The sequence below is a fragment of the Microbispora sp. NBRC 16548 genome (genome assembly GCF_030268985.1).
Taxonomy (GTDB): Bacteria; Actinomycetota; Actinomycetes; order Streptosporangiales; family Streptosporangiaceae; genus Microbispora; species Microbispora catharanthi.
In genome coordinates this window covers 453870-511540 of sequence record NZ_BSSF01000002.1, presented here as the reverse complement: position 1 = coordinate 511540, position 57671 = coordinate 453870, and the positions used below count along the sequence as shown (strand labels likewise).

Here is a 57671-nt window from a genome sequence, read left to right as displayed (position 1 = left end):
GCCGCGGCCCACGATGCCGTGCCGGTGTTCCTCACCGATTACATCCCCCTGACGGACTGCTCCGATCGCGGGGCGCCGAACGAGCAGGCGTACCGGGACTGGATCGACCAGGTCGCGGCCGGCATCGGCGCGGGCCGGGCGGTGGTCGTGCTCGAACCGAACAGTCTGACCAAAGTGCCCGGCACCGACAACTGCGAGACAGGCGGCACCGCGGGGACCGCCGAGCGCTACCGCGAGCTCGGCTACGCCGTCGACCGCCTGGGGGCGCTGCCGCACACGGCCGTCTACCTCGACGGCGGCATCCAGGGCTGGCCCGAGTCCGTCTCCGATATCGCCGATCGGCTGGTCAAGGCCGCGATAGGGCGGGCTGATGGCTTCTATCTGAACAGCTCGGACTTCCAGCACACCGACAGCCTTCTCCGATATGGGGAAAGGCTCTCCCGCTGCGTCTACCTCGTCGCCGCCAAGGGCGGAAGCGCGTGTGCGGGTGCCGACATCGACGCCGTGCCGGCCGACGCACCGCTGACGCACTTCGTCATCGACACCAGCCGCAACGGCAGGGGCGTGTGGAAGGCTCCCGAGGGCAAGTACGCCGACCCCCAGTTGTGGTGCAACCCTCCAGGACGGGGCGTCGGCCCCCGCCCGACCACCGACACCGGCAGCGAGCTCGCCGACGCGTTCCTGTGGATCCGCGATCCCGGCCAGTCCAACGGCCGGTGCCTCCGGGGCGGCTCCGGGCCGGAGGATCCGGTGCGTCACCAGGTGGACCCCGTTGGCGGCACCTGGTGGCCCGCCCTCGCCCTCGAACGCGCTCGCAACGCCGTGCCCCCGCTGCGTTGAGCTCACAGGCGTGCCTCTTCACGCCGCGGCTTCAGGGCGGCGGGCACGCCGTGCTCCGTGACGTCGACGTACCGGGCTTCGAATGCGCCCCAGTAGCCGAACATCGGGCCCAGTGTGTGGTGCGAGACCGTCACCCCGACGCGGAACTCCCCCGCCTCGTCGTCGTACGACTCCCTGACGACGGCGGTGCCGGTAATCAGCGCGGGAAGACGGCAGGAGAGCCGGCCCTCGTGCAGGCGGAACCCACTGGAGCGGATGACGAGGCCCCCGCGCTCGTCCACCTGAAAGTCCAGGTCCACGGCCAGATGCTGGTGCGAGCCCAGGTAGTCGACGATGCCGTCTTTTTCGAGGTCGTACACCATCTGGGCGTCGAACCGCCTGGGGCGGCCTGGCAGGTCGAAGGTGCGGACGAAGCTGACCGTCTCCCGCCCGTACGAGTCGACGTACGGGTAGTTCTCGATGGTGAACGGCACCTGCCGGCCCTGCTCGGGGATCAGGATGTTGCGGGTTCCGCCGAGGGCGAGGAACGGCCGGGTGAAGCCCGCGTGCCAGATGTGCTCCATCACCCCCGTGCCGACGCAGGCCCGCCCGTCGGTGACGCTGACGCCGAACCGGCGCCGCAGTTGCGGGTGCAGCCGGTCGAAGTCAGCGCCGAGGACGCGTTCGAAAATCGAGGTCATGGTGTCTCCAGGTAAGTCAGGGGAGCTTTCGACGCCAGCCGATCGGGCGGACGGCGCAGGCATCGGCGAGCCGCGGGAGTTGACGGGAGCGGCGGCAAGAGGACGGCCGCCGCTCCTATCAGGCAGGCGACGGCGGCCGGGGTCGCCTGTATAGCGATGCCGGCGGCGAGCACGCGTACGCACAGTTCGGCGAGGGCCTGCCACAGGGACCGCTCGGGCGTCCTTCCGGTCTCCAGCCAGAGGCGAAGCCGGTCGAAGGACCAGGCCGTCGCCCAGCCGATGAGCGGCCGGAACATGAAGTCCACGGCCTTGCCCCAGCCAGGGCGGTAGCCGTACCGGGTGATGAAGCGGACGCCGTCGCTCGTGGGGACGTACCGCCAGTAGCCGGAGCCGGAGCGGATCAGCGAGAGCGGATAGTCCGAGGAGAACCGCAGCGCCGACGTCCTGCCGTCAGCGTCGTGCCGGTCCCCGGTGGTGATGCCGGTGCCCTTGATGACAAGCCCGGGCAGGAGCTTGAAGGTGTACAGGAACCGCTGCGGCTCGCCGTCCGCACGCGGCAAATAGTCGATCTCCGTGAACCGAAGATCCCACCGTTTGTGCAGCTCAGGCCGCTGCGTCTGCCCCCAAAGGGCGTCCATGTCCGCCCGAATGAAGCACTCGACATACACGAACCGAGCCACGCATGCCCTCCAACGCCTTGAGCGACCGCTTAAAACCGAGGATAGGCCGCTTTAAGCGAGCGCTCAAGACGGGCATTGATGCGAGCTACTACGGCCGCGGGGTAGAGGAGTGCAAGCGAACGACCGGCGGCACAATGACCCCTCGCGTCAGGACGGAAACAAGCATGACTTCCCATTTCAGCACATAATGTTACAAAGTGGGCACATCCCGACCCTCACTGCGACCGGCCATGATGCCATCACCGATTCGTCCAGCTATCTTGATTGTGACTCACCAAGTGGAGTTACAGCCCGGATCGCCCCTTATATGCCATCTGTCCGGGTTGGACATCCGCCACGCAGCCTGATGCCGAGATAGAAATGCGCCACCGGAGATTCCATGGACGAGTTCGATGACAATTACGACACTTTCAAGGCTCTCCTGGACATCTACACGCCATCAGAGGCGATCAAGAGGCTTGAGCTCATGGGAGCCAGCACCGCCGTCATCCAGAAGATCCGGGAGCAACACGAGCGGCAGACGATTCGGATCAAGGAGCTCGAGGAGCCCCGCTCCATCGTCCTAGACAACCGGAATACCTGGTACACCGGGCCGTCGCCGCATGACAAGTGCTGGCCAGCGATAGTCGGCCGGCTGGAGATGTCCGGCTGGTCCGAATCTGCCATCAAAAGTCTCGACACCGCCTCGACCCGGATAGTCTCGCTGCTGCGCCACCCCAAGGAGAAGGCGTTCTCGACTCAAGGGCTCGTTGTCGGATACGTGCAGTCGGGCAAGACGACCAACTTCACGGCGGTAATGGCGAAGGCGGCCGACCGCGGATACAAGCTGTTCATCGTCCTCGCTGGCATTCACAACGGTCTTCGCCGACAGACTCAGGCCCGACTCGTCCAGCAGCTCGTGGAGCCCAACCCCACTCGCTGGCATCAGTTGACCGATCTTGATCGAGACTTCGTCCCGACCGCCAATGCCGCGTCGTTCTTTGGCAAGAACAACAAGGCGCATGTGCTCTGCGTTATCAAGAAGAACGCCACCATCCTCCGCAAGTTCGCGAAGTGGCTCGAATCCGCATCGGACTATCTACAGGACTGCCCCGCGCTGGTCATCGATGACGAGGCCGACCAGGCGACGGTCGCCACCAAGACGATCAACCCGAGAATCAGGCAGATCCTCGGGCATCTGCCCAAGTCTGCATACGTGGGCTATACCGCCTCGCCTTTCGCAAATCTGCTCATCAACCCCAGCGCAAAGGATCTCTATCCAAAGGACTTCATTGTCAACCTGCCGAAGCCGGATGGGCACTTCGGCACCGAGGTGCTCTTCGGCCGGTACGCGCTCGACGGCGAGGATCCGGAGGACGTCGACGACGGCTACGACATGATCCGTAGGGTCCCAGACGAGGATGTAGAACGCGTACGTCCACTCAAAAGGGCCGATGTCTACGGATTCACACCTCAGATCACCGAAACGTTACGCGATGCCATCCGTTACTTTTGGCTGGTCACGGCGGCCCGGCGGGTGCGCGGTGCCGGAACCCCCCACAGCACGATGCTCATTCATACAAGCGTGAACACTGCGGTTCACAACAGCTTCAAAATGCCTTTGACGCGCCTCCGCGACGACATGAGGACCGACCTCGACAATCTGGACGTTCTTCAAAATCTTCGGAACCTGTGGGACACCGAGACGGCCCGGGTGCCAGCCGAAGACTTCGGCGAGGTCAAGATAGAGTTTGACGAAGTTCTTTCCCACTTGCCCGGCGTCCTTGACGATTGTCGGATTGTCATGGACAACTCCAGCAGCGAGGACCGCCTCGACTACGAGAACGGCCCGGTCGTGGCAATCGCGGTCGGCGGCAACACCCTTTCACGCGGCCTGACATTGGAAGGCCTGTCAGTCAGCTACTTTGTGCGGGCGGTATCCGCGTACGACACTCTCCTACAAATGGGACGCTGGTTCGGCTACCGCGACGGCTACGCCGACCTGCCCCGCATTTGGATGACGACAGAGCTCAGCGATTGGTTCCGGCACCTCGCAACGGTCGAGACAGAAATGCGACGGGACATCGACGTCTACATGACGGAGGACAAAAATCCCCTGACCTTCGCAGTGCGTCTTCGAACACACCCCGCACTCCGGGTCACCCAGGCGGCCAAGATGAAGGACGCGGTGAAGGCCGCCTCCGCGTACGGCGGTCAGCGCGTGCAGACACGATACTTCCGCACCGATGGCCAGTGGCTTCTCGACAACCAGGAAGCCGCGAAGCGGCTCGTCGGCAAGGCGATGCAGCACGCAAGCCGATACGACGCGCGCCCGGAGGACGGTCGGTTCGTCTTCCGCAACGTCCCATATGACCTGGTCATCGAATTTCTTAGGAAATACCACTTCCACGAGAAGTCCATGGAATGCGACGCCAAGCTGCTCGTCGGCTACATCGAGAAGCGTGTCCAAGGTGCAGGTTCCCTTCGACGATGGAACGTCGCCATCGTGGGGAACCCGACGGGGAACAGCGACACTGCTTTCGAATTTGCCCCTGGGGTGGCAGTCCACCGGATCATCCGAGCACGACTACAGACTGAAGAGGTGGGCTACGCCGACATCAAGACGCTGATGAGCCGCCGGGATGCGGCCATCGACCTCGACGGCGAGACGAGCAACCTCACCGAGCAAGAGATCAAGTCAGAACGGCAGAAGCAACTACCCAATACGGGATTGCTGGTGCTCTACCCGATCGACAAGGTCTCGACCCCGCCCGAACGGAAGAAGCAGCTCCGCAAACCGCTGAACGCCGACGAGCATGTGATCGGCGTCGGTCTGGTCTTTCCGCAACCTCACGGTGAGGACAGCACCGTTGAGTGGATCTCTGCGGACCTCTCGGGTGTCGAGATCGAAGAAGAGGACCTCAGCCCCATCGAGGCCGAGGAGTCCCCGTGAAGGACAGGCACCGCGACCTCATTGATCAACACTGGATAGCACTGGAGTCCCGGCAGGTCTCGAAAGAACGCAAAGTGCGAGTTTCTGAGCTTCCTCTCGGCAGCGCCCAGGGCCGACTGTCAGCCGCAGTAGATCACGAGGGCCATCGTCACATTCTGGTTCCGATTAGTCCACAACAACCTGTACGCCGGGGGCTCGACGGGCCGGTCCTTATACTCCGGAAGCGCCCTCTCGAAGACGAGGACACCTATCAGACGTATGCCGACCTCTGCTGCCTGCGTCCAGATCTGAATGACCTATTCACGATGCTGTGCGCGGATGTGCTGGAGACGACCGGTGCGATGCCCGATAAACCGCTCAAGGCCCTCTACCGAGTGCTGGACCGGTGGAAGGCGCTGTTCCAGACCAAGGGCGCACCGCTCGGGGCCGACCAGCTCGCAGGGTTATACGGGGAGCTGAAGGTGCTCGTTCGGCTGTTCGAGAAGGATGGCAGCGCCCACCGGTTGTGGCATGGACCCCGTGGCCATCACCACGACTTCTCCGCAGGCGGCGCCGCAGTCGAAGTCAAGGCGTCGACCGCTGGCGAGGGTCGTCGAGTTCGTGTCCACGGACTTGAACAGTTAGAGCCGCCAGTGGACGGAACTCTGCAACTCGTCTATTACAAGCTGGAGCGAGTATCCGATCAGGGCGAGAGCGTTCCCGAACTGGTCGACCGAGCGCTCAGGCTCTGCGACGACGAGGCCGCCTTACTCAGGCTGCTTGCCAACGCCAACTATCGCTCCGCCGACACTGCCTTCTATCAGGACGTCCGCTTCTCCACTACCGAAGAGCGCTGGTACCAAGTAGGCATGGAGTTCCCCAAGCTCACAGGTAACGATCTCGCAGCGGTAGGCATCCCGATCAGGGTCAGGGACGTCACCTACACGATCGACCTCTCCAGCGAGCCGCCGACCCCCTTGGGACCAGAGCAAGTGGAAGAACATCTCAGCACGCTACTCCAGGAGTCCTCATGACGAAGGTGTCATGGTTCTCTCAGCCATTTCCCCCCGAAGGCGCGAGCGTGGCGGAGGGAATACGCAACCAGCTCGGTCGTCCTGAGCTTGACTTGCTGACGATCCTGATTCGGGAATCGGCGCAGAACAGCTGGGACGCCCGCTTGCGTCACCGTCCCCAACCAGTTGACTACGCGATCAGCATGTGGACCGTAAGTCCTGCACATGCAGGAGCGTGGCGCGAGTTGCTGTTGCAGAGCGCTCCTCCCAATGAACATCTACCGATCCGTCAGTCGCTGAAGCCTGCGCTCATCAGGGTGATGGCGATATCAGACCGCGGTACCACCGGCCTCCGCGGTCCCACTCGTGCCGATAAGGCCGTGACCAAAGACCACGATTTCGTATCCTTCGTGCGTAATGTCGGAGAGCCACGCGACACCGAGCTCGGCGGTGGTACCTACGGGTTCGGCAAGGGCATCTTCTACCTCATCTCCCGGCCTGGAACGGTCCTCTTACACACGCGTTGCGAAGTGGACGGCGGATATGAAACCCGGCTGATGGGCTGCGCGCTCTGGAACAGCTATGTGGCCGACGAGCCTGGCGGACCCACGCGATACACAGGCCGGCACTGGTGGGGCGATGTCAGCGGTGAAGTCGTCGAACCTTTGGTCGGTGCAGAGGCCGACGACATGGCACGCCAGCTCGGTCTGAGACCTTTCGGGCCAGGGGAGACCGGCACCACAGTCATCGTGATCGATCCGGACTTGAGCGGTCGTGAGCCATCCGTGGTTGCCGCCTATCTCGCCGAGACCATTTCATGGCACCTATGGCCCAAGATGCTCGAAGCATCCGTTGGCGATGGCCTACCCGCGATGCGCTTCTCGGTGACTTGCGACGGACTTGACTATCCGGTTCCAGACCCGCACAAGACTAGGCCGCTCAACCTCTTCGTCGCTGCATATGAAGCCATGCACGGCCCCGATGGCAAGGTATTGGAGTGCTACAAGCCCAAAAAACGCCTAGGTAGGCTCGGCTTGATTAAGCGGCCAGCACCCGCCCTGGAGGCCACCGATGCGTCGCGCATGGTGGAAATTGAAAACACCGTACATCACATATGCCTCATGCGCCCGGCCGAGCTCGTGGTGACGTACCGGCCGGGGCCGAAGCCCTCGAGCGAGTATCAGCACTATGCCGGTGTTTTCCGGGCCGATCCCGAAATGGACGAGACGTACGCGAGAGCGGAGCCCCCGACTCACGACGCCTGGAATCCCCAGTCCCTCGACTATCCGGAGAGCACCTTCGTCAACACGACGTTCCGTCGCATTGATGAAGCGCTGGCCGGACTACTCGATCTCGGCGGCGGGGTGCGGGGAGGTGCCGCCAAGATCGCTCTGGGAGCCGCCAGCACACGTTTCTCTTCGCTCATCGGCGGCGCATGGGGTGTGGGCGGTGCCACCGCGTACAGCAAACCCGGCAGCACCGATTCGGGAACCGCGGGCGGTCAGGGCGGAGGGGGCATCGAGGGAGGCACTGCGGATCGGCCGGCGACCGACTCGACGACTCCCACCGGAGGAGCAGGTAAGGGAGGCGGAACGGGACCGAACCTCGCGCGTCGACGCCGGCCGCGGGTCGAGTACATCGGGGACCCCTACCACGGTGAGCGTTTCGGTGCACCGGTGTTGATCCAGGAGTTCCGTCTACCTGTGCCCGGAAGCCAGCTGGTGCGTGTCGATCTAGCTGTGGCTTTAGTGGGCGCAAGCGGGCGTGAAACCGATCCGCCGCTGAACGCGGAGATGCCCACTCTGATCGGGTGGGAGGACGCGAGCGGATCTTTACACGAGATTCCGTCCTGCCATATCACGGGCGGTGACGGTTTGATCTGGCGCGCGATAATACGTCCTGCACGAGACACGATGACAGAAATCGACATCATCACCGATCCCGTGCAGGCATCATGAGCCGTCGCGCCCTGCCCTACCGCCGTCCCTCCGAGGACGTCGTGCAAGCTGAGCCGTGGTTCCTGGTGACCGAGGACGGCGATATGCCGCTGCACGAGTCCTTGTCCGATTGGGATTACCAGATGGACTTACGACTGCGGCGCAAGGTCCAGGTCGACGTCGACCGAGCCCGAGCCGAGACAGGGCTCTCACCCGAGACTGCACTCACCTTGGCCATCGTCTGGACCGCCACAGGATCCAATCTGCGTGGCCCCGGAGCCCGTAGAAGAATCGAAGGCGGCGGGTTACAGCAAGTCGAGATCACGACTAACCTCCGTGGGTCCGATCTCGGCGGGGTACTCATGCTGGACACGGTCCTGGTGCTGCCAGAGGCTCTCACGACAGGAGGGCCGTCGTCGCCTCGACGCGGCGGCTCCGTGCTCTGGAGCGACCGCAGATCTCTGCGCCTTCAGGGCGATGCGCCACAATTCCCGATGGCGGTGATCGACTTCGCAAAAACCTCCTTCCCTGAAAGCGCAGCCTGGCACCTCCAGATCGGCGGCACTCTGCACGGGGCAGCGATGGGCTCGTTGCTCTTGTTGGTAAACGAGAAGAACGCCGCCACGGCGACCGCATTCCAGAATGCAGCGAAGCCGCGGCCCGTCGACAAAGTCGTTCTATCGGCGGTCTATGCCGACGTCGCACGCGTAATGATCGAGCATGCGCTGCGGCATGAAGAGTTCGAAGACGAGGCGGTCTTCTCCGACGACACCTTGGGTTCCACGCTGCTGTCGCTGTTCCATCGCCTGTTCCCGGGCTCATCTATAAACGATGTCCGACTCAGGTTCAACCACTCCCCCAGCCTCTTCTCTTCAGAATTGCAGGCTGCAGTCAAAATATTCGAGGATGTTTGATGGGCCTCCTCTACCCCCGACTCCTTGCTGGTCAGGCGGGGCCGTTGCACTACAGCTACCGGCACCTGCCTATTTCCGACCTTACGCAGCTCGCCGCCGCCAGTCACGAATCGGCCGTTTACGTCGCCACAGGAGGTGACCGAATCTCCGAGGCCAGGCTCCGCGAGCTGCGACAGTTGGTGGTGGACCTAGCGAAGAACTCAGGTTTCCCGCACGAATCAAATCGAGAACTCCGGGCGGCATTCGATGTGAGCCTCGCAGAGGTTCTGCATACCGAAATGGAGATCGTGCCCGCCGAGGCCGCCTCTGGGGACGTGTGGGCTTTCCTCGCCCTAGTGCTGCTTCCAGACGTGGCCTACTGGAGGTATCCGGCACCACCCGGGGACCGCGTCCTTGGCACCGACCTCACACGGCACGTATTCGGACGCATGTGGTGGCGTGCCCAGCTTGTGCGTTCTTCAGACGATCCTGAGCCTTATGCAGCCTTGAATATCCTCGGCGAGGCCGCATTCGACCAAATCTATGCGCGCCGGCGGGCGCTCGGTAACAGCCCGCACCTGGTCAAGGCCATCCTGCGCATTTGGAACGGACTCGACCTTCGCGGATTCGACGAACGCAAAACCTTGCAGGACTTCCTGAAAAGACTACTTCGGCTGGCTCCCTTCGTTCTCTTCGAGTGTCTCGACGAGCGATCACTAGATGCTGAGCTTCGCGCCGCCGCTAGGGAGAGCGTTACCGCGCTGCTCAGTACAACGAGTCTGACGGAGGACGAACGGCAGGCCAAGATAGCTGCGGTCTTCGGCGGCTCCTCGAATGCGACGGGGGGCTGATCAGCGTCCTTTACCGAAAGCTCGAGAGGCCCGGATAGCTCGCACCGCCTCCGCAACGCGATGTGCCGCCTCTACGGGATTCTCGTGCTCCCAGATCCTGATGACGGACCAGCCTGCCTCCCTGAGCATGCGATCGGTCTCCAGATCTCGCTCGCGGTTGCGGCGCACCTTCTCCGCCCAGTAATCGGCATTGGTCTTGGCCACACTGTGATGTGCAGGGCACCCGTGCCAAAAGCAGCCGTCGAGGAAGACTGCGACACGTATGCGGGGGAAGACCATGTCGGCCGTCCGTCGGACCGCGGGCAAGGGACGCGCGGCCACGTTGTAACGCAGGCCAAGAGCGTGAACTGCTCGTCGCAAAGCGAGCTCAGGCTTGGTATCGCGAGGCCGATTGGATCTCATGCTCGCCCGAGTGCCTTCACTCGAAGCCCAGGACTCTGCTCTCGACCCCATGAGGTACAAGGTACGCGGGAACCGATTGATCACCGACACATCCCACTGTCCCGGGACCGCTCTCTCTACTGCCTTGGCCAGCCTCGTGCAAGAGCTGCCGCCCAAGCACGGTCGGTCCCCTTTAGCCTTTGTCCTCGTGCAGCGCGGAACCCCGAGGAGCAACAGGTCGAACGTGGCTGCATGCTGTAGTGCCTCGGAGTCGGGACCGGCATGCTCGGCAGGCATGTCTCAGCGTCCAGCGTGCGGACGTGCGCAAAGAAAGAGTATGCTTTCGGACATCATGAAGATCCTTAACGGTTTGTCGACGGCGGGTACTCGCCAGCTCTACGCTCTGTGACATCGCCGGGCAGCCTGGAGATCATGTGTACGGGATCATCGATCTGTTCGCCGGCCCTGGCGGGCTCGACGTGGCAGCAACTTGGCTAGGTATTCCTGTCATCGGCATCGAGTGGGACCCAAACGCTTGCGCCACTCGACGCGCAGCTGGTCTACTCACAGAACAGGGCGATGTACGCCACTTCGAGCCCAGTTGTTTCTCGAACGCCGATGTTCTAGCGGCCGGGCCGCCCTGCCAGACATTCACCGTTGCAGGATCCGGGCATGGACGCAAGGCCCTCGATGAAGTACTCCTTTTCGCTAAACGTATGGGAAACGGTGACGACGTCACCGAAGATCTAAAACAGATACCCGACGAGCGGACCGCTCTGGTATTGGAACCTTTACGATGGGCACTTCGAGCAATAAAGGCTGAGAACCCCTATCGGGCAATCGTCCTGGAGCAGGTTCCGGCCGTCTTGCCGGTGTGGGAAGCCGTAGGCGAAATTCTCGATAAAGAGGGCTACTCTGTGGCGCACGGGGTGCTGCGAACAGAGCAATATGGAATACCCCAGACACGTCGCCGAGCCGTGCTAATCGCACGCCTTGGCGCGGATGCGGCATTACCTAAGCCTACTCATCGTCCATACAGGAAGGGAACGTCGCGCACCGAGGGAGCCGAGAACCTGCTTCCTTGGGTAGCTATGAACGACGTCTTGAACCGGCCAGACCCTTTCGTTGTCGTGTCTAATTATGGCACCGGCGGCGATCCGAAAGCTCGCGGCCGGCGCGCCTCCACCGAGCCATCCTTTACCGTGACTGGCAAAATCTTTCGAAATCGCGTGGTGACACCTAGCGGCGGAAGGAGCCTCCCCCGCTTCTCCTATGCCGAGGCGGGGCGACTCCAAACGTTTCCTACCGACTATCCCTGGTTCGGTAACGACGTCGCCCAGCAGATCGGCAACGCCATCCCTCCCCTGCTTGCCATGCACGTGCTAGTCGCGGCACTTGATATCGACGTGCAGATTCTCGAACGGCGGACCGCTCAGAACCTGCCGCTATGGTCTGAGACTAAAGTTCCGCATTTTGACGTTACCTGCGAGTGATCCCTCAGGCGGACCATCACCTTGCGATCGCCGCGGCGCCGTGGCCTGCGGCGATTGAGTCGACGTGGCGAGCGAGTTCGAAATCGTTGGCAGTCAGCCGGTTGCCTGCGTCGTGTGTGGTGATCACGAAGCGGATTCGCTGCCAGGTGATGTGGATGTCGGGGTGGTGACCGACTTCCCGGGCCTTGGCGGCGACGTACATGGCCAGGTGAACGCACTCGTGGTACGAGTGCTTGAAGGTGCGGGCGATGGTCTCACCCTGGCGTTCCCATCCTGGTAGCCCGCTCAGGTGAGCGGCGATCTCCTCTTCGGACAGCGGCTGGGGGGTCATCGCATCTCCACGTCGATAAGCTCACACGAATTGAGCGACAATATCGGCCAGTTCGCGGCCGGAAGCAGTGCTGGCCCAGGCGGTCGCGTGACGCGGAACGGCCCGAAGCTCTTTGCGTAGCCTGGCCGATCCTGTCCCCTCGACGGCGGAAGCGGCGACTGACACGATCTGAACGACCCGTTCCGGCTCTGGGACAGCGGCCAGAGCGGCGGCCTGACGTGCCCAGAACACGCCGTTGTCGCGACGCGCAGACTCCGGAGCAGTGCCGAGAAGCTGGTCCCAAATAGCGACGGCCTCCCGGTAGGCGCCCAGTCGCAGGTAAGTGGTCGCGCGCTGCACGTCAATGTATCCCTCGGTGCGACGGCAGGCGTTGCCCCAGAGGTATTCGTCGTCAATCCGATCCACGAGTTGTGCCGCCTGATCCAGCAGTCGATCGACGAGGTCCTTTTTCTTCTCCGGCAGCATCGAGTGGCCATGCGCCTGGTGAACCAGCGCGAGTACCCGTGCCTTCGGGCACAGCTTGCTCTCGTCAGCCAGGGCCGCTTCCGCGTAGTCCACGACCATGCGCCCGTCGTCGAGATCCACCGCGAGCATCGCTTGGTTCGTGAGCGCGTAGCTGATCAGTTGCGGGTCCTGCGAGCGGTGGGCCATGTCGAGGGCCATTGCTCGCCAGGCTCCGGAACGGCCGACGTCACCGGCGTCCTGGTACAGCCAGCCGAGGAGCGCCGCGTACGCGACGCCAGCGCCCAGGAGGCCATGGCGTACGGGCGCGTCCGCGGCTTGGGCGAGTTCCCTGATGAGTTCGGCCTGCGTAGCGACGGTCGGGATGAGATGGCGAGGTCCCAGCCACATATCCGCCTTGTAGTGACCGGGGAGCTGTTCGAGGAAGTACATGACGACCTCCGGGGCTACAGAGCCGTGGTGAGGTAAGTACATCGAGGCACCGACATTGATCGGGTCCATCGCCAGGATGTCATCGCGTCTCCCCTGACACGCGGCACCGCACTGACTCGATGCAGCTACGCGGTCCTCGCCGAATAGCTCGACCTCGCCGAGCCCGAAGGCTCGGGCGTACAGGACGCGGTAGGGGTCGCCGGGGCGGTTGTGTCCGGCCTCGTACGCCTTGATGCGGCGGATCATGGTCTCGCGGGAGGGCAGGCGGGGACGGATGTCCTCGTCGGCGGCCTCGACCAGGCGGCGGGCCATCTCACGCTGGCTCCACAACCGATTGCGCCGCTCGGCGCGCAGCCGTACTGCCCATGCGGGTAGGTCGTCGCTCATCGCCTGCACCTCTGCTCGGATCCGGGGGTGATCCCTGGGCGCCCTCAGTTTCCCTCATCCGCACCTGTGCCGGGAAGGTTACGCAGCGCTGTCATAGCAGGTAGCACCGAACGGGGTCCGGCACAGGACCCCTGATCAGGAATCGAGGTCCGAGCTGTGACAGACCGGAAAGGCACCGCGCCGACCGAGGTCTGGCGGGTGATGACGAGCGATGCCGGTCGACTGTGGGCGACTCGCGAGCGGCCGTTCTCCCCCAAGGCCGAAGAAGTCGGAGCCGCCCGGACCGTCGACGGCGACGACCTGGCCGAGCTCTGCCGGGTCATCGCCGAGCAGGAGAGCCTGGCCGCCCTTGCGTCGATTCCCTGACGAAAACGCTTGTCTGGGGCTGCATGTGGCTCCGGAGCAGCCGGGATATGTCGCGATTCGGTGGATGCGGGAGACCAGGCGCAGCGTCCGGGCCCGGGTCGTGGCCCACACCTGCGACTACTGCTCGCCGCTGGCGTACGAACTGTGCTCTTCCGGTGGGCTGCTGTTCGTCCGTCGTACCGACAGAACCGCCAACACGCCGAAGGTCCGGGAAACCGAACGGCTGCCCGACGCACGGGCGCACCGGACGTGGCTGGACCTGCTGCTCGGCCGCGCCCGCTGAAGCCCATAAGACGCCCGCCCGGCGAACCGTCCGAGGCGGGACCACCAACAGGAAAGGAACGCGATGGACCTGTACGACCGCGACCTCGCCGGAGTGCGCTTCCGGCGGCTGTGCGGCGGCAACCAGCAGGAGGAAGACATGGAGTCCTGCGTCGAGCTGGCCCCGATTCCGGGTGAGGCCGACGCCTTCGCCCTGCGTGACAGCAAGAACCCGGATGCCGGGACTCTCCGGTTCACCGGTGCCGAGCTTCGCGCGGCCGGCCTGACCACACTGTAGGAGCACGGTGGCCCCTGCCCGGTGATAGCAGGCAGGGGCCACCCCCACTGTACGGAGCGCCATGCACCTGCACTGCTACGTGTGGAGCGGGTCGGGGGAAGACCTCCGCAACGAGGCCGAGCGACGACCACCGCTGCCGCCCGCCGACCCCGGGACTTTCACGAGCTCCCCGCTGCCGCCGATGCGGACCTGCGACTGGCTGCTGAAGCCGGCCCGCCGGATCGACGCCTCTCCGGCCTCACTCGACGACGCGCTCGCGTGGCTGGCGGAGCGCCACCGTACGGCCCAGGGCTCCTTCCTGCACCCGGCCGACGAGGCCCGGATCGGGCTCGACTTCAGGCTGAAGACCGCCCGCGAGGCGCTCACCAACGGCGTGGACGTGCAGTGGGGCATCTGGCTGACCGGCGGCCGGTTCCTCACCTGCGGCGTGGTGTGCTGCTCCCCCAACCGCCACGCCGCCTACCGCTGCCCCGCCTCCTGACTCTTCTCATCAGTCCAGGACGAGGAACTGCCTGCCATCGATCAGCTCACGGACCGCGTCGAGGTGGCCGGCGTGGGTCGCCGTCTCGACGAGGACGTGGAGGATCGCCGCACGCAAATCGCGCGGCGGCCGGTCGTCGCGGTAATCCGGCCACCAGCGCGGCGCCTGGTCCGGGTCGCTGCAGGCGATCACCTCGTCGGCGCGCGCCACCTCCTCGCGGTACAGGTCGAACACCTCCGAGGCGGGCCGGTCGCCGGGCACCCGCCATGCGTCCGCCGGGGTGGCGAACGAGGCCACCACTTCGGGGTCGGCGCCGAAGACCGCGCGGAACCAGAAGCGCTCGACGTCGAGGGCGAGATGGTGGACGAGGCCGATCGGGGTCCAGGCCGATGGAAGAACCGGGCGCCGGAGGTCGGCCTCGTCCAGGCCGTCCAGGATGTCGAGGACGTGCTGCCGCTTCCAGTTCAGGTAGCCGAAGAGGGACGAAACCTCGCTGGACGCCGATGACGGGCTCACGTTTGGTCTCCCAGATGAAGGGCGTCCAGCAGCCGCTGGAGGGTGACGCGGTCGCCGGTGATCTCCAGCGGCTCCCCGGCCTGCCCGAGTGGCGTTCCGTCGATAACCAGGGCCTTGAGGACGGCGGGAACGGTCCGCAGGGCCGCGTCCCACCGATCAGGCTCGCCCCGGCGAATCGCGAGTTCGCCGCCGGACACGCGGAGGGTGAAGACGTCCCCGCCGACGTCGACCAGGAACGTGGCGTCGAGGTCGCCCAGTCGGGCGGATTCGAGGTGGCTCTTCACAGCGAGCATCAGCGAATCGGTCCCCAGGGGCGTCGTCGTCTCCTTCGGCGGAGAGTGACGACCCCATCGGCCCAGGTGCACGAGAATCGGCTCCAGGTCGTGGCCCCACTCGGTGAGCTCGTAGACCCACGCGCGCGCCGGCGGGCCCAGCTTGCGCCGCCGGATCACCCCGCCCTCCTCCAGATCGCGCAGCCGCTGCGAGAGCACGGTGGGACTGGCGTTGGGCAGGCCGCCCTGCAAATCGCTGTAGCGCTTCGGGCCGAAGAGCAGATCCCGCACGATCATCAACGCCCAGCGCTCGCCGAGCAGATCGAGAGCGCGCGCGGCGGCGCAGGGGTCGCCGTATGTGCGTGCCGTGGTCACGCGCTCATCCTACTCATCCCGGAGCAGATGCTTGCTTTCCCGTAGTGCGGTCCGGCCGCCACAGCCTCACGAAGCGAAGCGCGTCAGCTGGGCATCCCGGCCGGGCAGCTGTGATACGCCTCGACGAGCCATTCGCCGCCGCGCCGAACGAGCGTCCAGGTCGCCAGCTCCCACCGGTCGGCCGGGGGCTCCGCCTCCCCCGCGAACACGGTTGCGCTCCGCGTGACCACGAGAACCACGTCCGGGCCGAGGAGCCGGACGCTCTCCGTCGCGTGAAGGCGCCTGGACCCCTTCAGCGGCCCCGCGAAGGCGGCGCCCATGGCGGACCGGATGCCGTCCCTGCCCCGCAGGTGGACCCCCGGCAGGATCACGGTGGCGTCCTGCGCGTACCGGCCGGCGAACGCGTCGATGTCGCCGTCCGACCACGCGGCCGATGTCACCTCGAACAGGGCCCGTACGGCGCGCTCCTCGACCGGCCCTGCGACCGCCTCGTGAAGTTCCGAACTCATTCCATCCTCCAAGATCGTCAGCCGCCCGAACCTCATCGGGCCGCGTGCCCGAGGAACGCCGCCGCGTGGACGCGGGCGAACTCGGCGAAGCTCGTGGGCCGCACCCCGAAGGTCCGGTGGGTTTCCAGCCGCACATGGGACTCGGGACGCCGCCCGCGCTCGGCGAACAGCTCCCTCAGGATCCGGATAGACGGTTCGGGCATGCCCGCCTCTGCGCACTCGCGCAGCTTGTCCTCCAGGGGCAGCTCCACATGGCGGAAGGCGGTTCCCGTCGCCGCCGAGATGTGCTCGACGACCTCCTTCATCGTCAGCGCCTCCGGGCCGGTCATGTCGTACGCCCTGCCCTCGTGGCCTCCGGAGTTCAGCAGCGCGACCGCGACCTTCGCGGCGTCCTCGATGGCGACGGGCGACAGCCTGCTGTCGCCGATGGACATGCGCAGCTCCCGCCGATGCGGATCCACGCCCGTGAGGGTGCCGGGCAGGTAGAACTCCATGAACTGGCTCGGGCGCAGATGGGTCCAGGCCAGGCCGGACGCCTCAAGGTGGCGCTCGATCTCCAGATGCTCGTGCGTCCCGATGAAGCTGTCGGGATCGAAGCCGACACCCGACTCCTTGCCGGAGTACTTCACGATGTGCGGCACGCCTACGGCCTTGGCCGCGTCGATGAAGGTGCACTGCGTCTCCACCATCCGCTCCCTCGGGGAGGAGATCATGAGCACGCGCTCCACGCCGCGCAGGGCGGCCTTCAGGGTCTCGGGGCGCAGCATGTCGCCCTCGACCAGTTCCACACCCGGCAGCCCGTGGAGTTTCCGGGCCTTGTCCGGGTTCCTGACCAGCGCTCGGACGGGAGCGTTCTGCCGGGCGAACTCCTGGACGACGATCGATCCACTGAGCCCGGTCGCTCCGGTGACAAGAATCATGGCTACGACGCTAGTACTGACAACTACAGAAAAACAAGTAAATAGGCTTGAATGTGTAGCATCACGCAAACCGGCGAGGACAAGCGACGGGAAGAGGACCGATGGGCGGAAGTGATCGGTAGGACGCGCACGACCGGAGCGCTATGCGGTTTCCCGCCCGGATCGGGGGTACGGCGTTACGCGGTCAGGGCGGCCGGGTTGCACACGCGCCGTCGAGCCGTCCCGACCCACAGGCGGTGCGGGATTCCCTCCGGCCGTCCGGAAAATCCGTCCCCCATTGGTGAAGGAGCATTTCAATGCTGACGCTGACCGACAACGCCGTCACGGCGATTCGCGATCTGACGGTCGGTGAGAACATTCCCGACCAGGCGGGCCTGCGGCTGGCGGCGAAGCCCGGCACGGAAGCCTCGCTCGAACTGTCTCTGGTGAGTGCGCCGCAGGCCGGCGACCAGGTGATCGAGAAGGCGGACACCCGGGTCTTCGTCGAGGCGGGGGTGGCACCCGCGCTCGACGACAAGACGCTCGACGCCGAGATCGGCACGGAGGGGGAGCACACCTTCAAGCTGATGCGCCGGTAATTCCGCCTCTCCAGCGGTACGACACCGCGGCCCACGTCGTGCGGGCCCGCAGGTCGTCCGGCATCAGACCAGCCGGCTGCTTTCGCGGGCTCGCATCGGGTCGTCACAGCGGACAGGTGTCAGGCGCCGCCGGTCACCTTGATGGCCTGTCCGGTGATGCCGGTGTTGGCGGCCGAGCCCAGATAGACGACGGCGCCCGCGACCTCGGCGGCGTCGAGCAGGCGGCCGATCGGAGCACGCGCGCTGTAGTGCCCGCCTGCCTGCTCGACCATCGCGACGTTGGTCTCGGTCCTGGTGAAGCCGGGCATGACGACGTTGGACAGGATGTCGCCGTCCTTCCCGAGCCCGAACGCGGCGGACCTGCTGAAACCGTGCAACGCCGCCTTGGCGGCGCCGTAGTACTCCCCACCGGGCATGCCGTCGACCGCGATGCTCGACGAGATGTGCACCATCCGGCCCCATCCGCGCTCCCGCATCGACGGGACGACCGCCCGGCTGAGCCGGAGCGCGCCCTCGACGTTGGCCCGGATCACCTTCTGCCACCTCTCGTCGGGCACGGCATCGAAGGGGAGGTCCCCATCGGGCTCGGTGGCGCCCCAGTGCACGGCGTTGTTGACCAGCACGTCGATTCGGCCGGACCATCCGAGCACGCTCTCGACCAGGCCGCGGGCCGCTTCGTCGTCGTCCAGCGCGTACGGAGCGACGAGCGAGCGTCCGCCGATCTCCTTGGCGAGCTGCTCCGCGCCCGCCTGGGAGCGGTGATAGGCGAGCACCACATCGGCCCCTTCGGCGGCGAACCCACGGGCGATCTCGCGCCCGATGCCACCGGAGGCTCCCGTCACGATGACCGTACGGCCGCTGAGTCCCAGATCCATTCCAATGCTCCTCACGACAGTGGAAACCTTGAGCAGGGCCAAGGATCCGGCGACAGGAACCACCGGAGGGAGACCGGGCCGAGACTGGCCCCCGCAGGGCCACGATCGGAAACGAAGCCACTCGGTAGCCTGCCGAATCGTGAGCGACAACACTCTGGGCGAGTTCCTGCGGGCCCGCCGCGAGGCCGTGACCCCCACAGAGGTCGGGCTGCCCGGCGGCGGCCGGCGCCGCACCCCCGGCCTTCGCCGTTCCGAATTGGCCACGCTCGCCGGGATCAGCGTCGAATACCTCACCCGGCTCGAGCAGGGGCGTGATCGTCACCCCTCGGTGCCCGTGCTCGCCGCCCTCGCCGACGCGTTGCGCCTGTCCGCCGACGAGCGCCTCCATCTGCTCCATCACTTCAAGGCGGCCGACGGTGCCGGCCGGCTCGTCGGCCCGTGCCAGGGGCCGCCCGCGCAGTCGGTCCGTCCCACCGTCCGGGCACTGCTCGACCGGCTCGAACCGGCCCCGGCATTGGTGGTCAACCGGCTCGGTGATGTGCTCGCCCACACGAACGGCTATGAGCGACTCGCCGGCCCCATCGGATTGCTGGACCGCCGGCCGCCCAACCTGGTGCGGTACGTCTTCGCCGACCCCCGGGCCAGAGCCGCGTATCCCGACTGGGACCGGGTCGCCGACGAGCGGCTCGCCGGGCTGAAACTGGGGGTTTCCCGTGAGGACCCGCACGTCGAGCACCTCGTCGACGAACTGACCCTCGCCGTCGGCGCCCCCTTCACCGACCGGTTGACGACTCCGCCCGGCCCGTCCAGGCGCACCGGCGTCGAACGGCTGACGCATCCGGAGGCGGGCGAACTACGTCTGGCCTATGAAACCCTCGGCCTGTCCGGCGACGACAACCAACTCCTGATCGCCTACCTCCCCGCGGACGACGTCACCGCCGCCAGGCTCGACCACCTCACCGGCCGCCACCCCGGCGCCCTTCGCGCCGTCACCGGCTGACGATCTCAGCGCTATCGTCGAAGAGCATCGAGGGGAGGCGGCACGGTGAGCGCACTTGAGGTACGGCTGCGGCCGGTGACAGAGGACGATCTCGCCATGTTCCGGCGTTTCGTCACCGAGCCGGGACTGATCGGCCTCGACTGGGCGGGATTCCGCGACGCCCAGGCCCCGGCGCGACGCTTCGCCATCGACGGCTATCTAGGGGTGGACGACAGCAGGGTCATCGTCGAGGCCGACGGCACGGCCGCGGGCATGATGAGCTGGTCGGCCCGAGGGTTCGGAGTCTCCCGATACTGGGAGATAGGGATCGCCCTGCTGCCGGACTGGCGTGGCCGTGGCGTCGGCTGGCGCGCTCAGGCGATGTTGTGCGACTACCTGTTCACCCACACCCCGGTCGAGCGCATCCAGGCGTTCACCCATCCGGAGAACATCGCGGAGCAGAAGTCGCTGGAGAAGGCCGGCTTCAGGCTGGAGGGCGTCCTACGCGCGGTGGAGTTCCTCCGCGGTCAGTGGCGCGACGGCTGGATGTACAGCAGGCTGCGCAGCGATCCGTACCCGCCGAATCCGTGAGCGGACCGGGACCGCGGACGGTCGCGACGCCACCGGCGCCTCTCAGGCGGGCCTTGTCTCCTCGGGCGCCTTCACCGCGATGACCGTCGGGGAGCGGTTCCAGGCCGAGCGGCGACCGCCGCTGCCCCGCCTCCTGATCGGGCTACGAGCCTTCCGACCAGAAGAGCTGCAGGCGAGCAAGCGCCTCGTCCCTCGACATCCGGGCGACCTCGGCATCCGTAAGTCCCACTCGGTGAATGAGGAGGTGCACGAGATCCGCGGGAAGAGCCTCTAGCGGCGCCTGAGGGCCTCCTCTATCAGGAACGATCCCGTCCCGGACGCAGCCCCAGAACTCCTCCTCGAAGACCTGGAGCTGGTCCCGCAGGATATGAGCCCAAAGGCTGGGCCCGTAAGTCGTGCGGTCAGGTGGATGTGAGATTCGCGTCCGCAGGATGCCGCCCGTGGGAAGGTCGAACTCGTACGTGACGTGGTGAGTGCCCGTCCGTCCCCTGGCATCCCGGATTCGTCGCCAGCCTTCGTTCTTGCAGAAGCGCTCGTGATCCTCCCGGGTCGGCTGCGGCCACGTCATGGAGCCACCCCGGTCAGCCACTCCCGTAGCTGGTTGTCGCTGCTCAGGCAGATCATCTGCACCAGACCCCAGCTGTCCCGGTGGTTAGGCGCGTCCAACAGGTGGTCCTGCCAGTCCTCGGCGTACTCCCGAAGCGCGTCGATCATCTCGTCGATGGCCTCGTCGAACGTCGATCCGTCCGCGGCTACGGGCAATCCTGGAATGAAGACCGACCATCCGCCATCCTCGGCCACCACTTGGGCATTGGACGGGCAGATTCGGGCCAGGAAGTAACGGAGGCGTTCGCCGTCCACCACAGCAGCAGTCCGGTCATCACGGCTGACGGTAGCGCTCCGGCCCCGCTCCGCCGCGTCGAGAAGCTCCTTCAGCTTCGCACGGGCCTCCGTGTAGCTGGCGAAATGCACTCCCATACCGATCCCCTTCGCTCTCCCCCAGTATCAGATCCGCCTACAAGTACGTCAAGTACCTGAAGTACTTGCCACGCGATCGGCCTACGGCTGACCTGGATCTTTCAGTACGAGCACGTCAGTGAACGGCGTTTCGGCACTCAGGCTGCGCGATGCTCGCCCACTCGGTCGAGCCATTCGGCGATGAGCGCGGTGAGCAGCCCGGTCTGCTCGTGCGGCAGCGCGTGGCCGGCCCGGTCCAGGACGGCGTACGTGGCACGCGGATATCGCTCCACCAGCTCCCAAGCACCGGCGTACCCCACCGTGGAGTCCTGGCGCCCGGTGAGGATCAGAGTCGGGCCCGTGTACGGCGGCGCGTCCCCGGAAGGGTCGCTCAGCCGCCACTGATCGAACATCCGCCCGAGGCCGTCCTGGTCGACGAGGGGCAGGGCCGGAGCCACGTACTCCCGGAAACGCTCCACAGTGGCGGGCGTCTGCACGACGAAGTAGTCCCGGAACTGGGCCTGCTCGGCCGGATCCAGGGCATCGGCCACGTCGACCAAGGCGTGCAGCACCGCGTGTGGGGGCACGTCACGCGACTCCTCACCGATGGGGCAGATCAGCGCCAGCCCCGCGACCTGGGCCGGGCGCCGGCCGGCGATGCCCCCGGCCAGATACCCGCCGAACGAATGGCCGACGATCGCGAACCGCTGATCGCCGACGACGGCGTCGATCAGGCCGAGCACGAGATCGAGGACATCGTCAGAGCCACGGAACCAGTCCGGCACCGGAGTGCGCCCCATGCCGGGCAGGTCCGGGTAGACGCGCCGATAACCAGGCCGGTCGCGGAAGACCGGCTCCAAGGCGCCGACCATCTCGCGATGGTCCACCCCCGATCCGTGTAGCACCAGAACGGGAAGCCCGTCGCCGTGCTCGACGAAATGCACCGGTATGCCGCCGATCTCTGCCTCCATATCGACAACTTAACCAAGCTTGGCCGCTCGGGAAGCGAGCCATTGCTCTCGGGTGATCGCGTACTCGACCTCGCCACGATCGCTGCCGGGGAGCGGTTCCTCCCAGTCCATGTGGAACGTACGGACGTGCTGCATGCCGATCGCGGACATCGTCGCGCGGGAGGCGGCGTTGACCGCCATGGTTTCGGCGAAGATGCGCATCAGTCGAAGATCTTCAAATCCATGGCGAAGGAGCTCGCGGGCTCCCTCGCTGCCCAAGCCTTGGCGCCAGCAGCGTCGCAGGAGCCGGTATCCGAGTTCGGCCTGTCCTTCGACCGGGCCTTGGTCGGCACGCGTGGGTGGCTCCAGAAGCCACCAGCCGACGAACCGCCCATCCACGAAACCGACCCAGAAGCCGAGCCCCGCGACGTCGTCCGCGGCGGCGAGCCGCTGACGATGGAGGACCTCCACCTCTTCACGGCTACGTGCACGCCCGGTGATGTAGCGCATGACCTCAGGATCGGCGTCGAGTTCGATCTCGTGCTCGAGGTGTTCGTCGGACAGCGGAACAAGCGTGATGCGGTCGGTCCGCAGTATCGGCTGAGACATGGGGGCGATTGTCCCGCCTGAGCCACATGCCGGTCATTCGCTTTTCCCGTGGCCGCGATGACGCTTCAGAGCCAGCCGTGCTCGTCGGCTATCAGCGCGGCCTCGGCGCGGGTGCTCGCTCCCGTTTTGCCGATCGCCGCCGACAGGTGGTTGCGTACCGTCCCGGCCGACAGGTGCAGGCTCCGCGCTATCTCCGCCACGGTGCCGCCCTGCCGGGCCGCGCGCAGCACGTCGCGCTCCCGGGCGGTCAGCGGGCTCGACCCGCTGGCGAGCGACTCGGCGGCCAGAGCGGGATCGACCACGCGCAGGCCCGCGTGGACCCGGCGCACGGTGTCGACCAGGTGCTCGGGCGGCGCGTCCTTCACGACGAAGCCCGAGGCGCCGTTCTCCATGGCACGGGCGAAGTAGCCCGGCCGCCCGAAGGTCGTACAGATCACCACCCGGCAGGACGGGAGCGCGGCGCGCAGGTCGGCGGTGACCTCCAGGCCGTCCCTGCCCGGCATCTGCACGTCCAGCAACGCCACGTCCGGCCGGCTGCGCCGCGCCGCCTCGACGACCTCCTCGCCCGAGCCGACCTGGGCCACCACCTCGATGTCGGGCTCCAGCGCGAGCATCGCCGCCAGCGCCCCGCGTACGAGCGCCTGGTCGTCGGCGAGCAACACCCTGATCATGCGCGGCTCGCCCGCAGCCGGAAGCCACCGGCGGGAAGCGGGCCCGCCTCGACCCGCCCGCCGACGGCGCGCAGCCGCTCGGCCAGCCCGGACAGGCCGTTGCCCGGCTCCGCCGCGCTCTGCCCTGCCGTTCTTTGCCCCGGGCCGTTGTCGCGCACCTCCAGCCAGCCGTCTCCGAACAGCACCTCGCACCGCGTCGCGCCGCTGTGCCGGATCACGTTGGTGACTCCCTCCCTCAGGACGTACGCGAAGGGCTCGGCCAGTTCGGCCGGGACACGGTCCGCGGACGACGGGAGAACGGCGCTGATCCCGGCGGCCCGCAGCGCCGCGCGGGCCCCCGCCAGCTCGGCGGCGAGGGACGGCCGGCGGCGGCCGGACACGGTCAGGCGCACCTCGCTGTGCGCCTGCCGGGACAACCGCTCGACGTCGCGCAGCTCGGCCAGCGCGCGTTCCGGGTCGCCGCCGCTCTCCAGCACCCGGCGGGCCAGGCCGGTCTTCACGGTGATCGTGGTCAGGCTGTGCCCGAGCACGTCGTGGAGGTCCCTGGCCAGCCGGTCGCGCTCCGCCGCCGCGGCCAGCGCCGCGATCTCCTCGTGGGCCTGGCCGAGCTGGACGACGAGCCGGATCAGCAGCGTCACGGCCACCGGGATCACGATCCCGGGGACGAGCCCGCCCACATATCCCCAGGTGACGGGACCGGGGGCCGCACTGTGCGCGAGCACCTGAACCACCCAGCTCGCCGGCGCGAGCAGCACGCCCCAGCGGGCCGGGAGCAGCCAGGCCGCCACCGCGAGCACGAAGCTGAACACGCCGGCGTGGCCGAGGTAGAGCGGGCCGTTGCGCAGCAGGGCCGCCACGACCGCCAGCGCGAACAGCGCCCCGACGAGCAGGATCCGCCGCCGGGGCGGCAGGCGGACCCCGGCGACCATGGCGCCGAGCCAGCCCGCCGCGTACAGGAGCGTGACGGCACCGATCGCGATCCGCACGACCGGGGCCTCCGGCCAGATCCCGTCCGGTCCCAGCGCCTCCCACAGTGGCCAGAGCAGGAAGAGCGACAGCACGAGGACACCACGGACGTGGGCGGAACGGGACCCCGGCCGGGCCGGGTTCCACACCGGCCAGGCGGAACGCCCCCATACACCCTGCTCGCCCACGTCAGTCACCCTAGGCCCGAGCGGTGGCGCGGCGATACCGGACGACCACGGCGGCGCCCAGCACGAGCGCGTACAGCGCCAGGACCAGCGCCGCCTGCCAGCTGTCATCCCCGCTGCCGCCAGCGAGCGCGGTGGCGTGCCCGACCTGCGCGAGCCAGTAGCTCGGCAGGACCTTGGCCACCGTCGCGAGCGCCTGCGGGAACGTGCTCACCGGGATGAACAGCCCGCCGACGAAGCTGAGCAGCAGCACCACCGCCCCCTGGTACGCCTGCAGGTTCTGGGCGGTGGCGAACTGGCCGATCAGCAGGCCGAGCAGCGCGAACGGCACCGTGCCCGCCCACACGCCGAGCACGGCCACCGCCCACCCGCCGGGAGACAGGTGCACCCCGCTGACAAGCGCGGCGACCAGCGACACCCCGGCCACCGGCGGCAGCGCCACGACCATCGCCACCGACGCCTTGGCCAGCAGGTAGCCGCTTCCACTGAGCGGGGTCAGCCGCAACTGGCGCTGCCAGCCGATACCGCGCTCCACCGCCGTGCGGGCACCGACGTCGAGCGCCGCCTTCATCGCCCCGAACGCCGCCACCCCGCCCATGACGTACGACGCGGGAGCCCCCTGGTCGATGAAACGGTCGGCCATCAGCAAGTAGAGCCCCACCGGCAGGGCGACCGCGAACAACAGGAACTTGGCGTCTCGCAGGGTCCGCCTGATCTCGAACGTGAGATATCCGGTCATCGCACGGCCTCCGAAGCTCCGGTCAGGCGGAGAAAGGCGTCCTCCAGGCCCAGCGCGCCCACCTCGACGTCCCGCACCTCGGGATAGCGCGTCAGCAGTTCGCGTACGACCAGGTCGGAGTCGGTGCAGCGCAGTTCGGCCCTGCCGTCGCGGACGTGCGCCGCCGTCACGCCCGGCAGTGCGCCCAGGTCCTCGGCGCGGGCGCCGGGCACGGTCGCGGTCACCGTACGGCCGGACACCTCGGCCATGACCGCGGACACCGGCCCGTCGGCCACGACGCGGCCCGCGTGCATCAGCACGACCCGGTCCGCGTACGCCTCGGCCTCCTCCAGGTAGTGGGTGGAGAACAGCACGGTCCGGCCGGTCTCGGCGAAGGCGTGCATCGACTGCCAGAACTCCCGCCGGGCCGTCACGTCCATGGCCGCCGTCGGCTCGTCGAGCACCAGCAGGTCCGGGCCGGGCACTAGCGCCATGGCGAACCGGACCCGCTGCTTCTGGCCGCCGGACAGCAGCGCGGCCCGCCGGTCGGCGAGGTCGGCCACCCCGGCGCGGCTCAGCGCCTCCTCCACCGGCAGCGGCGTCCGGTGCAAAGACGCGATCAGCGCCACCGTCTCCCGGACGGTCACGTCGTCGAGCAGCGCGCCCTCCTGTGGCATCACGCCCACCATGCCGCGCCGCACCGCTTCGTGGGCAGACGCGCCGAACACGGCGATCTCCCCGGCGTCCGGACGGGCCAGCCCGACGACCATGTCGATCGTGGTGGATTTGCCCGCGCCGTTGGGGCCGAGCAGGGCCACCACCTCCCCCCGGTCCACCACCAGGTCGATCCCGTCGACCGCGCGGGTCTCGCCGTACGTCTTGCGCAGCCCCGCCACGGACAGGGCGGGGGCGCCGTCGTGAATGTCCATGCGGCAAGCCTCCGCCAGCGCCCCGACGCGGACCTCCGCCGTCTGTCACGACCCGCCCACGACAGATGTCACGGTCGCTAGATCGGATCTAGCGGGCCCTGCCCCACGTCTGGCGCCTCTTCCGTGAACGGCTGAACGGAACGGAGACGACAGATCATGCGAGATCTGGCAATAGAGACATCGGGCCTGGTCAAGACATTCGGCAAGAACCGCGCGGTGGACGGGCTCGACCTCACGGTGCCCGCGGGCACGGTGTACGGCGTGCTCGGCCCCAACGGGGCGGGGAAGACCACCGCGGTCAAGATGCTGGCGACCCTGCTGCGCCCGGACGGCGGCGAGGCCAGGGTGTTCGGCCACGACGTGCTGCGTGAGCCCGACGCCGTACGCAGCCGGGTGAGCCTGACGGGCCAGTACGCCTCGGTGGACGAGGAGATGACCGGGATGGAGAACCTGGTCCTGCTCGGCAGGCTGCTGGGCCACCGGAAGTCCGCCGCCAGGGACAGGGCCATGCGGCTGCTTGAGGCGTTCGGACTGACCGAGGCCGCCGGCCGGCAGGTCAAGAACTACTCGGGCGGCATGCGCAGGAGGCTGGACATCGCGGCCAGCATCCTCAACACGCCCGACCTGTTGTTCCTGGACGAGCCCACGACCGGCCTCGACCCGCGCAGCCGCAACCAGGTCTGGGACATCGTGAGGATCGTGGTCGCCCACGGCACGACCGTGCTGCTCACCACGCAGTATCTCGACGAGGCCGACCGGCTGGCCGGGCGCATCGCGGTCGTCGACCACGGCAGGGTCATCGCCGAGGGCACGCCCGGCGAGCTCAAGTCGTCGGTGGGCTCGGGGTCGGTGCACGTACGGCTGCGGGACGCCGCGCAACGGCCCGAGGCCGAGCGGGTGCTGGCCGGGGAGCTGAACACCCAGGTCCACCTGGAGGCCGACCCCGTGGCCCTGACCGCCCGCATCGCCGGAGAGGACGCGGACGCCGGTGCGGAGCGGGCCTCGCGCGCCCTCGCCGCGCTGGCGGCGTCGGGCATCGTCGTGGACGACTTCTCCCTCGGCCAGCCCAGCCTCGACGAAGCCTTCCTCGCGCTGACAGGCGCGCCTCCTGGAGAACACAGCTTGGCACTCACGGACAAGGCTCTTACGGACAAGGAAATGGAGGAGACGGCGGCATGAGCGCTACGACCACCGAGACCGGCACGTCCTTCGTCCCCGCGGCCGACACGCTGGGCGCGGTGCTGGCCCCCGGGGCACGCCCGCCGCGCCCCGGCGCCCTGTCGGCCTCGCTGACCTTCGGCTGGCGGGCGATGCTGAAGATCAAGCACGTGCCCGAGCAGCTGTTCGACGTCACCGCGTTCCCGATCATGATGACGTTGATGTTCACCTACCTGTTCGGCGGTGCGCTGGCGGGCTCGCCGACGGAGTATCTGCAGTTCCTGCTGCCGGGCATCATGGTGACGAGCGTCGTCATGATCACGATGTACACCGGGGTCGAGGTCAACAAGGACATCGAGAAGGGCGTCTTCGACCGGTTCCGTACGCTGCCGATCTGGCGGCCGTCGACCATGGTCGGCTACCTGCTCGGCGACGCGTTCCGCTACACGATGGCCGCGACGGTCATCCTCGTGGTCGGCCTGGTGCTGGGCTTCCGCCCGCAGGGCGGGGTCGTCGGCGTGCTGGCCGCGATCGCGCTGCTGGTGGTCTTCTCGTTCGCGTTCTCGTGGATCTGGACGATGTTCGGGCTGCTGCTGCGCAGCGAGAAGTCGGTGATGGGGGTCAGCATGCTGGTGCTGTTCCCGCTCACCTTCCTCAGCAACGTCTACGTGGACCCGCAGACCATGCCGGGCTGGCTGCAGGCGTTCGTCGGAGTCAACCCCATCTCCCACCTGGTCACCGCGGCGCGTTCGCTGATGGCGGGCAGCCCGGACACCGGGGAGATCACCTGGGTGCTGGTCTGCGGCGCGGTGTCGATCGTGGTCTTCGGCGCGCTGACCATGCGCCTCTACAACCGCAAATAGGTCACAGGCGCCAGGTGATCTCGTGGTCGGGCTGGTAGCGGCAGGTGGCGCCGGTGGAGACGGCGGCGCGCAGATGGGCGGCCATCGCGGGATGAAGCCGGTCGAGCTTGCGCAGCACATCGCGGATTCGGGCGGTGACGGCCTTGCGGGCGCGCTCGGCCTCGTCGCCGAGGCGGCGGTCACGCCCGCCGAGCCCGGAGGCGGAGCGCAGCTCGGCCAGCAGGGCCGCCCGTTCCCTGTCGAACTCGGCCGCCCGGCCGTCGTCTCCCTGCTCGGCCGCCCGGTCGATCTCCTCGTCGAGCAGGGCGAGCCGGTGCCGGTATCGCGCCTTGGCCTCCTCGTCGAGGACCGCGTCGCCGCCCATCCTCCGGGCGGCGACGACGAGCTCCCCGCCCTCCGGGGCGAGCAGCCGTACGGCGGGCAGGTCGGCCCCGGGGTGGTGCAGCAGGCAGTGGAGGTCGCGCAGGCCCTTGGCGTCGGGCAGGTGAACGGTGTGGCCGCCGAACCCCAGGGTCCAGACCGCGCCGTCCCGCCGGAACTCGGCCCCGGGGCCGGGCGTACGGCTCCTGCGGACGCGCTCCAGAACGTGCCGCATGCCCAGCCGGCGTGCTTCGCCCTCCACGTCGTCCAGCAGCTTCCCGGCCTCCTCCGCGTCGCCCGGGCGGCCCCGGCGCAGCAGCGCCTCACCGAGATGCGCCCGCGCCTCGACGGACCACGGGCGGGCGAGGAGCAGCTCGGCGGAGTGCCAGGCGGCGGTGAACCCGTCGATCGCCTCGTCCCAGCGTTCCTGCGCCGCGTCGACGAGAGCCCGCAGGAGGACCACCGGGCCGCCGATGTCCCAGCCGTACATCGACACCGCCCAGTTGCCGAGGTAGGGGTCGAGCTCTGCCCTCGCCTTCTCACACAGCTCCGGGTCGCGCGACCACGCGGCGACCATGGCCTGGAACCGCAGCCACAGGGGCTGTATCGAGCGCCGCGGCTCGCCTCTGGCCAGGGTGTCGCGCAGGTGGCGCAGCGCGGTCGCGCCGTCTCCCCTTCGCAGCGCGGTCATCGCCTCCAGCAGGCCCGGGCAGGGGTGCCGGCTCCTGCGCAGCGCACGGTGGATCTCGTCCAGGCCGTCGTCGCGGCCCTGGAGCATCCGCACCGCCCAGCGGTGGTGGTCCAGCATGTACGCGAAGTGGTCGTGCCCGTGCTCGAACCGCGCGAGCTCGTCGAGCAGGGTCTCCGCCTGGCCGAAGTCGCCCGTGAGCGCGGCGATGATGCTGCGGTCGCTGGCCGTGGCCATGTCGATGCGCGGCAGGTCGGCGCGGCCGCCGAGCGCGACGAACTCGCGGAACTGGCCGAGATAAGCGGGGTCGCCCTGCTCAAGCAGAGCCACCCAGCGCAACGCGGCGGCGATGCTCTCCATCTCCACGTCGCCGGTGCGGCGGGCCAGGGTCAGCAGCTCTCCGGTGAGCGCCGCCCTCTCGGGAGCGGTGCCCAGGCCCCAGATGGCGTCGTGGAAGGCCCACAGGCTGAAGGCGAGCGCCTCGTCGTCCTCGCCGCGCCGGGCGAGCAGCGCCACATGGATGGCCAGCTCCCGCGCGAGGTGGTCGAGGGAAAGCTCCTCGTCGGAAGGGCGGCCGTCCCGGACCAGCTCGCCGTGCGCCTCCCGCAGCAGGTCGGCGACCAGCGGGCCGCCGTCGCCGCCGCAGGCCGCGTAGACGGACAGCGCCACCCGGGCCACCAGCTCGGGCTCGCCGGTCTCCCGCGCGACGGCGGCCGCCTCCTCGAACGCACGCTGGCCGTCGCCGTCGTCACCGTGGTAGAGCTCGCGGCCGAGTTCGAGTGCGACCACGACACGCCGGCGCGGATCACCGGCGACGGCGGCCAGTTCGAGCGCCCTGCGGTAGTGCCCGAGCGCCTCCTCGCCGGCCAGGCGAGCGGCGGCGTCACGGGCCGCGGCGAGCAGCCGGTCCACCACGCGGGCCGGCTCGACGTGGTCACCGGCGAGGTAGGCGTGCCGGGCCACGTCGGCGGGGAGCACATGCTCGGCGAGGGCGGGCGATCCGTCGACGGCGTGGACGACCGCGGCGTGCCGCCGGGACGCCGCCTTCTCGTCGAGAGACTCGTAGAGCGTCTGGCGGACCAGGTCGTGCACGAACGCGAACTCCTCCCCGCCCCGCGCCTCCCCGCCCCTCGCTACCACGAGCCGGGCGGCCACCGCCTGGTCGAGCAGCCGTTCCACCTGGGGAACGGGAACGGCGGCGACGGCGGCCAGCACCTGGCGATGGAACTCACGCCCGAGCAGCGCGGCGGTGACGAGAAGGTCCACGACCGGCGCGGGCAGCAGGGACAGCCGGCGCAGCAGGGTGTCGCGGACACCGGGAGCGATCGTGGTGACGGAGCCGCCGCTGCGCCACAGCCGCGCCGTCTGCTCCACGAAGAAGGGGTTGCCGCCGGTGCGCCGGTGCACCTCGGCCACGAGATCGGCGGACGGATGCCGGCCGGCGGCGCGGGTCATCAGCGCGCCGACCTCCTCGCGTTCGAGCCCGGTCAGGGTGACCGTGGTCGCCCGCGCCACGAGCGGCAGCACGAGGGGCCGCAACGGATGGTCGGCCGACTCCACCTCCACGTCGCGGTAGGTGCCCACCAGCAGCACCCGCTCGAACCAGGTGTGCTGGGCCGCGAACTCCAGCAGCCTGAGCGACGCGACGTCCGCCCAGTGAAGGTCTTCGAGCACGACCACCAGGGGACGGCTCTGCGACACCGCCACCAGGCCGCTCGTCACCGCGTCGTACAGCCGGAAGCCCTCGGCCGCGTCGGCGCTCGGCGACTCGCCCAGCAGCGCGGGCAGTCCGGCGCCCGCGGCGTCCTCGGCCGCCGCCCACTCCTCGGGCGCGGCGCACCGCCGCAGCCCGCGCAGGATCTGCACCCACGGCCAGTAGCCCGGGGCGCTGTCGGAGTCCCAGCACGATCCGCTGAGGACCAGCGCGCCCAGACGCCGGGCCTCCTCGGCCGCGCTGGTGACGAGCGTGGTCTTGCCGATGCCGGCTTCACCGGCGACCAGCGTCAGGCCGCCGTGGCTGCCGACCGCCCGCGCGATCTCGGCGCGCAGCATCGCGGCAGGATGCTCCCTGCCGATCAGCTCGGTGCCGATCAGTCCAGTGCTCGCGCCGTCGATTCGCATGCCGACTCGAAGGTATCCGCCCGCTCCGACAATTTCCGGCGTCCGGCGCCGGCAGACGCTCAGCCGAAGAACTTCGTGAGAATCTGCGCCAGCGCCGCCGGCCGGTGCAGCACCCCGTGGTCCTCTCCGGGCATCACCAGGAGTTCGGCGCCGGGCACGGTCGCCGCGACGGCCTTCGTGCCCTCCGCCAGGTTGGGCGCGGTCTGGTCGCCGTACACCGCCAGCACCGGCACGCCGATCCCGGCGAGCCGATCGAACGGCATCACCTGCCAGGGCGCGCTGACCAGCAGGTCGTACGGCAGGCTGGGGGCCTTGTCGGCCAGGAACGCCCACTCCTCCCCGGCCTTCATCCCGGCGATCGCCTCGGTCGGGACCCCGACCGCCTCGTGGAGGAACAACTCCACCGCACCGTCGCGGTCACCGGCGGCCACCAGGGCCTTGAGCCGGTCGTAGATGTCGGCCGCCGGCCTCGGCTGGTTCTCGTCGGCGCAGTACGGCGGCTCGTAGACGGCCACCCGGTCGATCGGCAGCCCGCGCATGGCCCCCTCCAGCACGAGGACGGCGCCCGAGGAGTGCCCGAACACCGAGGCCCGGCCGCCCACGTGCTCGATGACCGCCGCCAGGTCGTCGATCTCGTTGGCGACCTGGTAGTCGTCGCTCTTGTCGTCGCTGCCCACCCGGCCTCGCCGGTCGTAGGTCACGACGGTGAACGCCGGCGCGAGTTCGGCGCCGAGCCCGGCCACGGTCGAACGGTCGTTGAACGCGCCGCCGACGAGGATCACCGGCGCGCCCTGGCCGATCGCGTCGACGGCGAGGATCGTGCCGTCCTTGGACGTGATGTTCTCGGTCATGTCCGTCAGCCTTTCAGGGGTCTACCGTCGTGTGAAGGTCATGTGGGTGACGCCGCTCGGGGTGGTCACGGACTCGATGAGGAAGCGCTTCTCGAGTCCTTCGAGCCCGTCCCACAGGCGCTCGCCGCGGCCCAGGATGATCGGGACGACGGCGATGTGCATGTGGTCGATCAGGTCGGCGGCCAGGAACTGGCGGACGGTGCTCGGCCCGCCGCCGATCCGCACGTCGAGGCCGCCTGCGGCCTCGCGGGCCTGACGCAGGGCCTCCTCGGGCGTGGCGTCGATGAAGTGGAACGTGGTGCCGCCCTCCATCTCCACCGAGGGCCGGGTGTGGTGGGTCAGGACGAAGACCGGCGTGTGGAACGGCGGGTTCGGTCCCCACCATCCGGTCCACTCGTGGTCCTCCCACGGGCCGCGCTGGGGGCCGAACTTGTTGCGGCCCATGATCTCCGCGCCGATGCCCGCGTCCCACGTACCCGCGACGGCGTCGTCGACCCCGGTGCCGCCGCCGGTCTTCCCCTGCATGGCGTGGAGGGTCCGGGTCGTGAAGAACCACTCGTGGAGCCGTCCGCCTGCGTGGCCGAACGGCTCGTCCAGGCTCTGCCCCTCGCCCGTGGCGAAGCCGTCCAGAGAGACGGAAAAATTGTGCACTCTGACACGAGACATTGCTGATCTCCTGTTTCCCACCACTGCTTGCGGATTGCAACTACTGAGATTGAGCGTAGACTAGGTGGTGGCAAAACGCAATCAGTTGGAGGTCGGTCATGCGAGACGAGCCGCGGTCGGGATGCGCGATCAACGCGGCAGTGGAGGCGTTCGGAGACAGATGGAGCCTCATCGTCCTGCGCGACGTGGTCTTCGGCGGGCGCCGGCACTTCCGTGACCTGCTCGCCAACTCCGAGGAGGGGATCGCGTCGAACATCCTCAGCAGCCGTCTCAAGGCCCTCGTCGCCGGAGGCCTGCTGAGCCACGAGGAAGCGGGGCGAGGACGGCGAGGGACCTACAGCCTCACCGAGGCGGGCATCCAGACGGTTCCGGTCATGGTCGCGCTCGGCTCCTGGGGCCTGCGCCATCGGCCGACGACACCGGAGCTGACCATCCGGGCGCGGCTGCTGGAGGAGGGCGGCCCGCCCCTCTGGGAGGACCTGATGGACGAACTGCGCGAGGCGCACCTGGGCATCCCCCGCCCCGACCCCGATCGCCCCCGCGCCTCCCAGCTGCTCCAGGATGCGTACGAAGGGGTCCTGGCGACGTCATCGACAATGGAAACGTGACATCCGAAGATCAGCAGCACCCGCGCGGCCGTGTCGTCGAACTCAGTCATGTGGTCCGGCACGGCATGGTCACCTATCCGGGCCTGCCCGCACCGGAGATCGGCGATCACCTGACGCGCGAGGACTCCCGGGGCCGTTACGCCCCGGGCACCGAGTTCCAGATCGGCCGCATCACGATGGTGGCGAACACCGGCACGTACGTCGACACTCCGTTCCACCGGCTCGCGGAGGGCGAGGACCTGGCCCAGATCGACCTGTCCCGGCTGGTCGACGTCCCCGGTCTGCTGATCGACGTCTCCGGCTCCCTCCGGCGCGGCATCGGCGTCGACGCGTTCGAAGGCCACGACGTCAGGGGGCGCGCGGTCCTGCTGCGTACGGGCTGGGACAGGCACTGGGGCAGCCCGGCCTACGGCGACCAGGACCACCCCTTCCTGACGGCGGACGCGGCCGCCCTGCTCGCCGACCGGCAACCGGCCGTCGTCGGCATCGACAGTGTCAACATCGACGACATGGCCGACGGGCTCCGCCCGGCCCATACCGCCCTGCTCACCGCGGGCATCCCGATCATCGAGCACATGCGCGGACTGGAACGGCTGCCGCACACCGGGTTCCGGCTCCACGCGGCGCCCGTCGCCGTGTCCGGCATGGGCACGTTCCCCGTCCGGGCGTACGCCCTCGTCTTCTGACCGCTCCATACGCGACCCGGAACGTCAGGCTCAGTCGTACAGCATGGGCAGGTCGACCAGGAGGACCCGGGGGTCGCGGGCGGCGGCGTCGGTGAGTGCGCCGTCGAAACCGGCGCCGCTGTAGAGGGCGAGCACGGTGTCGCGGGTGTCGAGCCCGCGCCTGTGCAGTTGTTCTCTGGCCTGTTCCAGGCGCTTCAGGTGGCCTACGTTCATGATCTCCGACCACTTCGCCTCGCCGACGGACAAGAGCCGGCGTGTGTGGTTGTCCTGAGGCGCGAGGGCGATCACGTCGACCTCGATGTTCTGCCCCCTGCCGCCGCCGGGTGCGATCCCCGCAGCGACCTCGGCGGCGAACTCGCCACCCCAGTCTCGGGCGAGCGCGAACTCCCGGCACACATGCTCGAAGTGCGGGCCCACCACCTGAGACGTGAACCTCGGCCTGGCCGCCTGCCACACCCGGTCGGCCCATCCCCTTTCCAGCAGGCTCCAGGCCGGCCGCATGATCGCCTCGTAGAACGTCACGAGCGGCTCCGCGACACGGTAGAGCGAGCGCTTTCGTATCGGGTCGATCTCCTTGCGGATGAGCTGACAGTCCTCCAGTACGGCGAGCGGATGGGCGATGTCCGTCGCCTTGCGCTCCATGTGTCCCGCGATACCGCCCCGCGTGTTGTTCCCGGCCGCGATCGCGCCGAGGACAGCGTGGTAGAGCGCCTCGTCCCGGATCTCCATCTCGTTGGTCAGCAGGTATCGGGCCTCCCGGAAGAGCGGCGTCGCCGAACTGAGCACCCGCCGGACGACCCAGTCGTCGAGATCGTCGCCCGGACTCTCGTGGTCGACGAAGCCGGTTCTGTACGCCGGTGTCCCGCCCACGATGGCATTCAGTTGGAGCGCGAGCCGCGGATCCTCAATCCCCCAGAACCGCCTGGCCACGCGGTGGTCGAACGGCTGTACCACCAGGTCGAGTGACGCCCGCCCGCGTAGTGGCGCCTGTCCGGCGAGGAGTTTCCCCATGACCGACATGGCGGATCCGGCGAGCACCAGACGCACCCGACTGCCCGTGCCGCGATGCGCGAGCCGGGCGTCGATCTCCCGCTGCAGGATCGAGGGGATCGAAGGATCGGCCTTCATCAGGTACGGGAACTCGTCGAGAACGATCAACCGGTCGCCGCAGTGGTCCAGCAGATGGGTGATCGCCTCGTCCCAGTTCGCGAACGCCAGCGTGCCCGGCACTCCCTGGTATGCCGCCACGGCCGTACCGAACTGCCGGAGCGCGTCCGCGGACGTGGATTCGACGGCCACGAAGTAGAAGCCGTCGCACACGTCCGCGAGGGCCTGCAGGAGGAACGTCTTGCCCTGGCGGCGCCGGCCACTCACCACCGCCAGCCTCATCTCCGCAGCCGGCGCCTCGGCGAAGTCCCTGAGGGCGGCCCACTCGCGATCTCGATCGAAGACGTGAGCAGGCTTCATGAGACCCCCATATAAGTACACTTCTAAGAAGCCGACTTCTTAGAAGTGTACTTATAAACGTCGCCGTCCTACCGCTCCGGCGCGAAATGGGTGAGGACCTCGGGGTTGGCCATGGCGTCGGGGTTGGCGGCCTTCTCGACCGGGGTGCCGAGCAGGATCTTCCGTACGGGGACCTCAAGCTTCTTGCCCGACAGCGTCCTCGGGATGCCCGGGACCACATGGATCTCGTCGGGCACGTGCCGGGGCGACAGCTCGGTGCGCAGGGCCGTACGCAGGCGAGACGTCAGCTCGTCGGACAGAGACGCGCCGTCGGCCGGGGTGACGAACAGCAGCAGCCTGCCCTCCTGGCCGAGTTGCCCGGTGTCGATGACGAGGCTGTCGGCGATCTCCTCGAAGCGCTCCACGACACGGTAGAACTCGCTGGTGCCCATCCGTACGCCGCCGCGGTTCAGGGTGGAGTCGGAGCGGCCGTAGATGACGCAGCCGCCGTCGGGGAGGATCTTGATCCAGTCGCCGTGCCGCCAGACGCCCGGGTAGTCGGCGAAGTACGACTCCCGGTAGCGGTCGCCCGAGGGGTCGTTCCAGAACATGACCGGCATGGACGGCATGGGCCGGGTGATGACGAGTTCCCCCACCTCGCCCACCATCGAGGCACCCGCGGGGTCGAAGGACTCGACGGACGCGCCGAGGCAGCGGCACGGGATGACGCCGGCCCGGATCGGCAGCAGCGGCACCGCGCCGACGAACCCGGTGCACACGTCGGTGCCGCCGGAGAACGAGCCGAGCTGCACGTCGGGCTTCACATCCGAATAGACCCAGGCGAACCCCTCGGGCGGCAGCGGCGAGCCGGTCGAGCCGATCCCGCGCAACCGGTCGAGCCCCTGCGGCTTCACCCCCGCCTTCATCGACGCCATGATGTAGGGCGCGCCGGTGCCGAAGTACGTCACGCCCTCCTCGGCGGCGAGCCGCCACAGGGCGCCGGTGTCGGGGTGGGCCGCGCTGCCGTCGTACAGCAGGACGGTGGACCCCACCAGCAGGCCGCCGATGAGGTAGTTCCACATCATCCAGCCGGTGGTGGTGTACCAGAAGAACACATCGCCCTCGCCGAGGTCCTGGTGGAAGGACAGCGACTTGAGGTGCTCCAGCACGATCCCGCCGTGGCCGTGGACGATGGGCTTGGGCAGGCCGGTGGTGCCGGACGAGTACAGCACCCACAGGGGATGGCCGAACGGCACCCGCTCGAACTCCAGCGGCGCGCTCTCGGCACGCAGGTCGTCCCAGCTCAGCCCGTCATCGGGGGCGCCTTCGCGGAGCGCGGGGACCCAGACGGTGGCCTGCAGCGTCGGCAGCTTCCCGGCGATCTCGCGCACCACCTCCGACCGGTCGTACGCCTTGCCGCCGTAGCGGTAGCCGTCCACCGCGACCAGCACCTTCGGCTCGATCTGCGCGAACCGGTCGGTCACGCTGGGCGCGCCGAAGTCGGGCGAGCAGGAAGACCAGATCGCCCCGAGCGAGGCGGTGGCCAGGAAGGCGATGAGCGCCTCGGGGATGTTCGGGACGTAGGCGGCGACCCGGTCACCACGCCCGACGCCCAGCCGCGCGAGACCCGCCCGGACCCGGGCGACCTCCTCGCGGAGCTCGCCGAGCGAGTACTGCCAGCGGCTGCCCGATTCATTGCGGAAAATCACCGCCGTCCGGCCGGGGTGGCCGCGCAGCGCGTTCTCGGCGTAATTCAGGGCCGATCCCTCGAACCATTCGGCGTCCGGCATCGTTCCCTGGATGACGGGCCCGTCGCCACGCGTACCGACCACGCCGAAGTAGTCCCATATGGACGTCCAGAAGTCGGCCGGAGACTCGACCGACCACTTCCAGACGTCCTCGTAGTCCCCCGTACGGCCCAGTCGTTCCATGTAACGGGTGATCCGGGCCGCACGTACGACGTCGGGCGTGGGTTCCCAGAGCAGAGCGCCTTCCTCGACCATGCCCCCATCTTTGCCACGCTTGAGCCGCATGTCACCCTCCCCGCCCACATAGAAAGGGTCTGTCATATGTGGGTTCTGAGCTGGTCGATCGCCATCCGGGCGGCGGCCCCGATCGCGGCGTCGGCCCGCGGTTGGTTCTGCGCCGTGCTCAACGACCGGGTGAACACGGCCACGGCGTAGCGCCCGCCGTCGGGATACTCGACAACCCCGACCTCGTTGCGGAGCGTGGGCAGCGTGCCCGTCTTGCCGCTCACCGCGACGTCGTCGAACGGGAACCCCGAGGCCAGCCGGTGCGGCCACACCTGCAGAGCCATGAGGCGGCGGATCGCCGCACAGGAGGCCGCCCCCGCCGCCTCGTCACGCCAGATCATGGCCAGCAGCCGGGTCATCTCGCGCGGTGTGCTCCGGTTGCCCTGCGCCGGGTCGAGCGCGCGCAGCCGCGCCACCACCTCAGGGTCGGTGCACGCCTGGGTCACCGCCGACTGGTCCGCCACGCCCGCGTCCACCCACAGGCTGGTCAGCATGTCGCGGCAGTCCTGCACCACCCGCGTCGCCGTCAGCCCGAGGCCGTCGAGCAGCGTGTTGACCGCCTCCCGGCCCACCCGGGCGAGCAGCACGTCGGCCGCGGTGTTGTCGCTCACCGCCATCATCAGGTAGGCCAGGTCGCGCAGCGACAGCGTGGCGTCGTCCAGCATCGCCGCCAGCCCGGTGCCCCCACTCGTACGGTCCGCCGCCGGCACGCCGACACGTTCGGTGAGGTCGAGCAGCCCGCGCTCGGCCTGGCGGTGCAGTTCCAGCAGCAGGGGCACTTTGAAGACCGACGCGAGCACCACCGGCTCGTCGGCCCGCAGGCCCACCTCGCGCCCGTCGTCGACGTCGACCGCGTGCAACCATCCGGTGACGCCGGCGCTGCGGAACACCCGCTCCACGGGGTTCATGCGAGGAATCCGGTCGCCGGACGCGGCGTCACCCGCGGCGCGGGCGGCACGCCTTCGTCCACCATGCCGGCGCTCTCTTTCAGCACCTGTACGGCCACGGTCGTGAAGTCTCGCACGTAAGGCCCCGGCTCGGTCCGCCAGGCCGGGGAGCAGCGCCAGGCCAGAGGCGTGCCCGCGAGGGGCCGCCACACCACGCCCGGCACCTCGGCAGGGGCGCCGAACGCGACGGCCGTGCCGGACAGGACCAGGCCGAGGGCGAACTCCACCCGGTCGGTGCAGATGATGTCGGTCGGGACGAAGCCACCCCGGCGGCACGAGGCCAGCGTGTCGTCGTACAGGCCGGGCTCGGCGTCCCGGGGAAACAGCACCAGGTCCCGCCCGGCCAGGTCGCCGAGGTGCACGGTCGCCCAGGCGGTCAGCTCGTCGTCTTCCGCCAGCAGGACGCCCGGATGCCGGACGAGCACCGGCCCGTACGCGAGCCCGTTCGCGGCGACCGGATGACGCAGCAGCCCGACGTCGAGCCTGCCCTCCAGCAACGCGGCGACCTGCGCGGCCGTGCCCATCTCGGTCAGCGACAGCCGTACGTCGGGGCGGCGGTCGCGAAACCCCGCGATGAGCGCGGCGAGCACGGCGGCGCCGAGGTCGGCGGGGACGCCCGCCCGCACGACCGCCGCGTCGCCGCGCGCCAGGTCCGACATGAGGTCGCGCATCCGCTCGACCCTGGCGACGATCTCGCGGGCCTCGGGCACCAGCAGCCGTCCCGCCTCGGTCAGCGCCACCCGCCGGCTCGACCGCTCGAACAGGCGCACGCCCAGTTCCTCCTCCAGACGCCTGATGCGCTGGCTCAGCGGCGGCTGTGCCATCCCCAGCCGCGCGGCCGCGTTCCCGAAATGCAGCTCTTCCGTCACGACCAGGAAGTAGCCGAGATGCCGGACAAGGTCCACGAGCTGGGAGCATATCCGAATCGCACATATAGAGCGTTGATATCCATATTGGACATCCTCCCGGCTGGTCTGCTGCTCTTGGCGTGCACTCGACTCGAAGGGGGACGCATGCGAGAGCGAAGGCGCTGGCCGTACGTCACGGCGGCGGTGCTCGTGCCGGTGGTGGCCGCGGGGGTCACGGTGTGGGCGCTGCGGACGAAGGGATCGCCCGAGGAGACCGCGCGGGACTTCCTCGCGGCCTGGTCACGCTCGGACTACGCGGCGATGCGCACACTCGCCGCCGACCCGCCGACCGGCTTCGAAAGCACGTACCGCCGTTTCCATGACAACCTGAAGCTCACCGGGCAGCGATTCCAGGTGACGAGCGTCCAGGACGACACCGTTCGGTTCCGGGCCCGGCTGACCGGCCCGCTGCCCATCGCGTACGACGGGAGACTCCGCCTGGTCGAGCACGACCGCGCCTGGAAGGTGGCATGGACGCCGGCGGCCGTCCACCCCCGGATGACCGACGGCATTCGGGTCAAGCTCACCACCGTGCCCGCGGAGCGCGCCCCGATCACCGCCGCCGACGGCACCCGCATCGACACGCCGGACACGCCCGGCTCCGTGCAGCAGATCGTCGAGGGGCTGCGCGAGCAGTACGCCTCCCGCCTGACCGGCACCGCGTCCGCCCGGGCCGACCTGGTCGACGGCCGTACGGGCTCGAAGGTCGCCACGCTCGCCGAGGGCGGATCGAAGCCCGGCAAGCCGCTGCCGACCACCCTCGACCTGCGCGTGCACCGGGCGGGGGCGCAGGCCCTGGAGGGCGTGGACAAACCCGCCTCGCTCGTCGCGCTGCGCCCGTCGACGGGCGAGGTCCTCGCGGTGGTGAACAAGCCGGGCGGCTACAACCGCGCCCTGCTCGGCACGTACCCACCCGGCTCGACCTTCAAGATCGTGACCGCCTCGGCCCTGGTGGCCGGTGGCGTCACGCCCGGCCAGACCGTCGAATGCCCGGCAGAGAAGACGATCGGCGGCTTCCCGTTCCACAACGCCGAGTTCCACGACTACGGCACGCTGCGCTTCGTCGACGCCTTCGCCCACTCGTGCAACACGACGTTCGGCGACATGGCGGTGCGGCGCCTCGGCGCTGACCGCCTGTCCAAGGTGGCCTCCGACTTCGGCTTCGGCGCCAGCATCAAGATCGGGGTGCCGGCCGTGGACGCCGCCTTCCCCGCGCCGCATGACGACACCGACCTCGCGTCCGCAGCCATCGGCCAGGGGCGCGTCCTGGCCAGCCCGCTGAACATGGCCGCCGTCGCGGGTGCCATCACCGCGGGCACCTGGCGGCAACCCCGACTGATCCCGGCCTCGCTCGTCCCGGACGGCGGCACGCCCCCGCGCCCGCTGGAGCCCGCGGTGGTGTCCGCGCTGCGCCGTCTCATGCCCGCCGTCGTCAGCGAGGGCACCGCGAGCGGCGTCTCCTTCCCCGCCGGCACGGCCGGCAAGACCGGCACAGCCGAGTACGGCTCAGCCGAGGATGGCAAGAACCCCCCTACGCACTCGTGGTTCATCGGCTACAAGGGCGACCTGGCCTTCGCCGTCGTGGTCGAGGGCGGCGGCACCGGAGCGCAGGTGGCGGCCCCCGTCGCGGCCCGCTTCCTCAAAGCACTGTGACTTCCCAGCAAAGCACTGTGACTTTCCAGCAAAGCACTGTGACTTCGCAGCAAAGCGCTGTGATTGCGCCCATCGCGCCGCCCGGGCCTGTCTGCGAGGCACCTCTCTCACTTCCGTAGCCGCCGGGCTCTGGTGGGGTTGTGGTAGGTGAAGGCCCAGCGGTCGGTGCCGGCTTTGCGGCGGGTGTAGCGGTCGGGATGCCGGTAGCGGTCGCGGTTGTGGAACTGGCAGGCCGGTCCGAGCATCTTCAGGTCGGTGAGGCCGCCGTTGCTCCAGTTGTCGGCGTGGTCGATCTGGCACATGGTGGCGGGGAGTGGGCAGCCGTCGATCCAGCAGGTGGCGTAGCGGGCGAAAACGGCCCTGCGTTGGGCGGGGGTGGCCAGGCGGACCTTGCGGCCCATGTCCAGCACCTGCCCCTCGGCGTCCATGACCAGGCGGACCAGGGTGGATGTGTGGGCAAGGCGGTACACGCTGGAGACCGGCAGCATCTGCCCGGTCGCCAGCAACACTCCCGGCGCCGCCCCCAGCAACGCCCCCGGGGTCGTCCCTGGCGCTGTTCCCGCTGGCCTGCCCGGCTCCGGTCCCGGCACGCCCGGCGGCGTCCCTGGCGCTGTTCCCGGCGGCCTCTCCGGCGCTGTCCCTGTCGCACGCGAGCACTGTGCCTCGCCGCCGCACCCGCACCCGCCCTCGTCGTGCTTCCAATGCTCGTGGCCGTTGTCCTCAGGCGTGCTCTGCGCATGCCGACAGTCCCCCGCAGGCCAATGCCCGGCGTGGGCGTGATGCACAGCGGCGTCCCCGGGAGGAGGATCCGGCAATTGCGCTGTGCGGAGGCGCTGTGTGCGGAGGCGTGGTACCGCCGAATGCAGGCCATGCCGCTGCGCGCCTGGGGTCTGCTTCAGCTTGGGCCGCAGCACGATCGCGGTCTCCGCCCTTGGCGGATTCGGTGTCGCCCTCGGCAGAGGCCATGCTCGCATTACCATCGCCCTCGGCAGAGGCGGCCCTCGCGGTGTCCTGCTCGCTGACCCCGCGCCCATTGGCCCCACGCTTACAGGCCCCGGGCTCATAAGTCCCGGGATCGCAAGGTTCCTCATCGCGGGGGCCGGTGGTGGCGAGGTCGGCGCTCTCGGCGACGGCGTCGGCGGCTGCATCGGCACCGCTATCTGTCTCCGAACCGGCATCTGCCCCGGCCGTGTCGCCGGTGGCGCCGGTGTCCTCCCGGTCCCGGCCGTCCTCCGCGTCCTCCGCGCCCTCGGCATCCTGGGCGTCTTCGGCGTCGGCGGGGTGGTTGGTGTCGGAGGTGGCGGGTTGAGGGTCGGTGGGTTCGGGGTCGGCGGGCTGGGGGTCGGTGGGGAGGGATTCGGCGGTGACCAGGACCAGGAGCTCAGCGGCGATCTTCTGCTCCAGCAGCGCGATGAACGCATCCGCATTACGCACCCGCAGCGGCCGGTCATCCCCCTCAGCCCGAGGCTTGGCATACGCGTCCAACAACGCGCGCAGCCGGGCGGCCGCCTCACGCGGTAGGTAGAACTCGCCCTCCAGCCCGCCACCCGGGGTGGGGCGAACCCGCAGGAACCGCCGCCCGAAGTCCGCCCGCTCATCGCGGTCCTCACCGTCGGGGTCCAGCACCGCCCGCAGGTAGCGGCCGGCTTTGGCCACCTCCGCCGCACCTGCCCTACCCGCCAGCTCCAGCAAAATCGGCTCAGCCAGGCAGGCGTGCTCGTCGCTCAACTGCGCGGTGGCCATGCAGATCGCCTCCACCACCCCCGCCGCCAAGTCCCCGGCGGCGAACTTCTCCCGCACCCGAGGCAGACGCGCCAACTCCACCGCCAGCGTGAGCAGGCGACCAGCACCGGGCACGCTCATGCCTCCGGCGGTGCGCAGCCAACTGCGGGTGGAGGCATGCCCATGCTGCTTGGCCTGCCCCGCACCATGCACCCGCCCCACCCGATCAGCAAGAGCGCACGTGATCCGATCCCGCGCGAACAGCAGATCCTCGGCCTCGGCGAGGCAGATGTCGGCATCGTCGGGTAACGGCGCCAACGCCAACGCCTGCGCCGACTCACGAAGAGACCCGACCAGCACCCACGACGACCGGGCCCGGCGATCACCCGCGCCACCGGCATCCACACCCGGGCTGTCCGTGCTTGTGCTCCCGGCACCGGGCGCGCTGTCGCTGGTGTCCTGACGCGCGTCCTGCCGCAGCTCAGGGTCAGTGATCGCTAAATGCTCACGAGCGAGCGAACCCTCGGCAGACCACAACCGGGAACCGGAAGTCAACCGGTCCCACCAGTCACCAGAGCTGTCACAGCTGTCAGAGCCATCAGAGCTTTTCGAACGATGAGAGTGCTCAGGATCGAGGTCGAACAGATCCATCACACCCTCCTCAAGTAATTCGAAAATCTATATGAATTCTTTCACCCCTTCTCCACGGGAAGCAACCGGCCGAACGGATTAGTTGGAGTTGCAGGTGAACTGGGGCTAAACCGAATAAAGGGAAACATCACTTTCGTCAGGTTGCGGAATCCGAGCCGGCGCCGGGGCGGTCCGGGCGGCTCCTCGACGGCGGTGGTCTTTAACCCGATGAAAGCGTCCATCGCGACCACCTCGTCGCCGGTGAGCACCCGCTGCCCCTCGGCCAGGACCGCGCTGTCGGCGGTGTGCCACGGCACCCCGAGCCCGGCCGCGACGCGGGCGACAGCTTCGCCTACGGCGGTGCGGCCTTCGCGATGTCCGCCGCCAGACCCGCCCGCACACGCCGCGCCGATAGCGGCGCACCCGGACCAGCAGGATCGTGGGCCGGTGCCCGAACGGCTCGTGCGCGAGGGGGGGCCGCGGGGCACGGTGCGCAACCACGGATCGGGGTCGGGCTCCGCGACGCGGCACTCGATCACCGCCCGGCCCGGCTCCAGCCGCTGTCCACGGCCTCCAATCCGAGCTCCTCGAAGTGGCAGAACGCGGAAAGGTCAGGGGTGTCGAAAATAGCGTGGGGCACGTCGAGGTCTTCCGCCGACGGTGAGCGCAGGAACTCCTATCCTGGAAGACCTCGACCCCCGCCCCGCGAATGCCGCGCGCACCCCGGCTCCACCCGCAACTGCGAAGAGCCGCTTTCCCCGCCCACGCTTCAGGAGCCGACGATGAATGACGAGATTCAGCTGATCAGTGACGGCGATGGACTGGCGGTCATCGGGAATCCGACGGCTGTCGAACGCTTCCTGGTCTCTGAGGGACTTCCGTCGAAGGACCTCGGGCTGAAACGGCTCGGATCTGTTCTCAATATCGGGGCTGAAGCCGCACAGGCAGGTTCCGAGATTGTCGAAAACTCAGGTCGCTGGGTGAAGCTGAGTAAGGAATCCGCGCAGCTTGTCGAGAAGTACGGGCTGAGGAAAAGCTCGAAGTCGGGTCTCAGTTCCGGAGTACTGAAGGGGAACAAGGGCCAGATCAAGGGATTCGTCGAATTCACGAAGGGGCCCGGATCGTTTCTGACCAACCCGGCGCTTCTCGCCGGTGCCGCGGGGATCATGGCGCAGCTCGCGATGCGACAGACCATGGACGAGATCACCGACTATCTCGCCACGATCGACGAGAAGGTCGACGACGTGCTCCGCGCCCAGAAAGACGCGGTGTTGGCGGACATGATCGGAGTGGACCTCGTGATCGAGGAGGCCATGACCATCCGAGAGCAGGTGGGCCGGGTCTCCGAGGTCACATGGTCGAAGGTGCAGGCCACGCCGGTGACGATCGCACGGACCCAGGCGTACGCGTTGCGTCAACTCGACGCGCTCGCGGAGAAGATGGAGCACAAGACCAAGATCGGTGATCTCGCCAAGACGTCCAAGGAAGCCGAGTCCAAGGTTCAGGAGTGGCTCGCCGTTCTGGCTCGCTGCTTCCAACTGCAGGACGCGATCGCCGTGCTCGAACTCGACCGGGTGCTGGACGCGTCTCCGGAGGAGCTGGACCGGCATCGCCTCGCACTTCGGGCTGCACGGCAAAATCGGCTGGAACTCATCACACGGAGCACCGAGCGTCTGATGGCCCGCATGCATGCGGCTGCCGGCACGGCCAACACGAAGGTGCTGCTGCACCCGACCACGTCCCGGGCTGTGGTGCATTCGAGCGGCCAGGTCGCGATCGCCGTCGTCGACTTCCACGGACGGCTCGGAATCGAGCGCAGCCGACAGTCATTGGAGGCGAGACGATGGGTGGACGCGGCCGCGGAGGTGCGGGACAAGGTGCTCGAGACAGGAGCAGAGGGCGTCGACGCCGCCAGGCACCTCGGCAACGAGACCCTTGACCGGGCCAGATCGGTGACGGGCAAGCTCTCCAGCGGGATTGCCGAGCGAGCGCTCCGTCGGCGCGGGGACGACGAGGAACGCGACAGGAAGGCTGAGTGAGCGCCGGCCGTCAGCCACTCGGCAGGCTTCACTCGAGCCGTTCTGGCCACGTCAGCGGCCACCTCGTCTGACGTCCTCCCGGTGCTCTCGATCTACAGGTGAAGGGGCAGCGGCGACAGGTCAGGGCGTCGTACGGTCGACCGGGGTGGTCAGGCGGGCGACGGCCGCGACGACTTCGGAGGGGTTGGACAGGTCGGACAACACGATGTCGGCGCCCGCCTCGCGCAGCTCGGCGGCCGTGGACCGGCCCGACGCCACGCCGATCATGGCCGCGCCGCCGATCTTCGCCGCCTGGACGTCACGCGTGGAGTCGCCGATCAGGACGGTGTTGCCCGCCGTGAAGACGGCGCCGTACCCGGCCTTGGCCCGTCCCTGCGCGACCTGCAGCAGGGTGGCCTTCGGATAGACCTCCTCGCCGTAGCCGCCCACCTCGACGTCGATCCACTTGTCCAGCCCGAACGCCTTGAGCTTGTGCACGGCGTTGCTCTTGATGGTGCCGGTGAGCACCGACTGCACGACGCCGTCGAGGCGCGCCACGGCCTTGAGCGCGTCCTTGGCGCCGGGCAGGGCACGGCCGTCCTTGGTCAGCCGGTCGCGCCGCTCCGCGAAGCAGACGGCCAGCGCGTCGAGGAACCTCGGCAGGTGGTGGTCCTCGACGGCGATGCCGTTGACGGCCAGGGTCTCGAAGACGATCTCCGAGTCGGGGCGGCCCAGCGCCGGTGCGAGCTTCACCAGCGGCCGCCCTGTCACCATCCGGAACGCGTCCGCGTAGGCGTCGCGGGTGACGATGGCGACGTCGACGAGCGTCAGGTCGATGTTCCAGAGAACGAGGCGGTTGATCGCGGCCTCCGTGGGGGTGCGGTGTGGATCGTGCTCAGCGTACGGCCCACGCGGAGTGCCCGCTGTATCCGCAGCCGCCTTGATAACCCCTCACAGGCGGGACGGGGAGCGAGGTACCGGCCGAAATCCGCCCCGGCGCTCTCCCCGGTGCCCGTTACCCCGGCAACCGCCGTGACCGGAACCCGGCCCGCACGGCATGTGGAGAGTCCGCAAATTCGCCGCGGAGTCGGCCCGAACCCGTCTTCCCCGCCGCCTGACGCGCGGAGATCGTAACCGTCCACCACCCCGCAAACAAGATATTGACAAGACATGTCACCGGCGGTTCTCTTAATGATCAGTAAACGTTTTTTGTACTTTCCGCGCGGTTCTTAGCTCTCGTCCCACCCTGTCCAGAATGAGGCGGACGTCGTGTACCGAAAGCTGGGTTCTACAGTGCTGGCCGCGGTCCTCGCGATCGGCCTGACCGTAATCGACGAGGGCGGGAGCGCGGCGTACGCCGCTCCCCGCGCCGCGCAGGCCGATCCTCAGGAGCCGGGGGAAGGAGCGCCGACCGACGAGGCCGCCGGGCGGGCCGCCCGCGAGACCGGCCGCCCGGTCGAGGTGCTGGCCAAGCGCGGCGAGGACCGGGAGACCTACGCCAACCCCGACGGCACCTTCACCACCGTCGAGCATCTGCGCCCTGTGCGGGTGCGGCAGGGCGACGCCTGGGTCGCGCCCGACACCACGCTGGTCAGGCGGCCGGACGGCTCGATCGGGCCGCGCGCGAGCACCGTCGGGCTGTCGCTGTCCGGCGGCGGCGACGCACCGCTGGCCCGCGTCGCCAGGGCCGGCCGCGAGATGTCGCTGAAGTGGCCCGGAGGGCTGCCAGAACCCGAACTGCGGGGCGACTCGGCCGTCTACCACGACGTCATGAAGGATGTGGACCTCGTCGTACGGGCCGACGTGGACGGCTTCTCCCACACGCTCGTCGTCAAGACCAGGGAGGCCGCGGCGAACAACGCGCTGGCCCGGCTCACGCTCGGGCTCGGCGGCGCCGGCGTCGGTGTGCGGACGAAGGAGGGCGGCGCCGTCGAGGCGGTCGACGCCGCCGGCGGCGGGGCGCTGTTCGAGGCGCCCGCGGCGGTCATGTGGGACTCCGGCGCCCCGGCCCCCGCGCTGAAGGCGGCGACCTCGGCCCCGCTGGAGCGTGGCCCCTCCGACACCTCGAAGGTCGCCGGTCTGAACGCGGCCGTGGAAGGCGGGAACCTCACCCTCACCCCCGACCGGGCGCTGCTCGACGCGCCCGACACCCGCTATCCCGTCTACATCGACCCGGTGTGGAAGACGGTCAAGGCGTCGGCCTGGGCCTACGTGTCGCGCACCTATCCCAGCACGTCATACTACAAGTTCGGCGGCAAGGCCGACTCGGGCCTCGGTCTGTGCTCGGGCGACTCCAAGTGCGCGCCGTCCGACGTCAAGCGCATCTTCTACCGCATGCCGACCAGCGCGTACGCCGGCAAGTACATCATCTCGGCCGACTTCGTCGCCAAGGAGACCTGGTCGTACTCCTGCGACGGCCGCACGGTGCAGCTGTGGCGGACCAAGGGGTTCATCGAGAGCTCGACCTGGAACTCCACCTCGGACAACTGGCTGGAGCACCTCGACACCCGTGACGTGGCCAAGGGCTGGTCGTCCAGCTGCCCGGCGGGCGACGTCGAGTTCGACGCGACCAAGGCCGTCAAGGACGCCGCGGCCGGCAAGTGGTCGACCACGACGTTCGGCCTGCGCGCGGGCTACGAGACCGACGCCTACGGCTGGAAGCGCTTCGCCGACGACGCCTACCTGCGGGTCAACTACAACACCCCGCCGCCGCAGCCGAAGATGTCGAACCTGTCGATGAACCCCGGCGGCACCTGCGTCTACTCCCCCGCCCCCGCCGTACGCGTGCCCCCCACCATCTCGGCGGTCCTGTACGACGCCGACTCCGCCGACGCCAAGAAGGTGTACGCCGAGTTCGGCGCGACCTGGGACGGCGCGCAGAAGTGGTCGTCGGGCAAGATCGGCCCGAAGACCACCGGTTCGACCTTCCAGGTCACGCTGCCGGCGTCGATTCCCGAGAAGAAGACCATCAACTGGTACGTCCGCACCTGGGACGGCTACCAGTACAGCCCGTGGAGCTACGCGGGCGACGCCACCGCGTGCTACTTCACCTACGACAAGAGCGTGCCGGCGGCTCCCACGCTGTCGTCGACGGCATACCCGCAGTCGGACCCGGAGAACGAGGCCGATCCCTGGTATGACGGCGTGGGCCGCTATGGCCGTTTCACCGCCGCCTCGTCCTCGGGCGACGTGGTCAAGTACTGGTTCGGCGTCAACTCCAACCCCACCTCCGCCAACGAGCGCAAGCCGTCCAGCGCGGGCGGGGCGGTGACCATCGACATCGCGCCCGACCACGCCGGGCCGAACTACCTCACGGTCAAGGCGTTCGACGCGGCGGGCAACTCCAGCGAGATCGGGCGCTACGTGTTCCGCGTGAAGGCGGGCTCCCCGGCCAAGGCGCAGTGGGCCCTGGACGAGCCGATCGACTCCACCGAGGTGGCCGACGTCTCGGGCGCGTACCCGGCGACCGTGTACGGCGGGGTGACGCTCGGGGTGGACGGCATGTCGAAGACCGCCATGCAGACCAACGGCACCACCGGCTACGCCAAGACCGCCGGGCCGGTGCTCGACACGCGCAACGGCTTCGCGGTGTCGGCCTGGGCGCGGCTGCCCGCGACCAAGCCCACGCACGCCGGGATCATCGCGACCCAGATTGGAAGCGTGCGCAGCGGTTTCGAGCTGTACTACTCCTCCGGCTACGACCGGTGGATCTTCAACCGCTACAACAACGACACCACCGACGGCACGATCACCCGGGCGATCGGCACCGCCGCGCCGCAGGGCAGCGAATGGACCCATCTCGTCGGCGTGTACGACGCGGTGGCCAAGAACATCAAGCTGTACGTCAACGGCCGGCTCGAGGCCACGACGGCCTACACGACCCCGTGGAACGCCACCGGCCCGGTGCAGATCGGCGCGGGCTGGTACGGCAAGCTCGACGCCTTCTTCCCCGGCGAGATCGACGACGTGCGGCTGTTCGACCGCATCGTCACGCCGGAGGAGGTCGGCAATCTGTTCACCCAGCACCCCGTGGTGGCCGCCCGCTGGAAACTGAACGACTCCGCCTCCGCCGTACGGGCCGCCACCGCCTACTGGAAGATGGACGAGGCGGCCGGGGCCACGCGCGCAGAGGAGACGGGCGGCGCCTACCCGGCCGGCCCGCAGGGCGGCGTCACGTTCGGCGCGGCGGGGCGGTTCGGCAAGGCCGTGCACCTCGACGGCACGACCGGCTACCTCAAGACCGGCGGCCCGGTCCTGCCCGACACCACCAAGAGCTTCTCTGTGTCGGCCTGGGCGAAACTCCCGGCGACGAAACCGACCCACGCCGCGATCATCGCGACGCAGGCCGGCTCCCGGCGCAGCGGGTTCGAGCTGTACTACTCCTCCAGCTACGACCGGTGGATCTTCAACCGCTACAACAACGACAACGACGACGACGTGATCACCCGGGCCCAGTCCACGGCCGTGCCCGAGGGCGGCGTCTGGACCCACCTCGCCGGCGTGTACGACGCGGCGAACAAGCAGATCAGGCTCTACGTCAACGGCAAGCTCAACTCCACGACGGCCTTCACCACGCCGTGGAAGGCCACCGGCCCAGTGCAGATCGGGGCCGGCTGGTACGGCACTCTGAAGTCCTTCTTCCCCGGCGAGATCGACGACGTGCGGCTGTACGACCAGATCATCAGCGACTCGGAGATCGCGACGCTGGCCTCCGGCGCCTCGCTGACCATCGCCGCCGACGACGGCCCGTCCGGGCGCCACGTCACGCTGAACGGCAACGCCAGGATCGACCAGGGAGCCGGCTGGGTGGGCACCCCGCCGGGCGGCCTGGTGCTGGACGGCGACGGCGACTACGCCGCCACCTCCGTCCCGGTCGTCCGCACCGACGAGAGCTTCACGATCGCGGGCTGGGTGACCACCGCGGGACGGCCGTCCAGGGCCGCGGCGGTCTTCAGCCAGGAGGGCTCGGTCAACAGCGCGTTCACCCTGCGCTACCGGCCAGACCCGGCCGACCCGGCCAACGCGGGCGGCTACCAGATCGAGATGCCGGACAAGGACGCGACCGGCGCGGCCCGGCCGACCGCCGAGCATTCGGCCTTCCAGTCCGGCTTCGACTGGGACCACGTGGCGATCGTGTACGACGCCTTCCAGGACGAGATGCGGCTCTACGTGAACGGCGAGCTGGAACAGGTCGAGGACACGGTGTCCTGGCGTCACAACGTGATCGGCTTCAACGCGGGCAAGGGGCTCCAGCTCGGCCGCACCAAGGCGGACGGCGCATGGGGCGAGTACTGGCCCGGCGTGATCGACGACGTGTGGGCCTTCCAGGGGATCGCGACCGAGGAACAGATCCAGATGCTGGCCGGCGGCGCCGAGCTGCCCACCGACACGGGCTTGTAAGAACACCGGCCTGTAGAGAACCGGCGACTCGAAATCGAAACCAGGTCCGGCCGCCGCACGGCGGCCGGGCGGGAGGTTGCGCATGAACGGGTTCCCCCACCCGACAAGACGTGCCCGCCGCCTGTTCAGCCGGCGGTTCAGGCAGCGGTTCAAGCAGCGGTTCAGACGCAGGGTCGCCGCGGTCACGGCGCTGGCCACCGTCGCCGCGTCCCTGGTCGCCCAGCCCGCGCAGGCGACGGCGCCGGACGCGGGACGCCCGGAGGTGAAGAGCGCCGAGCGCGTGGTCCGCGGCGAGACGCTGAGCGTCAAGCCCCGCCGCCCCGACCCGGCGGGCACCCCCGCCAAACGGCGGCCCGCGTCCGGCGAGGTGAAGGTCACCTCCCCCGGCGCCGTACGGATGCTGGACCACGCCGCCGCCGAGCGGGTGGGCGCCGACGCCGCCCTGTTCACGGTCACGGCCGCCGGAGACAGGGCGTCGAGTGTCACCGTCGACTACTCGGGCCTCGCCGGCGACTTCGGCGGCTCGTACGGCAGCCGGCTGCGCCTGGTCCGGTTGCCCGCCTGTGCGCTGACCACCCCCGACCAGCCCGCCTGCCGTACGGAGACGCCGGTCCGCGCGCGCAACGACGCGGCGAACCGTACGCTCACCGCCGCGATCCCGGCAGAGGCGACGGTGCTGGCGGCCGTGTCCGGCGACTCCAGCGACAAGGGGGACTACAAGGCCACCAAGCTGTCGCCGTCGGCCACCTGGACCGTGGCCGAGCAGTCGGGCGACTTCTCCTGGTCGTATCCCCTGCGGGTGCCGCCCGTCCCCGGTGAGCTGACGCCCAAGGTGGAGATCGGCTACTCCTCCGGCGCCGTGGACGGCCGCACGTCCAACACCAACAACCAGCCGTCCTGGGTGGGCGAGGGCTTCGACTACTGGCCCGGTTACATCAAGCGCGCCTACAAGCCCTGCGCGGACGACGGGGCGCCGAAGGACCAGTGGGGCACGCCGCCCGGTGACCAGTGCTGGGCGTACGACAACGCCGTGATCAGCTGGAACGGACGCGGCGGCGAGCTGATCCAGGCCTCCGACGGCACGTGGCGGATGAAGAACGACGACGGCACCCGCGTCGAGCGCCTGAAGGACACGGCCAAGTCCAACGGCGACGACGACGGGGAGTACTGGAAGCTCACCACCCCCGACGGCGTGCAGTTCTTCTTCGGGCTCAACCGGTTGCCCGGGTGGAGCAGCGGCAAGCCGGAGACGAAGTCGGCCTGGACGCACCCCGTGTTCGGCAACGACGCGGACGAGCCGTGCCACGCCTCCACCTTCGCCGCCTCCTGGTGCCAGCAGGCCTACCAGTGGAACCTCGACTACGTCGTGGACCCGCGCGGCAACGCCATCTCGTACTACTACCAGCAGGAGGGCAACCACTACGGCCGCGACCTCAAGCCCGAGGACGAGACGCCGTACGTGCGCGGCGGCTGGCTCGACCGCATCGAGTACGGCCAGCGCTCCGACACCCTCTTCACCGCCAAGGCCCCGGCACGCGTGGTGTTCGGCGTCTCCGAACGATGCCTGAAGACCGACGCCTTCGACTGCGATCCGAGCAAGATCGGTTCGAATCCCACGAAGTGGCCGGACGTGCCGTACGACCTGAACTGCAACGCGGGCACCGAGTGCAAGGCGACGCACGGCACGCTCGCGCCCACGTTCTGGTCGCGCAAGCGGCTCACCGGCGTGACCACGCAGGTGATCAAGGCCGACGGCACCTACCGTGACGTGGACGACTGGACCCTCGACCACCTGTGGGGCGACGCGGACATCGACCAGGCCCTGCTGGTGAAGTCGATCACGCACACCGGTCGCGCGACCGGCAGCCCGGTGGCGCTGCCGTCGGTGACCTTCAACCACGTGCAACTGCCCAACCGGGTCGACAAGCAGGGCGACGACATCCCGCCGTTCGTCAAGTACCGCCTTGGGGCGATCTACGACGAGTCGGGCGGGCAGATCGACGTCAACTACTCCGACGCCGATTGCGCGCTCGGCTCGCTGCCCACCCCGGAGACCAACACCCGGCGCTGCTTCCCCGTCAAGTGGACGCCCGCCGGCTACGACGACCCGATCACCGACTGGTTCCACAAGTACGTCGTCACCCAGGTCGTGCAGACCGACCGCACCGGCGGCTCCCCCGACGCGCTGACGACGTACGAGTACCTCGACGGCGCCGCCTGGCACTATGACGACGACGACGGCATGACCAAGGAGAAGTACAAGACCTGGTCGCAGTGGCGCGGCTACGGCCGCGTACGGGTGCGGGCCGGCGGCTGGAACGACCTGCGCTCCCTGGTCGAGACGCGCTACCTGCGCGGCATGAACGGCGACAGGGCCGGGCCGGGCGGCGGGACGAAGAAGGTCACGGTCTCCGACGGCGAGGGCGGCAGCGTCGTCGACGAGGACCCGCTGCAGGGGTTCGAGCTCAAGCGGACCGAATACGAGGACGTGAACGGCGCGGTCGCGGTCAAGACCGTCAACACCCCGTGGTACCAGGAGACGGCCAAGCGCACCCGGAGCTGGGGCACCGTCACCGCGAACATCGTCAACGTCGCCAAGACGCACGCGTGGACCGCGATGGACGGCGGCGGCTGGCGGGAGACCGAAACCGGGACGAAGTACGAGCCCGTCGCCGGCCTCACCACCGAGGTGGACGACAAGGGCGACCTGTCCACCACCGCCGACGACCGGTGCACCCGCACCACCTACGCCCAGAACACCAAGGCCTGGATGCTGAAATATCCATCCAGGGTGGAGACCGTCGCGGTGGCGTGCTCGGCGACCCCCGACCGGTCCAAGCAGGTCGTCGAGGACGACCGCACCTTCTACGACAACGGCGCCTTCGGGGCCGCGCCCACCAAGGGCGACATCACCCGCGTCGAGACGATCGCCGCGCACGACGGCACCACCGCGACGTACGTCGCCAAGGAGGTCTCGACGTACGACTCCTACGGCCGGGAGCTGACCACGAAGAACGCGGCCGGACACGTCACGACCACGGCCTACACCGACACCGGCGGGCTGAACACGGGCGTGAAGGTCACCGGCCCGCCCGTGGTCCCCGGTGACGCCTCGACGGCCCACGTCACCAGCCAGGAGAAGGACCCGGCGTACGGGTTCGAGACCGTCAAGATCGACGCGAACGGCAAGCGCACCGACCTGGAGTACGACGCGCTCGGCCGCCTCATGAAGGTGTGGATGCCCGACCGGTCGAAGGCGGCGGGCCAGACGCCGAACCTGGAGTTCGGCTACCGCATCGTGGACGGCCAGATCGTCGCCATCGGCACGAAGAAGCTGGACGCCGAGGGCGGTCAGACCCCGCCGACCTACGAGCTGTACGACGGACGCCTGCGGCTGCGCCAGACCCAGGAGCCGGGGCCGGACGGCGGCCGCCTGGTCAGCGACAAGTTCTACGACTCTCGCGGCAACGTGGCCCGCGAGTACGGCCAGTACTACTCGACCGAGGCCCCCGCCACGAAGCTGTTCGGCGCGTACGAGGGCGACGTCGAGTCGCAGAAGGTGTTCGACTACGACGGCCGCAACCGGGTGACAGTCGAACGGTTCCTCGTCGGCAACGGCGAGACCAAGGAGAAGTGGCGCACTGTCACCAGCTACGGCGGCGGCAGGGTCACCGTGGACCCGCCGACCGGGGACACGCCGGTGACCACGCTGACCGACGCCCGCAACCAGATCGTCGAGCTGCGCCAGTACAAGGGCGACTCGCCCACCGGCGACTACGACAAGACGACCTACACCTACACGCCCGCCGGCAAGCTCTCGACCGTCAAGGACCCGGCGGGCAACGTCTGGACGCACTTCTACGACCTGCGCGGGCGGGAGATCGAGGTGCGCGACCCCGACAAGGGGACGACGAAGACGACGTACGACGACCTCGACCACGTGCTGACCACCACCGACGCACGCGGCAAGACGATCTTCAACGTCTACGACTCGATGGGCCGTAAGACGGAGACCCGCGAGGGCTCGGCGACCGGCCCGCTGATGGCGTCGTGGGCCTACGACACCGTGCGCAAGGGGCAGGCGTCCAGCGCCACCAGGTACGCGAACGGCCAGGCGTACACGACCACGTTCAACGCCTACGACAACCTCTACCGGGCCATCCGGACGACCGTGACGATCCCGTCCGCCGAGGGCGCGCTCGCGGGCAGCTACGTGTTCGACACGCGCTACAAGCTGGACGGCACCGTCCAGTCGGCCACCTACCCCGACGCGGGCGGCCTGCCGGCCGAGACGGTCGTCTACTCCTACGACGACCTGCGCCGGCCCACCACCATGTCGGGCCTGTCGCCGTACGTCACCGACTCGATCCACAGCCTCACCGGCAAGCCGGAGCAGTACGAGCTGTCGACCGGCGGCAAGAAGACCTGGTTCACCTACTCCTACGAGTACGGCACCCAGCGCCTGCGGTCGTCGCGGGTGGACCGCGAGGACGTGGCGGGCGTGGACCGCGACGCCACCTACACCTACGACGCCGTGGGCAACGTCGTCTCGATCTCCGACGTGTCCCGCAGCGGCACAGACACGCAGTGCTTCGCCTACGACTACCTGCGCCGCCTCACCGAGGCATGGACGCAGGGCACCCAGTCGTGCGCGGGCGCGCCGGGCGCGAGCGTCATCGGCGGCGTCGCACCCTACTGGCAGTCGTTCGGCTACGACGTGACCGGCAACCGCACGAAGGAGGTCGAGCACGGCGTCGGCGGCGCCGCCGACACGACCCGGGCCTACGGCTACCCGGCCCCCGGCTCGCCGCACCCGCACGCCCTGTCCGGGGTGACCCAGACCGGCGGCGCGGGCGCCCGCACGGAGTCCTACGCCTACGACGAGACCGGCAACACCACCGGCCGCACGATCGGCGCCACGGCCCAGACACTGGAGTGGGACGTCGAGGGCCACCTGGCCAAGGTGACCGAGGGCACGAAGGTCACCTCCTACGTGTACGACGCCGACGGCAACCGGCTCATCCGGCGCGACCCCGGCGGCACCACGCTCTACCTTCCGGGGATGGAGCTGCGCCTGGACAAGACCACGGCCAAGGTCCAGGCGACCAGGTACTACAGCCACGACACCGTGACGGTCGCGGTGCGCACCACCTCGGGCGTGAAGTTCCTGGCCGCCGACCAGAACGGCACGTCGGAGCTCGCGATCGACGCGGCGAACCAGTCGCTGACGCAGCGCCGGTTCAAGCCCTTCGGCCAGCTTCGGGGATCGCCCCCGGGCTCCTGGCCGGGCGAGAAGGGCTTCGTCGGAGGCACCGTGGACGAGTCGACCGGTCTCACCCACCTCGGGGCGCGTGAGTACGACCCCGCCACCGGCAGGTTCATCAGCGTCGACCCGATCATCGACCCGCACGACCCGCAGCAGATGAACGGCTACGCCTACGCCGGCAACAACCCCGTCACCTTCACCGACCCCGACGGCAAGTTCTGGGGCAGCTGGCTGGCGATCCTCCTGGCGCTCCTGCGGGCCCTGCTGGCCATCCTCAACCACGGCGGTGGCGGAGGAGGGAACCACGGCGGCGGAGGCCACGGCGGTGGTGGCGGCTACACCGGGGGTGGCGGCGGCGCTCCGCACCGCTCCGGCCCGAGCTTCGGCTCCACGGTCAAGAGCAACACCCTGGCCAGCGTCGATCCGCGCAAGTTCACCGCCCTGGGCTGGCTGGCGTACGGGCTGGGCGGCCCCGCGGACATGCTCAACACCTGGGGTGAGAACTTCAAGGAGAGCCGCCGGGTCATGGCCGGCCTCTACAAGCTCAAGTCGGTCAGCTATCCGGAGGGCAACTGGCTGACCAAGTGGCTGTGGCAGGGGCTCAGCAAGTGGTACGACGCCAAGGCCACCCGGATCGAGGCACGCGGCATCAAGTGGGGCGGCCGGCTCGGCAAGGCGGGCAAGTTCGTCGGCAGGTTCGGGGTCGTCGCCACCTTCGCCGACGGCGCGCTCACACAGTGGGGCAGCGACTCGGGCAAGGACATCAACACCGGTGAGAAGGTCGCGCGGGCGACCATCCGCGGGGCCGCGGTCGCGGGCGGCTCCTACGCGGGTGCCACGATCGGCGCGGCGGCGTGCAGCCCGGGCGTCGTGCTCGCCGCGGTCTGCGGCGCCGCGGGCGCGTACGTCGGCGGTATGGTCGGCGGCGTCGTCGGCGACACCGCGATCGCCGCGTACGACCACATGCGCAAGCCGGTGGTGAACACCGTCAAGTCGGTCGGGTCGGGTATCAAGAAGGGATGGAAGAGTCTCTTTGGCTAGTCTGACGGCCGCCCTGGGCGACACGGCCGAGGTCGTGGGCTACCCGCACGCGCCGGTGTGGGCGGTGCTCGCCGCCGCCCTGCTCGCGATCCTCGGCTTCGTCAACCACGTCAGGTTCGTCCGCGGCGGGCCCGGCGGCACCTGGGCGGCGCGCTACTTCGACACCGACAACCCCAAAGAGCTGCGCAACCTGCCGTTCGCGCAGCTCCCCGGGGCCGTCATGCTCGCGATGTGGGCCGTGATGCTCGCCTACACCCGGGTCTCCGGCCAGGAGACCTGGGACGCGATCATGGGCCTGTTCCTGTTCGC

50 protein-coding genes and 1 pseudogene (2 of these 51 cut by a window edge) are annotated in these 57671 nt (G+C 68.8%); 23 read left to right on the top strand and 28 right to left on the bottom strand.

Translation table 11 applies throughout. The features are described from left to right. Positions 1-840, top strand: partial view of a glycoside hydrolase family 6 protein gene (locus tag QSK36_RS06790; RefSeq protein WP_285781706.1) — the end only. Its footprint begins 1188 nt before the window's first position; only the last 840 of its 2028 coding nucleotides appear in the window; its start codon lies off the left edge, out of view; its stop codon occupies positions 838-840. Positions 841-842: 2 nt separating this feature from the next. Here the strand turns inward: QSK36_RS06790 and QSK36_RS06785 are convergent, their stop codons facing one another. Then, on the bottom strand, positions 843-1520 hold the full coding sequence (locus tag QSK36_RS06785; RefSeq protein ID WP_285781705.1) for a DUF4166 domain-containing protein: 678 nt from the start codon (positions 1518-1520) through the stop codon (positions 843-845). Continuing rightward, on the bottom strand, positions 1517-2200 hold the full coding sequence (locus QSK36_RS06780) for a hypothetical protein (protein ID WP_285781704.1): 684 nt from the start codon (positions 2198-2200) through the stop codon (positions 1517-1519). The genes QSK36_RS06785 and QSK36_RS06780 overlap by 4 nt, the downstream gene beginning before the upstream one ends. A gap of 379 nt (positions 2201-2579) precedes the next feature. Here QSK36_RS06780 and QSK36_RS06775 point away from each other — a divergent pair, with 379 nt between their 5' ends. From QSK36_RS06775 to QSK36_RS06755, 5 genes are read left to right on the top strand one after another with little or no spacing between them, the layout of a single operon-like run. Continuing rightward, positions 2580-5132: a Z1 domain-containing protein gene (locus QSK36_RS06775; protein ID WP_285781703.1), complete on the top strand. Its 2553-nt coding sequence runs from the start codon at positions 2580-2582 to the stop codon at positions 5130-5132. Beyond that, a complete protein-coding gene (locus tag QSK36_RS06770; RefSeq protein WP_285781702.1) occupies positions 5129-6145 on the top strand; it encodes a PD-(D/E)XK motif protein in 1017 nt (338 codons plus the stop codon). Before QSK36_RS06775 ends, QSK36_RS06770 begins: the two co-directional genes overlap by 4 nt. Next, positions 6142-8082 (top strand): hypothetical protein, encoded by a 1941-nt coding sequence (locus QSK36_RS06765; protein WP_285781701.1) that lies wholly within the window; start codon positions 6142-6144, stop codon positions 8080-8082. The genes QSK36_RS06770 and QSK36_RS06765 overlap by 4 nt, the downstream gene beginning before the upstream one ends. After that, entirely contained in the window at positions 8079-8975 is an 897-nt protein-coding gene (locus tag QSK36_RS06760; protein ID WP_285781700.1) for a hypothetical protein, read from the top strand. Before QSK36_RS06765 ends, QSK36_RS06760 begins: the two co-directional genes overlap by 4 nt. Next, entirely contained in the window at positions 8975-9805 is an 831-nt protein-coding gene (locus QSK36_RS06755; protein WP_285781699.1) for a DUF6339 family protein, read from the top strand. Before QSK36_RS06760 ends, QSK36_RS06755 begins: the two co-directional genes overlap by 1 nt. On the opposite strand, the gene QSK36_RS06750 is transcribed toward QSK36_RS06755, so the two are convergent. Beyond that, positions 9806-10258: a very short patch repair endonuclease gene (locus QSK36_RS06750; RefSeq protein ID WP_285781698.1), complete on the bottom strand. Its 453-nt coding sequence runs from the start codon at positions 10256-10258 to the stop codon at positions 9806-9808. A 362-nt stretch (positions 10259-10620) separates the two neighbouring features. On the opposite strand from QSK36_RS06750, the gene QSK36_RS06745 reads away from it, so the two are divergent. After that, complete coding sequence (locus QSK36_RS06745; protein WP_285781697.1) at positions 10621-11679, top strand: DNA cytosine methyltransferase; 1059 nt, start codon at positions 10621-10623, stop codon at positions 11677-11679. Positions 11680-11695: 16 nt separating this feature from the next. Here the strand turns inward: QSK36_RS06745 and QSK36_RS06740 are convergent, their stop codons facing one another. Both QSK36_RS06740 and QSK36_RS06735 read right to left on the bottom strand, forming a co-directional pair. After that, positions 11696-12010, bottom strand: a complete 315-nt coding sequence (locus QSK36_RS06740; protein WP_285781696.1) for a 4a-hydroxytetrahydrobiopterin dehydratase — start codon at positions 12008-12010, stop codon at positions 11696-11698. Between the two features lie 21 nt (positions 12011-12031). Then, positions 12032-13291, bottom strand: coding sequence for a helix-turn-helix domain-containing protein (locus tag QSK36_RS06735; protein ID WP_285781695.1), 1260 nt, complete (start codon positions 13289-13291; stop codon positions 12032-12034). 156 nt (positions 13292-13447) lie between these two features. Between QSK36_RS06735 and QSK36_RS06730 the strand changes: the two genes are divergently transcribed. The 4 genes from QSK36_RS06730 to QSK36_RS06715 all read left to right on the top strand — a co-directional run bounded on the left by QSK36_RS06730 (position 13448) and on the right by QSK36_RS06715 (position 14697). Then, positions 13448-13657 (top strand): hypothetical protein, encoded by a 210-nt coding sequence (locus QSK36_RS06730; protein ID WP_285781694.1) that lies wholly within the window; start codon positions 13448-13450, stop codon positions 13655-13657. Between the two features lie 64 nt (positions 13658-13721). Then, the gene (locus QSK36_RS06725) at positions 13722-13940 is read left to right on the top strand and encodes a hypothetical protein (RefSeq protein ID WP_285781693.1); all 219 of its coding nucleotides are present in this window, start codon (positions 13722-13724) and stop codon (positions 13938-13940) included. Between the two features lie 63 nt (positions 13941-14003). Beyond that, positions 14004-14216 carry a DUF397 domain-containing protein gene (locus QSK36_RS06720; protein WP_079315603.1) on the top strand — a complete coding sequence of 71 codons (213 nt, stop codon included), beginning with the start codon at positions 14004-14006 and terminating at the stop codon, positions 14214-14216. A gap of 61 nt (positions 14217-14277) precedes the next feature. Continuing rightward, complete coding sequence (locus tag QSK36_RS06715; RefSeq protein ID WP_285781692.1) at positions 14278-14697, top strand: hypothetical protein; 420 nt, start codon at positions 14278-14280, stop codon at positions 14695-14697. Between the two features lie 9 nt (positions 14698-14706). Here the strand turns inward: QSK36_RS06715 and QSK36_RS06710 are convergent, their stop codons facing one another. The 4 genes from QSK36_RS06710 to QSK36_RS06695 form a co-directional block, all read right to left on the bottom strand. Then, positions 14707-15213: a DinB family protein gene (locus tag QSK36_RS06710; RefSeq protein ID WP_285781691.1), complete on the bottom strand. Its 507-nt coding sequence runs from the start codon at positions 15211-15213 to the stop codon at positions 14707-14709. Further along, positions 15210-15860 carry a winged helix-turn-helix transcriptional regulator gene (locus QSK36_RS06705; protein ID WP_285781690.1) on the bottom strand — a complete coding sequence of 217 codons (651 nt, stop codon included), beginning with the start codon at positions 15858-15860 and terminating at the stop codon, positions 15210-15212. Before QSK36_RS06705 ends, QSK36_RS06710 begins: the two co-directional genes overlap by 4 nt. 83 nt (positions 15861-15943) lie before the next feature. Continuing rightward, positions 15944-16369, bottom strand: coding sequence for an SgcJ/EcaC family oxidoreductase (locus tag QSK36_RS06700; RefSeq protein WP_285781689.1), 426 nt, complete (start codon positions 16367-16369; stop codon positions 15944-15946). Positions 16370-16401: 32 nt separating this feature from the next. Beyond that, positions 16402-17289 (bottom strand): SDR family oxidoreductase, encoded by an 888-nt coding sequence (locus QSK36_RS06695; protein ID WP_285781688.1) that lies wholly within the window; start codon positions 17287-17289, stop codon positions 16402-16404. A 296-nt stretch (positions 17290-17585) separates the two neighbouring features. On the opposite strand from QSK36_RS06695, the gene QSK36_RS06690 reads away from it, so the two are divergent. After that, complete coding sequence (locus QSK36_RS06690) at positions 17586-17867, top strand: Fe-S cluster assembly protein HesB (protein ID WP_285781687.1); 282 nt, start codon at positions 17586-17588, stop codon at positions 17865-17867. 119 nt (positions 17868-17986) lie between these two features. Here the strand turns inward: QSK36_RS06690 and QSK36_RS06685 are convergent, their stop codons facing one another. Further along, the gene (locus QSK36_RS06685) at positions 17987-18742 is read right to left on the bottom strand and encodes an SDR family NAD(P)-dependent oxidoreductase (protein ID WP_285781686.1); all 756 of its coding nucleotides are present in this window, start codon (positions 18740-18742) and stop codon (positions 17987-17989) included. A 139-nt stretch (positions 18743-18881) separates the two neighbouring features. Here QSK36_RS06685 and QSK36_RS06680 point away from each other — a divergent pair, with 139 nt between their 5' ends. Together QSK36_RS06680 and QSK36_RS06675 are read left to right on the top strand one after the other, a co-directional pair. Continuing rightward, positions 18882-19742 carry a helix-turn-helix domain-containing protein gene (locus QSK36_RS06680; protein ID WP_285781685.1) on the top strand — a complete coding sequence of 287 codons (861 nt, stop codon included), beginning with the start codon at positions 18882-18884 and terminating at the stop codon, positions 19740-19742. Between the two features lie 45 nt (positions 19743-19787). Then, positions 19788-20312, top strand: coding sequence for a GNAT family N-acetyltransferase (locus tag QSK36_RS06675; protein ID WP_183534795.1), 525 nt, complete (start codon positions 19788-19790; stop codon positions 20310-20312). 564 nt (positions 20313-20876) lie between these two features. On the opposite strand, the gene QSK36_RS06670 is transcribed toward QSK36_RS06675, so the two are convergent. From QSK36_RS06670 to QSK36_RS06640, 7 genes are all read right to left on the bottom strand, one after another. Next, the gene (locus QSK36_RS06670) at positions 20877-21290 is read right to left on the bottom strand and encodes a RelB antitoxin-like protein (RefSeq protein WP_285781684.1); all 414 of its coding nucleotides are present in this window, start codon (positions 21288-21290) and stop codon (positions 20877-20879) included. A 137-nt stretch (positions 21291-21427) separates the two neighbouring features. Further along, positions 21428-22240: an alpha/beta fold hydrolase gene (locus QSK36_RS06665; protein WP_285781683.1), complete on the bottom strand. Its 813-nt coding sequence runs from the start codon at positions 22238-22240 to the stop codon at positions 21428-21430. A gap of 9 nt (positions 22241-22249) precedes the next feature. Then, positions 22250-22828, bottom strand: coding sequence for a GNAT family N-acetyltransferase (locus QSK36_RS06660; protein WP_285781682.1), 579 nt, complete (start codon positions 22826-22828; stop codon positions 22250-22252). 65 nt (positions 22829-22893) lie between these two features. Further along, positions 22894-23499, bottom strand: a complete 606-nt coding sequence (locus tag QSK36_RS06655; protein ID WP_139573314.1) for a response regulator transcription factor — start codon at positions 23497-23499, stop codon at positions 22894-22896. After that, complete coding sequence (locus tag QSK36_RS06650; protein WP_285781681.1) at positions 23496-24653, bottom strand: sensor histidine kinase; 1158 nt, start codon at positions 24651-24653, stop codon at positions 23496-23498. Before QSK36_RS06650 ends, QSK36_RS06655 begins: the two co-directional genes overlap by 4 nt. Positions 24654-24663: 10 nt before the next feature. After that, the gene (locus QSK36_RS06645) at positions 24664-25389 is read right to left on the bottom strand and encodes an ABC transporter permease (protein ID WP_183534787.1); all 726 of its coding nucleotides are present in this window, start codon (positions 25387-25389) and stop codon (positions 24664-24666) included. Further along, on the bottom strand, positions 25386-26297 hold the full coding sequence (locus tag QSK36_RS06640) for an ABC transporter ATP-binding protein (protein ID WP_182898781.1): 912 nt from the start codon (positions 26295-26297) through the stop codon (positions 25386-25388). The genes QSK36_RS06645 and QSK36_RS06640 overlap by 4 nt, the downstream gene beginning before the upstream one ends. A gap of 156 nt (positions 26298-26453) precedes the next feature. Between QSK36_RS06640 and QSK36_RS06635 the strand changes: the two genes are divergently transcribed. Continuing rightward, complete coding sequence (locus QSK36_RS06635) at positions 26454-27476, top strand: ATP-binding cassette domain-containing protein (protein ID WP_285781680.1); 1023 nt, start codon at positions 26454-26456, stop codon at positions 27474-27476. Then, a complete protein-coding gene (locus QSK36_RS06630) occupies positions 27473-28318 on the top strand; it encodes an ABC transporter permease (RefSeq protein WP_183534783.1) in 846 nt (281 codons plus the stop codon). Before QSK36_RS06635 ends, QSK36_RS06630 begins: the two co-directional genes overlap by 4 nt. A 1-nt stretch (position 28319) precedes the next feature. Here the strand turns inward: QSK36_RS06630 and QSK36_RS06625 are convergent, their stop codons facing one another. The 3 genes from QSK36_RS06625 to QSK36_RS06615 are packed head-to-tail and all read right to left on the bottom strand — an operon-like array spanning position 28320 to position 33004. Further along, positions 28320-31487, bottom strand: coding sequence for an ATP-binding protein (locus QSK36_RS06625; protein WP_285781679.1), 3168 nt, complete (start codon positions 31485-31487; stop codon positions 28320-28322). Between the two features lie 59 nt (positions 31488-31546). Further along, positions 31547-32338, bottom strand: coding sequence for an alpha/beta fold hydrolase (locus tag QSK36_RS06620; protein WP_285781678.1), 792 nt, complete (start codon positions 32336-32338; stop codon positions 31547-31549). Positions 32339-32359: 21 nt separating this feature from the next. After that, entirely contained in the window at positions 32360-33004 is a 645-nt protein-coding gene (locus QSK36_RS06615) for a dihydrofolate reductase family protein (RefSeq protein WP_285781677.1), read from the bottom strand. 98 nt (positions 33005-33102) lie between these two features. Here QSK36_RS06615 and QSK36_RS06610 point away from each other — a divergent pair, with 98 nt between their 5' ends. Both QSK36_RS06610 and QSK36_RS06605 read left to right on the top strand, forming a co-directional pair. Next, positions 33103-33612, top strand: coding sequence for a winged helix-turn-helix transcriptional regulator (locus tag QSK36_RS06610; protein ID WP_285781676.1), 510 nt, complete (start codon positions 33103-33105; stop codon positions 33610-33612). After that, complete coding sequence (locus QSK36_RS06605) at positions 33609-34298, top strand: cyclase family protein (protein ID WP_285781675.1); 690 nt, start codon at positions 33609-33611, stop codon at positions 34296-34298. The genes QSK36_RS06610 and QSK36_RS06605 overlap by 4 nt, the downstream gene beginning before the upstream one ends. A gap of 30 nt (positions 34299-34328) precedes the next feature. On the opposite strand, the gene QSK36_RS06600 is transcribed toward QSK36_RS06605, so the two are convergent. The 4 genes from QSK36_RS06600 to QSK36_RS06585 form a co-directional block, all read right to left on the bottom strand. Next, a complete protein-coding gene (locus tag QSK36_RS06600) occupies positions 34329-35765 on the bottom strand; it encodes an ATP-binding protein (protein WP_285781674.1) in 1437 nt (478 codons plus the stop codon). 68 nt (positions 35766-35833) lie between these two features. After that, entirely contained in the window at positions 35834-37747 is a 1914-nt protein-coding gene (locus QSK36_RS06595) for an acetoacetate--CoA ligase (protein ID WP_285781853.1), read from the bottom strand. 62 nt (positions 37748-37809) lie between these two features. After that, a complete protein-coding gene (locus tag QSK36_RS06590) occupies positions 37810-38685 on the bottom strand; it encodes a serine hydrolase (protein WP_285781673.1) in 876 nt (291 codons plus the stop codon). Continuing rightward, positions 38682-39629, bottom strand: a complete 948-nt coding sequence (locus tag QSK36_RS06585; protein WP_183534771.1) for a LysR family transcriptional regulator — start codon at positions 39627-39629, stop codon at positions 38682-38684. The genes QSK36_RS06590 and QSK36_RS06585 overlap by 4 nt, the downstream gene beginning before the upstream one ends. Before the next feature lie 108 nt (positions 39630-39737). Between QSK36_RS06585 and QSK36_RS06580 the strand changes: the two genes are divergently transcribed. Continuing rightward, on the top strand, positions 39738-41285 hold the full coding sequence (locus tag QSK36_RS06580; protein ID WP_285781672.1) for a penicillin-binding transpeptidase domain-containing protein: 1548 nt from the start codon (positions 39738-39740) through the stop codon (positions 41283-41285). Between the two features lie 107 nt (positions 41286-41392). On the opposite strand, the gene QSK36_RS06575 is transcribed toward QSK36_RS06580, so the two are convergent. From QSK36_RS06575 to QSK36_RS06560, 3 genes and pseudogenes are all read right to left on the bottom strand, one after another. Beyond that, positions 41393-41794: an HNH endonuclease signature motif containing protein gene (locus QSK36_RS06575; RefSeq protein WP_285781671.1), complete on the bottom strand. Its 402-nt coding sequence runs from the start codon at positions 41792-41794 to the stop codon at positions 41393-41395. A 211-nt stretch (positions 41795-42005) separates the two neighbouring features. Then, a complete protein-coding gene (locus QSK36_RS06570; protein ID WP_285781670.1) occupies positions 42006-43658 on the bottom strand; it encodes a DUF222 domain-containing protein in 1653 nt (550 codons plus the stop codon). Positions 43659-43837: 179 nt separating this feature from the next. Further along, positions 43838-44277: pseudogene (locus tag QSK36_RS06560) on the bottom strand (ISL3 family transposase); the annotation flags it as partial. A 142-nt stretch (positions 44278-44419) separates the two neighbouring features. Between QSK36_RS06560 and QSK36_RS06555 the strand changes: the two are divergent. Then, complete coding sequence (locus QSK36_RS06555; protein WP_285781669.1) at positions 44420-45676, top strand: hypothetical protein; 1257 nt, start codon at positions 44420-44422, stop codon at positions 45674-45676. 120 nt (positions 45677-45796) lie between these two features. Here QSK36_RS06555 and QSK36_RS06550 read toward each other — a convergent pair whose 3' ends face one another. Next, positions 45797-46516, bottom strand: a complete 720-nt coding sequence (locus tag QSK36_RS06550; RefSeq protein WP_285781852.1) for an HAD family hydrolase — start codon at positions 46514-46516, stop codon at positions 45797-45799. Between the two features lie 408 nt (positions 46517-46924). Here QSK36_RS06550 and QSK36_RS06545 point away from each other — a divergent pair, with 408 nt between their 5' ends. The 3 genes from QSK36_RS06545 to QSK36_RS06535 form a co-directional block, all read left to right on the top strand. Then, entirely contained in the window at positions 46925-51055 is a 4131-nt protein-coding gene (locus QSK36_RS06545) for a LamG-like jellyroll fold domain-containing protein (protein WP_285781668.1), read from the top strand. Between the two features lie 82 nt (positions 51056-51137). Beyond that, complete coding sequence (locus tag QSK36_RS06540; RefSeq protein WP_285781667.1) at positions 51138-57362, top strand: RHS repeat-associated core domain-containing protein; 6225 nt, start codon at positions 51138-51140, stop codon at positions 57360-57362. Beyond that, positions 57355-57671, top strand: partial view of a hypothetical protein gene (locus QSK36_RS06535; protein ID WP_285781666.1) — the 5' portion only. The gene runs 103 nt beyond the window's last position; the window shows 317 of its 420 coding nt (coding positions 1-317); its start codon is at positions 57355-57357; its stop codon lies off the right edge, out of view. The genes QSK36_RS06540 and QSK36_RS06535 overlap by 8 nt, the downstream gene beginning before the upstream one ends.

What these genes read in the sequence shown, in the direction of transcription:
- QSK36_RS06540 (WP_285781667.1), top strand. Translation starts at nt 51,138, where the DNA reads ATGAACGGGTTCCCCCACCCGACAAGACGTGCCCGCCGCCTGTTCAGC.
- QSK36_RS06645 (WP_183534787.1), bottom strand. Translation starts at nt 25,389, where the DNA reads ATGACCGGATATCTCACGTTCGAGATCAGGCGGACCCTGCGAGACGCC.
- QSK36_RS06620 (WP_285781678.1), bottom strand. Translation starts at nt 32,338, where the DNA reads ATGACCGAGAACATCACGTCCAAGGACGGCACGATCCTCGCCGTCGAC.
- QSK36_RS06755 (WP_285781699.1), top strand. Translation starts at nt 8,975, where the DNA reads ATGGGCCTCCTCTACCCCCGACTCCTTGCTGGTCAGGCGGGGCCGTTG.
- QSK36_RS06570 (WP_285781670.1), bottom strand. Translation starts at nt 43,658, where the DNA reads ATGGATCTGTTCGACCTCGATCCTGAGCACTCTCATCGTTCGAAAAGC.
- QSK36_RS06690 (WP_285781687.1), top strand. Translation starts at nt 17,586, where the DNA reads ATGCTGACGCTGACCGACAACGCCGTCACGGCGATTCGCGATCTGACG.
- QSK36_RS06740 (WP_285781696.1), bottom strand. Translation starts at nt 12,010, where the DNA reads ATGACCCCCCAGCCGCTGTCCGAAGAGGAGATCGCCGCTCACCTGAGC.
- QSK36_RS06750 (WP_285781698.1), bottom strand. Translation starts at nt 10,258, where the DNA reads ATGGGGTCGAGAGCAGAGTCCTGGGCTTCGAGTGAAGGCACTCGGGCG.
- QSK36_RS06595 (WP_285781853.1), bottom strand. Translation starts at nt 37,747, where the DNA reads ATGGTCGAGGAAGGCGCTCTGCTCTGGGAACCCACGCCCGACGTCGTA.
- QSK36_RS06760 (WP_285781700.1), top strand. Translation starts at nt 8,079, where the DNA reads ATGAGCCGTCGCGCCCTGCCCTACCGCCGTCCCTCCGAGGACGTCGTG.
- QSK36_RS06765 (WP_285781701.1), top strand. Translation starts at nt 6,142, where the DNA reads ATGACGAAGGTGTCATGGTTCTCTCAGCCATTTCCCCCCGAAGGCGCG.
- QSK36_RS06615 (WP_285781677.1), bottom strand. Translation starts at nt 33,004, where the DNA reads ATGTCTCGTGTCAGAGTGCACAATTTTTCCGTCTCTCTGGACGGCTTC.
- QSK36_RS06735 (WP_285781695.1), bottom strand. Translation starts at nt 13,291, where the DNA reads ATGAGCGACGACCTACCCGCATGGGCAGTACGGCTGCGCGCCGAGCGG.
- QSK36_RS06625 (WP_285781679.1), bottom strand. Translation starts at nt 31,487, where the DNA reads ATGCGAATCGACGGCGCGAGCACTGGACTGATCGGCACCGAGCTGATC.
- QSK36_RS06775 (WP_285781703.1), top strand. Translation starts at nt 2,580, where the DNA reads ATGGACGAGTTCGATGACAATTACGACACTTTCAAGGCTCTCCTGGAC.
- QSK36_RS06630 (WP_183534783.1), top strand. Translation starts at nt 27,473, where the DNA reads ATGAGCGCTACGACCACCGAGACCGGCACGTCCTTCGTCCCCGCGGCC.
- QSK36_RS06665 (WP_285781683.1), bottom strand. Translation starts at nt 22,240, where the DNA reads ATGGAGGCAGAGATCGGCGGCATACCGGTGCATTTCGTCGAGCACGGC.
- QSK36_RS06660 (WP_285781682.1), bottom strand. Translation starts at nt 22,828, where the DNA reads ATGTCTCAGCCGATACTGCGGACCGACCGCATCACGCTTGTTCCGCTG.
- QSK36_RS06640 (WP_182898781.1), bottom strand. Translation starts at nt 26,297, where the DNA reads ATGGACATTCACGACGGCGCCCCCGCCCTGTCCGTGGCGGGGCTGCGC.
- QSK36_RS06720 (WP_079315603.1), top strand. Translation starts at nt 14,004, where the DNA reads ATGGACCTGTACGACCGCGACCTCGCCGGAGTGCGCTTCCGGCGGCTG.
- QSK36_RS06590 (WP_285781673.1), bottom strand. Translation starts at nt 38,685, where the DNA reads ATGAACCCCGTGGAGCGGGTGTTCCGCAGCGCCGGCGTCACCGGATGG.
- QSK36_RS06610 (WP_285781676.1), top strand. Translation starts at nt 33,103, where the DNA reads ATGCGAGACGAGCCGCGGTCGGGATGCGCGATCAACGCGGCAGTGGAG.
- QSK36_RS06600 (WP_285781674.1), bottom strand. Translation starts at nt 35,765, where the DNA reads ATGAAGCCTGCTCACGTCTTCGATCGAGATCGCGAGTGGGCCGCCCTC.
- QSK36_RS06555 (WP_285781669.1), top strand. Translation starts at nt 44,420, where the DNA reads ATGAATGACGAGATTCAGCTGATCAGTGACGGCGATGGACTGGCGGTC.
- QSK36_RS06580 (WP_285781672.1), top strand. Translation starts at nt 39,738, where the DNA reads ATGCGAGAGCGAAGGCGCTGGCCGTACGTCACGGCGGCGGTGCTCGTG.
- QSK36_RS06685 (WP_285781686.1), bottom strand. Translation starts at nt 18,742, where the DNA reads ATGGATCTGGGACTCAGCGGCCGTACGGTCATCGTGACGGGAGCCTCC.
- QSK36_RS06655 (WP_139573314.1), bottom strand. Translation starts at nt 23,499, where the DNA reads ATGATCAGGGTGTTGCTCGCCGACGACCAGGCGCTCGTACGCGGGGCG.
- QSK36_RS06700 (WP_285781689.1), bottom strand. Translation starts at nt 16,369, where the DNA reads ATGAGTTCGGAACTTCACGAGGCGGTCGCAGGGCCGGTCGAGGAGCGC.
- QSK36_RS06715 (WP_285781692.1), top strand. Translation starts at nt 14,278, where the DNA reads ATGCACCTGCACTGCTACGTGTGGAGCGGGTCGGGGGAAGACCTCCGC.
- QSK36_RS06725 (WP_285781693.1), top strand. Translation starts at nt 13,722, where the DNA reads ATGCGGGAGACCAGGCGCAGCGTCCGGGCCCGGGTCGTGGCCCACACC.
- QSK36_RS06635 (WP_285781680.1), top strand. Translation starts at nt 26,454, where the DNA reads ATGCGAGATCTGGCAATAGAGACATCGGGCCTGGTCAAGACATTCGGC.
- QSK36_RS06785 (WP_285781705.1), bottom strand. Translation starts at nt 1,520, where the DNA reads ATGACCTCGATTTTCGAACGCGTCCTCGGCGCTGACTTCGACCGGCTG.
- QSK36_RS06695 (WP_285781688.1), bottom strand. Translation starts at nt 17,289, where the DNA reads ATGATTCTTGTCACCGGAGCGACCGGGCTCAGTGGATCGATCGTCGTC.
- QSK36_RS06670 (WP_285781684.1), bottom strand. Translation starts at nt 21,290, where the DNA reads ATGGGAGTGCATTTCGCCAGCTACACGGAGGCCCGTGCGAAGCTGAAG.